This is a genomic window from Erwinia sp. 1181_3, from assembly GCF_052824965.1.
Genome location: NZ_VTDE01000002.1, coordinates 57167 through 114837, shown reverse-complemented (window position 1 = coordinate 114837; position 57671 = coordinate 57167). Strand labels below are relative to the sequence as shown.

Here is a 57671-nt window from a genome sequence, read left to right as displayed (position 1 = left end):
CGGCTCCACTCAACTGATGGTCAGATAAGGAAGATGTGATGAACTTTGAGCTGTTTAATCCTCAACACGCTGCGCCAGACACGGAAAAGGCTTTTACGCTGTTCCCGGCATTGAAAAAGTTTTATGCCTCGCTCGGCAAAACGCCGCTGATCCCGGTGCCAGGCCCTCAGGGGCACGCGACGATTCTGGCGAAATATGAATTCAACAACCCTTTTGGTTCGGTAAAAGACCGGACCGCCTTCGGGCTGTTTTGTGATGCCATCAATCAACATGACTTTGCGCGTGGCGAACTGAAACTGCTGGATTCGTCCGGCGGCAATATGGCGAAGGCGCTGGCAAAACTGGGCAACATGTGTGGCATTGCCGTGCAGGTAGTGATCCCCGACTCCTCACCCGAGCAGCTGGTGGCGACGCTGAAGGGCGATAATGCGCAGGTGACGCTGGTGGACCGCAGTCAGTTTTTACTCGGCGTGATTGCCCGTAGCCAGCAAATTGCCCGTGATGATCCCAGCTGGACGCTACTCTCACAGCACCTCAATCTGGTGAATACCGCCGTGCATCAGCATCAGACCGGGGCTGAGATCCTCCATCAGTTGAACGGCACACGTGCCGATGGCTGGGTATCGGCAGTGGGAACCGGTGGCACCTTATCCGGCGTATATGCAGCACTGAGCCGTGATAATCCCCAGATTATTGCCTGGGGATCCACGCCAGCAGAGTTACCTTATGGCACGCTGAATGCCCCTAACGGTGAGGCAAAGTTTGCCGGGGCAGGCGGCCTGGGGTTTGGCTTCCGCCAGCCGTTTATTACCCAACTGATGCCAAAAAATCTGCCGTTTAATGAAGTGACCTATCGCGAAGCACTGACGGCTATGTATGAATTCTGGCAGTTGACCGGCGTGAAAATTGGCGCATCCTCCGCCGCCAACTGGAAGACCGCGTGGAAACTGGCGCAGACGCTTGACCGCGGTCAGCAGGTGGTGACCCTGTTCGCTGACGCCGGAAGTGATGTGGAAAGAGAGAAAGGAGAAGCCTGGTTTAAACAGTCAGATATCGTGGTGGCATAACCTCATTTTTAATTAAAGGGTCAAAAAAATGGAAATTATTCAGGGCAATAATAATGTATTGTCAGAGCTGATTGCGCTCGCAAACTGGGTTCGCGCTGAAATTGAACAGGGTTCTTCGGTAACCGAGGTTGAGCATTCTCTGGCAGAAAATAAAGGCTACGCGAATGCTACGGTTATTTCCGTCGTGGAAATGGCAAATATTCATTTTAATGCGAAAACCAACAGTGGGCCGACGGTGGGCGACGCGAATTCGCACGTCGACCATTTTATTGATGAGCGAGGTGAACCCGCAGGAACCATGACCGGCAGCGGGTGGAAAATTGCGGCGCTGGCCGATAACAGCGTGGTCTCTTATTATCATGAGACCGCCGAAACCCCTCAGGGACGTATTGAAACCTCAGGCATCTGGAACTCCAGTGCCATCTGGGCATCGCAGTGGCAGTCATTGCTGGCCGTAGGCGTAAGTGGCGATGTGATGGGGAAAGTGGGGGTACGTCAGCTTTATCAGGAAGTGCCCAGAGAGAAATATCGTACGTTACTGGTGCTGGTGCCACTCGATCAAATTAAAACACTGACCCAATAATTTTATATTCAAGAACAGATAAACACTCTTAAGGGGTAGGTATGCACACGTCTGAAGAATGGGATGTTGTTATTATCGGTGCGGGTCCGATTGGTTTATCCACGGCCTGGAATTACGCCAGAGAGAATAAACAGCATAAGGTGTTAGTGTTAGATAAATATGGTCTGATGACGCAACTTGCCGGCACGAGTGGTGAAGAACGCCACTGGCGTTTGCAATATTCAGAAATTGATATTTTCCGCTTAACGCTGGAAGCCGATAAATTATGGCAGGCGCTGGAAAAAAACGCTGACCGGAAACTGATCCATCGTACCGGCAGTCTGTGGTTTGGCGATGCGGATGTCTGGACGAATGAAGGACAGATCACGCAGACAATGAAATCGATGGATGAGATGGCGTTGCCCTATGAGCGTCTGAGCATCCGCGCCATTGAGCAGCGTTTCGGCTTCACCCATTTTGACGCTAACTATGAAGGTTTTTTACAGCGTGACGGCGGCGTTATTGATGTTAAGGGCACGCTCTCCACGCTGTATGCGTTGGCCAGCGAACTGAATGTCAGCTTTGCTTTCGGCCAGGAAGTGGTGGCACTGGAGCCGGACAGCACGGGCGTCACTGTGATTGGCGCAGAACAGCGTTTCCGGGCGCGTAAGGTGCTGGTGGCCAGTGGTCCGGGAAGTAAAAAACTGGTGGGGCAGTTGGATATCGATCTGGCGCTGTCGACCTATGAGATGGCCTGTATCAGTATGCTGCGCAGCGAGCGCACCACGGCGAATGATCCATTTTGGTTCGCTTTTCAGCAGCCGGTTGCCAGTGACAGTAATCTGTTTTACGGCTTTCCCCCCAATCCCTGGTCGGTTAACGGTTTTGACCGCCTCGGCACCGATTTTGAAGTCGACCCGCTCAGTGACACGCATGGCCCGAGCTATCGTGCCAACCCGCTGCACGTCGAACGTGCACTGGAGTTCGCCCAGCGTCACATGCCGTTCCTCGCCCCCGACCGTGAACATTACGCCAGCAGCTGCCTGGCCGTGCTACCCACCGATCCCCAGCGGCAGTTCTACCTGGATAGCGCTCGCGGCCGCTGCCACGGCGGCGAGAACGTGGTGGTGTCTGCGGGGGGATGGGCATTCAAATTTACGCCACTGATGGGGCAGATCTGCGCGGACTTGTTAAGTGATAAATCGCCCCGCTGGGATATCAGCGCATTACGTTTTTGACTGAGGAGAGCAGTATGCAACAGCAACACTGCACGCATCAGAAGATTGCGCTGGTGGGGATGGCCTGCCGTTTTCCCGGCGCCAGTGATATCGAAACATGGTGGCACCATCTGGTCAACGGCGTTGAATCTCTGGTCACGCTGGAGGACGGCCCGCAAGACGATCCGACCTGGGTGGGGGTTGCTGCGCCGCTGGCGCAGGATATTGCGCGCTTTGATGCCGGATTTTTTGGTCTCAGTGCGCGTGAAGCCGCGCTGATGGATCCGCAGCACCGTCTGTTCCTTGAGTGTGCCTGGCACGCAATGGAAGATGCCGGCATTGTGCCTGGTGCACTGCCTGATGCTGCTCTGTTTGCGGGCTGCAGCAGTTCAGACTATTTACGGCAAAACAGCGGCGCGCAGCGTTTTGCCAGCCTGGCACCCTCGGCATTCGAGCAGCAGATCACCAACGATAAAGATTATCTCAGCACGCGTGTGGCCTGGCACCTGGGCATAGGGGGGCCTGTCGTGAATGTTCAGGCCGCCTGTGCCACGTCTCTGGTCGCTGTCTGTGAGGCGGTCTATGCCCTGCGCAGCGGGCGTTGCAATCTGGCGCTGGCCGGAGCCTGCACGTTGCGCATTCCTCAACTCGAAGGCTATTTCAGCCAGCAGGGCATGATCTTCGCCACGGATGGGCATTGTCGGCCATTTTCGGCGGATGCCAGCGGGACAGTGTTTGGCAGCGGTGTGGGCGTGGTGGTGATGAAACGTCTGGAGGACGCGCTGGCCGCCGGGGACGAGGTGATCGCCGTGATAGACGGCGTGGCGATGAACAATGACGGGGCTGAAAAAGTCAGTTTTACCACTACCAGCCTTGCGGGGCAGCAACGCCTGTTGCGCCTGGCCTTGCAGGATGCGCAGCGGCATCCGGAGGATTTCCGTGCGATAGAAGCCCACGGTACGGGCACGCTGGCGGGTGACCCGATCGAGTTTTCCGCGCTTAACAGCGTGTTCAGGGAATTTACCGGGCGTGAAGGTTTCTGCGCGCTGGGGGCGGTAAAGGCCAATGTCGGGCATCTGGAAACGGCGGCTGGGATGGCGGGACTGATCAAAGCTGCACTGCAAATCAAACACGGCTGGCTAACACCGCAAATCAATTTCACCCGTGCCAATCCGGCCTTCGACCTGCGCCACAGTCCATTTCGCGTGCTGACACGTGCAGAACGCTGGCAGGCTGACGATCCCCGCCGTGCAATTGGTGTCAGTGCCTTTGGTATCGGTGGCAGCAACGCGCACGTGGTGTTAAGCCGACCTGAGGTTGCCTCAGCCGCATCTGACACCCGGTCTTCTTCGCTGGCTGACAGCGTGGTGCCGATCTCTGCCCGTTCTGAACAGGCCTGGCACCAGCTGGCAAAGCAGTATCGTCAGCGTGCGGCGGGTGAGCCGTTATCCGCGCTGGCCTGGAGTGCGCAGACCCGCAGGCAGGCCATGCGCTTTCGCGGCACGCTGGGGCCAGATGAAGAGGGAAAACTGGTGGTGAAAGAGGGCGTGACCGACAGCGGTAAAGGGCGACTGAGCGTGATATTCCAGTTTCCAGGGCAGGGCAGCCAGTTTATCGGTATGGCGCGAGAGCTGATGGCCAATGACAGCACCTTTCAGCGTCTGATGGAGGAGAAGATTGCACTGCTGCGTGATCAACTGGCGCTGGATATTGCTCTGCTGTTTAGCCCGCAGGGCAACAGCGCGATGCTGAACAATACGGCACTGACCCAGCCGACACTGGTGGCCGTGGAAATATCTCTCGCCGAACTGCTGATGCATTACGGCGTGGTCCCCGACCGGGTGATCGGCCACAGCGTCGGGGAGATCGCTGCGGCCTGGGCTGCGGGCGCCTTCTCCGTTGAGCAGGCGCTGATCTTTGCTGCGCAGCGCGGCAGATTGATGGCCTCACTGGAAGGGGGGGCGATGCTGGCGGTAGAACTCAGCGACAGTGGCTGCCAGCCCTGGCTGGGACGCGGTGTTGCGCTGGCGGCGGTCAATGGCGAAAACAGCTGTGTACTGTCGGGCAATGTGGCCGCGTTGGCCGACTGCGAGCAACGCCTGCGCAGGGAAGGCATTCGCTGTAAAGCCCTCAGTGTTTCCCACGCTTTCCATTCGGCGATGATGGAACCGATCCTCAACGACTTGCGTCACGTTGTGCCCCCCGTCACTGTGCCGCACCAGGGCGTGCGCTACTACTCCGCGCTGCTGGCGCAGGAGGTCGGTGACTTGCGTCAGCTGGATGCCGACTACTGGTGTCGCCATGCCCGCGAGGCGGTGCGCTATTACCAGGCGCTGCAACAGATCCCCGAACGTGGGCGAACGCTGTTTATCGAAGTGGGGCCAGGATCGACGCTGACCGCCCTGGTCGCGCAGTTACGACAGCAGGGTGGGAAAACCTCCACGGTGCGCACACTGCGTCGCCGCGATGATGCACTCAGCGAATGTGCTCTGTGGGTACAGGCGCTGCAAAAAATCTGGCGTGCCGGGGTGGATATCTGCTGGTCACGGCTGTGGACGTCACCGCCCGGCCACGTGGCATTGCCGCTGTATCCTTTTGAACCGCATTTTTGGTGGATGGGTGACCGCGAGTTGCCCGCCAGTCCGCAGCCCGCTGGCGCCGGTGAGGAGGCAGAAGAACATGATGCGCTAATGGCCCGTATCCGCCTGCTGTGGCTGGAAATTACCGGGGCGCTACCTGCGTCGGGATATCAGGATTTTTATGATTCCGGTGGGCAATCACTGATGGCACTGCGCCTGATGGCGCGGCTGGAACAGGAATTTAGCGTGGCCATCAGTATGGCCGATTTTTTACAGCAGCCAACCCCGTTGGGGATTCGCCACTGTTTGCTGAAGTCTGGCGTTGTTGAGCAAAATCTCACTCATTAACAGGATGAAAATCATGTGCGCATTGAATGCAACACTGAACGATAAACAGTATCAGATTGAAACCGTGCAGTTTGACAGCGAGACGTCCTTTACCCTGGCCTGCTCACCACAAATCAAACTCCTTCCCGCCAACGGCGGCATTCGCTGGCGTCAATATGGCTCGCGTCAGCAGCAGGAGAGTGAGGCTGTGATGCTGGCACAAAGTATGTCACTCAAGCATGGTTTGTATAACACCGGCTTCAGCGGCGGCAAAATTGTGGTCAACAGCCCGCATCTGCCCGCGCAGCAGCCGGAGGTGATGGCGGCGATTGGCGAGCTGCTGAATCGCTATAATGGCACCATGTTTACCGGCTGTGACATTAACACCAGTAACCAGGATATGGATTATCTGCGGCGTTTTACCCCCTGGATCCTCAATGCGATGGACAGCCCACAGATAGATACGTCGATTGCCACCGGCTACGGCGTCTGGAGCTCGATTCATAAAGTGATCATGCTGCGTCTGTCTCATGTTGCGCATCCGCTGGTGGCGATCCACGGTATGGGCAAAGTGGGTTCTGAAGTGGCCAGGCAGTGCCTGCAACAGGGGTGCGAGGTGGTGGGATATGACATTAACCCACGCGCCGTTTTCCCTGAAGGCGTGCGCCGGGTTAACGAAGCACAGCTATTCGAGTTGCGCAGTCATATCCTGTGTATCGCGTCACTGTCCGGCATTTTAACCCAGGATAACGTCACGCAGTTAGCCTGCGGATGGGTGGTCAGCAGCGCCAATTCACCGTTTAACAGCCAACTGGCGGAAGATGTGCTGATTGCACGCGGGATTCATTATCTGCCCGACTATGTCAGCAATGCGGGGGCGGTGATTTGTGACAGTATCGAAATGGCCTTTACCGAACGCTACAACCAGATGAGCCAGGATCAGGTGAATGCCTATGTTTATTCGGTGATTGGGGCGAAAACGGAAGAGTTATTACGGCGTGCAACACTGCTGGATTGTGAAGTGGGCAGGTTATTGCAGCCGGTAAAATCCGCGCTGATGGTGGCCTGATACACGGGGGATGGCACATGCCATCCCCTTTTTTTTACCAGCGATAATCCACGCTGGCCGTGACGCTGCGATCCTGACCGACGAAGCAATACATCGCCGAGGTGCAGCTGGCCACATACTGTTGGTTTGTCAGATTGCTGACATTCACGGCCAACGTGGTGCCTTTTAGCTGTGGCGTTAACTGCCCTAAATCATAGCTTACCGCCATATCCACCAGCGTGGTGGCCGGGACTTTGAAGGTATTGGCGGGGTCGCCGTAGCTGGTGCCGAGATAACGCACGCCGCTGCCCAGCTGTAAGCCCGCCAGCTCTCCCGCATCAAAGCGATAGTCAAGCCAGGCGGCGGCGCTGTTGGCCGGTACCTGCGTCAGGGTGTTGCCCTGATTTTTCGTATCCCTGGTCAACGTATTATCCAGCCAGGTGTAGCTGGCGATCAGGTTCAGGTTGTGCACAATTTCAGTGGTCGCCTGTAAATCAAGCCCGCGCGTGCGCGCCTCACCGGCCTGGGTATTGAAGCCCAGATGCTCGGCATCGCTGGTTTTCACATTGGACTGGGTCAGTTGGAAGAGGGCGGCACTGAGTAATGTTTTCGACCCTTGCGGGTGGTACTTAATGCCGATTTCGCTCTGCTTCGTTTCCACGGGCAGGAAGGTTTTACCATCATAGCCACTGCCCAGCAGCGGGTCGAATGAGGTCGCGTAGCTGATGTAAGGTGCCAGCCCGATATCGAACTGATAGCTTAACCCGGCGCGCCCACTCCACTGGGTATCTTCCTGGCGGCTTTTCACCGTCACCGGAGAGTAGCTGTTGGTTTCATGGTCGGTATTCGACCAGTCATGGCGGCCACTCAGCGTCAGGCGCCAGCGGTTCCAGGCCATCTGATCCTGCACATAGACGCCGGTACGGTTAAATGTCTGTTTCTCTTTCCAGGGGGCGGCCCGGCTGGCGGTGAAATCAGGATTGAGATCCGGTCGGTAGTCAGAACTGTACGGGTCAATCAGCACCGGACCGACACTGTACAGCTCGTTCTTCAGACTACCGGTGGAAAAATCGATGCCGGCCAGCAGCGTATGGCGGGTGGGGCCAGCGTCCACATCGCCACTGATATGGTTATCCATCGAGAACGTGCTGACTCTGGCCGGGGTCAGCTCATCGTAAGCTTTGAGCCAGGGGCGATCGTTGACGAGCTGATACCCATAAACCACGCCGCGCTGAATATCTGAATGGACATTCATATAACGCGCATTGCTGTTGAAGCTCCAGCCATTATCAAACTGATATTCAAATAGCGAGGTCAGTGAATCCTGACGGCGGGTGGAGTGGGAAAAATGGCCATCAGTGTAGTTTTTATGCCGGTCAATTTGCTGATAAGGGCTGTTATTCAGCCCCAGGACGGCCGCAGGCAAACTGTTGTAGTCGGGAAGATCCGGTTCCCAGGAATACGTTGCCAGCACGGTCCAGCTGGCATTATCACTCGGGCGCCAGGTCAGGGAAGGGGCGAGATAGAGGCGGCGGTGGCGGCTATCTTCAATTTGCCCCTGGCTGTCCAGGCCACTGGCGGTAAAACGATACAACAGGCTGTTATCGTCATTGACGGCGCCGGTGGAATCAATGCCGAACTGCTTACGGTTGAAGCTGCCGTATTGCAGGCTGACCTCGTGTGAGGCGATATCCTGGGGCTTGCGGCTGACCTGATTGACAATACCGCCGCCCGTCCCCTGGCCGTAGAGGGTCGATGCGGGGCCGCGCAGCACTTCGATCCGTTCAAGGGACCAGGGATCGACCTGCGGCAGCCAGCTGCCCGGGTTGCTGATGATGCGTAAGCCATCCAGATAGTAATCGGCATCGACGCCGCGAATCCGGGTCATATCCAGATAATCACCAAAGCCACCATATCGTTCACTGGTGGCGCCAGCCGTGTAGCGCAATGCGGCACTGCTGGATGACGGGCGCGTCAGGTCCATCTGCGAACGGGTGATCACCGAGACGGACTGGGGCGTTTCCAGGATAGAGGTGCGGGTTTTGCTGGCGACGGCCGATTCTTCCGCCACATAGCCGTTTTCCTCTCCCTCAGTTTGCACCGGCACACTGGCACTCACCGTCATCGGGGATTGTTCTGTGGTCGCGTCCTCTTTTTTCTCACCTGACGGATTTTCTGCGGCGTTAGCGGGCGCAGTGAGGCAAAGAGAAAGCATCAATGACAGGGAAAAGCCGCTTAACACCAACGGCGGACAGGGTAGAGAGCGAATGTGTGCAGCAGCAGATTGTTTCGTCAGCATGTACGTCCTTATGATCCTGGTAGAAGTTCAGAGTGGAGTGGTCTGTGCACACAGAGCTCATTTCAACTTATTGAAATAAAATGTTTTAAGCGTATTTTTCACAATTCATAAATGCGAATGATAATTATAATGACTGCATATTATACATTGACCGTCAGTCGGTCAATGTTATGATTCTTTCTCTCTCCGCTAACAGAATAATGTGCTCATGATGCAAAAACCGTCCTCCACTCATCGCCGTGAACGTGTCAGTGATGCCGTATCTGGCGGCACCTCGCGACGTTCACTGCTCACTGGCCTGCTGGCCGCGGGGGTTCTGATGACCACGCGGGCACTGGCAGCAAAACCCGCCACGCAGTCTGTGGTTGATATCACCGGGCGCTCAGTGCGGATTCACACGCCGGTCAGCCGTATTCTGCTGGGTGACGGCACCCTGGCGTATGCACTGGCGCTGCTGCGCCCCGACGATCCCTTTCAGGGCGTGGTGGCCTGGGGAGATAACTTCCGCGCCGCCGACCTCGATAGTTATCGGGCGTATCAGCGGCAGTTTCCCCATATCGACCAGATCCCACGCTTTTCCGGTAAGACGGTTGATGCGATTGGCGGAGAGCAGGCGATTGCGCTGAAGCCCGATATTGTGGTGCTGAACCTGAGCTCGGCAGGTGCAGCAACCACCTCCGGTTTACTGCGCCTGCTGGAGCAGGCGGGGATCCCGGTGGTGTTCGTCGATTTTCGCACCCGGATGTTCGCCAACACCGGGCGCAGCATGCAGATTTTGGGGGAGGTGTTCGGCAGAGTGGCAAGGGCAGCCGACTTTTTACGCTTTCGTCAGCAGCAGATCGACCGGGTGATACAGCCGCTTAAACTGTTAACCACACGCCCCCTGGTGATGGTTGAACGCGCAGCAGGACTCTATGACGACTGTTGCCTGACCTACGGTGACGGTAACTTTGGTGAACTGGTGGCAGTGGCCGGGGGGCGTAACCTGGGCACGCAATTACTGCCTGGCACCTTTGGCGCTCTCAGCCCGGAGAAGGTGATCCACGCCGACCCCGATGTGGTGCTGGTCACCGGCGCGAACTGGTCACTGTATTCCCCCGGCGGTGACTGGGTGAATCTGGGGCCAGGGGCCGATGCGCAGGAAGGGCATGCGCGCCTGCAACGCCTGATGCAGCGTCCGGCGTACCGCACGCTGCGTGCCGTCAGGGAACAGCAGGTGTATGCCATCTGGCACCCGTTTTATGACAATCCTTACTATTTTATCGCCCTTCAGCGCGTGGCGAAGTGGCTACATCCTGAGCTGTTTGCCGCGCTTGACCCGGAAGCCACCTTCCGCGAGTTACATGAACGTTTTCTTCCCGTGCCTTATCAATCCGGCTACTGGTTAAGCCTCAAGGAGACCGTCGTATGACCCGAACACCTCAACTTATTCTGCTGGCGATGCCCAGCATTCATGCCGGTGCATGGCGTTATCCCGGCGCCATCCCCGAGTTTCACAGCAGCTTTAAGCATATGAAACGGTTTGCCCGGACGCTGGAACAGGGGCGGTTTGACGGCCTGTTTTTGCCCGACACGCTGGCGCTGCGCCAGGTATCGACCCAGGCCCTGGCGCGCGGGCACAGTACGGTGACGTTGGATCCGCTGACGCTGCTCCCTGCGCTGGCGGCGGTTACACAGCATATCGGGCTGATTGCCACCGCCAGCACCACCTACAATGAGCCTTATATGCTCGCCCGGCGGCTGGCCACACTGGATCACATCAGCGAAGGGCGGGCCGGATGGAATCTGGTGACCTCCAGTAATGCCAACGAGGCCGGTAATTTTGGTGTCACTGAACATATGGAGCACGGCCTGCGTTATGCGCGCGCGCGCGAGTTTTCGGCGGTGATGAACGGGCTGTGGGACAGTTGGGAGCAGGATGCATTTTGCCGTGATGCCGCCAGCGGCGTGTTTTTTGATGCGGCAAAGATGCATACGCTCAATCACGAGGGGGAGTATTTTTCCGTACGTGGGCCGTTAAATGTTGATCGTCCTCCGCAGGGGCGACCGGTGATTGTGCAGGCCGGGGCGTCTGAAGCCGGCAGGCAGGTGGCAGCGGAAACGGCAGAAGTCATCTTCACCTACCAGACGGATCTCGTCTCTGCCCGTCAGTTTTACCAGGATATGCAATCCCGGGCGCAGGCTGCTGGCCGTCGTGATGCACTGAAAATCATCCCGGCGGCGTTCGTGGTGCTGGGGGAAACGCCACAAGAGGCGCAGGCGAAAAGAGCACTGCTCGACAGTCTGGTCGACGAGCAGAGCAGCCTTGCCACCTTATCCGTGGCGCTTGGGCATGATATTTCGCCGTACGATAAACATGGCCCGCTGCCCGCGATGCCGGAAAGTAATGCCAGCAAGAGCGGGCGCGAGCGTGTGGTTCAACTGGCGCGACGGGAGGATCTCAGCATCCTGGCGCTGGCGCGTCGCATTTGTGGTTATCAGGGGCTGGAAATGGTGGGCACGGCAACCCAGGTGGCCGATACCCTGCAGCACTGGCTGGAGAGCGGGGCGGCCGATGGATTCAACGTGATGTTCTCTCATTTTCCCGGCGGCGTAGAGGAGTTTGTCACCAAGGTGATCCCGGTGTTACAGCGCCGGGGGCTGTTGAGAGAGCAGTACACCGCGACCACCTTCCGGGGACATTTGGGGCTGAAAACACCGGAACGGGCGGATGCACAGCCGGGGGGATGAAGGGCGGAATAATGATGGCTGGCAGATTGTCCATTGTGTTGAGTTTTGATTGACCGTCGGTCAGTCAATTGCTAGGGTTGGGTAAAATCAGCCAATCACGTTAGGGATTATCATGCGTCTTAGCCGTCATCATGCCGCGCTTGCTGCGGCTTACCTTGGCACTTTTCTTGCCTCGCTGGATATCAGCATTGTGAATGTCGCCTTGCCCACTATGCAGAGTGCGCTGGATACGGACATTGCCGGGTTGCAGTGGGTGGTCAATGCCTACGCCGTTTGCCTGTCTGCTTTTATGCTTTCTGCCGGTCCGCTGGCCGATCGTTACGGTCATAAACGTGCCTGGGTGAGCGGCGTCGTGCTGTTTACCGGCGGGTCTCTGCTGTGTGGTGTGGCACCCAGCCTCGGCATGCTGCTGACCGGGCGGGCCATTCAGGGCGTGTCCGCCGCGCTGCTGATTTCAGGGGCGATGCCCATCCTGACCCACGCGTTTCCTGATGCCCGCCAGCGCGCGCATGCCATCGGCGGGTGGTCGGCGTTTAGCGCGCTGGCGCTGATCCTCGGGCCGCTGCTGGGGGGCGTTCTGCTCCAGTGGCTGGGCTGGCAAAGTATCTTTCTGGTCAATATCCCACTGTGCCTGGTGGCGATTGCTGCAGGGCTGTGGGGGATACCGGAGCGTAAATATCCTGACCACGCGGCGCTGGATACGGCGGGCCAGTTGCTGGGGATTGTCGCGTTAGGAACGCTGGCCTGGGGAATGATTGAGGCAGGGCAATACGGCTTTACCGGCAAACTTCCACTGGCGATTCTGGCCTGTGCCCTGGTGAGTTTTATGCTTTTCGCGCTGGTGGAAAAACGGACGTTGCGCCCGCTGCTGCCGCTGGCACTGCTGCGCGAGCAGGGATTTGTCAGCGTGAATCTGGCGTCGTTTATTCTCGGTTTTTCTTACTACAGCTGTCTGTTCTTTTTCTCGATTTTCCTCCAACAGATTCAAGGCTGGGCACCCGCAGAAGCAGGCTGGCGCATGATGCCGTTATTTGTCGTCACCGGCCTGGTGTCGCTGTTGTTTGGCCGCATGAGTGCGCGGCTGCCGATGCGTGGATTAATGGTCACGGGTTACGGGCTGGCGGGCCTGTCGATGATCGCTATGGTGCTGCTGGATGCGAACTCCGCTTACTGGCAGGTGGGGGCGTTGTTTACGCTGCTGGGGGCCGGGGCCGGGCTGGCGGTTCCGGGCACGGGCATGCTGGTGATGGCGATGGCGCCGCCTGAGCAGGCCGGGTCAGTTTCCGCCATGATGAATGCGCTGCGCCAGGCGGGGATGACCATCGGCATTGCGTTACTGGGAACGTTAATGAGCGCACAGGCAATACGCACGCTGACGGCCTCCCTCGATGTCAGCGGTATTAGCGATGCTGCGCAGATTGCCCACCTGGCGGTGACGCGGCATCTGCCCACCTCGGTCGTCGCTGATTTTAGCGCACGCTACACAGCAGCGATGGAAAGTGGTTTTCATCTCGCCATGCTGTGCGCCGGAGGTGCCTGCTTTATCGCCGTGGCATTGCTGCTACGCTTACAGTGGGTAAAAGAGGCGCAGGGCATTAACGCCGCGTAACAGCGCGAAGTGCTTATCTGGCGAATCCGCATCGGGTGTATACCTGACGGCACTGAGTCGATGGCATGTGCCAGAAATGTACAAACCAGGAGAAGATAATGAAAGCAGTCACGGTTACCAGCCCATTTAATCTGGACAGTGTTCAGCTCACCGAGGTGAAGGATCCCGGCCAACCCGCTAAAGGGGAAATCAGGGTCGCCATCAAAGCCAGCTCGCTTAACTTCCATGACCTGATGGTGGCCACCGGCGCTATGCCGGTGGAAGATAGCCGTATTCTGCTGTCGGACGGTGCCGGAATTGTTGAGGCGGTAGGCGAAGGCGTAACGGAGTTCCGCGTGGGTGATGCCGTGGTTTCCACCTTCTTTCCGCAGTGGGCAGCAGGCAAAGCCACCCCGGCGGTGGGCGGTTTTGCGCATACGCCAGGCGATGGCGTTGATGGCCTGGCCAGCGAAGTGGTGGTGCGTCCGGTCAATGCCTTTACTCCCGCTCCTGCGGGCTGGTCGCACACCGAGGCGGCCACCATCACGACCTCCGGCCTGACCGCGTGGCGGGCGCTGGTGGTCAACGGTCGCTTAAAGGCGGGTGAGACCGTGCTGGTACAGGGCACCGGCGGTGTGTCGATTGCGGCGTTACAGCTGGCCAAAGCCATGGGGGCCAGAGTGATTGCCACTTCGTCCTCTGATGAAAAACTGGCGATGGTGCGCAAACTGGGCGCCGATGACACCATTAACTACCGCACCACCCCGGAGTGGGGGGATAAAGTGCTGGAACTCACTCACGGCCTGGGCGTTGACCATATTGTTGAGGTCGGCGGCCCTGCCACGATTAATGAGTCCCTTAAGGCGGTGAAAGTCGGTGGGCATATTGCCGTCATCGGCGTGTTGTCCGGTACGGATGCGGCATTGTCGATTTTCAGCATCCTGGCGAAACAGGTGCGTATTGAGGGGCTGATTGTCGGCAGCCGTCAGGACCAGATTGATTATGTGAAGGCGCTGGAACTGATGGCGCAGAAACCGGTGATCGACAAGGTCTTCAGCTATGAGCGTTTGGGTGAGGCATTTGCCCACCTGCAAAGCGGTCAACACGTTGGCAAGGTGTGTGTGAGCTGGTAGTGATACTGGCCGGAGGCTTAATCACGGCCTCCACTGCCATGGCGGATCTCATCTGCGGAGCCTGTTTCAGAAGACGCTTCGCGGGTGAGACCCGCTTTTATCCGCGCAATAAAATTATCCCTGATGAGATCCTCCGTACTGGCATGCCAGGCGATGCCCACCTGCCAGCTTAACGATTCGCCGCTTAACGGAATAATATTCAACCCCGGTGGCGCAATATGAATAACGCTTTGTGGCAAAAGCGCCACGCCCGTACCGGCAATCACCAGCGCGACGATGGTATGAATATCGTCAGCCAGCTGAGTCGAAGACGTATAAAGCGCGTTGTCCTGCAAGAAGCGATCAATCTGTGTATTCAGCCCACGGCCGCGTTCAGTATGCAGCCGCAGCAGAGGGCGATTTTTTAGCCACTCTGCCGCACTGATCCACGTTTTATCCGGCGTCACTAACACCAGCCGATCGTTGAACAGCGGCAGGTAATCCAGCGGCTCGCTGGGTGGAACGCGAACAAACCCCACCTGAAGCTCGTCACTTTGCAGCAACTGGTCCTGTTTTGCTGAGGGAAGATCCGTTAATGAGACATCGACACCGGGATAACATTGGCGAAATTCTGCGATGTAGCGCGGGGCTAAGTAGAAACTGGAAAGCCCAAATCCCACGGCCAGACTGCCTTCACTCCCTTTCGCGACCTGCTCTGCATGCTGGAGAAACAGCGCGGCCTGCCTGATCACCTTCTTCGCTTCTGGCAGTAAGCGCCGGCCGCCGGCAGTTAACGTGGTGCCGTGACGGCCACGTGAAAACAGCGACAGAGTGAGCTGTGACTCAAGCAGGTTAATCTGTTTGGTTAACGCGGGCTGCGAGACAAACAGCGCCTGTGCCGCGTCGGCATAATTACCTTTCTCTGCCAGCGTGACAAAGGCTTTAAGCAACCGCAGGTTCATTATTACATTCCAGAAAGTTATCAGAATGGGAAATCATTTGATTATACCGTTATCAGTCAACCGGGTGTAATGGTGTTTTGACCCCCGCTGGAGAATCATTATGTCCGCGTTAACATCATTAAAGGCTGCCACCGTGCAGTTTCAGCATCAGGCCGGTAACAAACACTATAATCTCCTGATGATGGAGAAGTTTATCGAGCAAGCCGCCCTGCAACAGGTGAAGATCCTCACCTTCCCCGAAATGTGTATCACCGGTTACTGGCATGTTCCTAAATTGACCTCTTTTGAGGTTTCAGCTTTGGCAGAGCCGATTGAAACCAGTCCTTCTCTGGCATTGATCCGTTCGCTGGCCGTCAAGCATCAGATGCTGATTGGTGCCGGGCTGATCGAACGTGCCGACGATGGCCGCCTGTATAACGCCTACGTTGCCTGTCTGCCCGACGGTTCACTGCATACACATCGCAAGCTTCATGCCTTTGAACATCCCGCGATCAGCAGTGGCGATCGGTTCACGGTGTTTGACACCCCCTGGGGAGTGAAAGTGGGGATACTGATCTGCTGGGATAACAACCTGGTGGAGAATGTGCGCGCCACGGCGCTGCTGGGTGCCGATATTCTTCTCGCACCGCACCAGACAGGGGGCACGCAATCCCGCAGTCCCTGCGGCATGAAGCCGATCCCGCTGGAACTCTGGGAGCAACGGGCGACGCGCCAGGAGGAATTGACCGCTGCCTTTAGAGGCCCTAATGGTCGCGGCTGGCTGATGCGCTGGCTGCCAGCGCGTGCTCATGACAACGGGGTGTTTATCTTATTCAGTAACGGCGTTGGTGCGGATGAAGACGAAGTCCGTACCGGCAATGCCATGATGATTGACCCTTACGGCAGCATTATTGAGGAAACCTGGGCGGCGGGCGATGCCATGGTCAGCGCCGAACTCGATTTAACCCTGCTGGCGATGAGCACGGGCCGCCGCTGGATCCACGGTCGCCGTCCTGAGCTATACCAGATACTGACGGAACTGCAGGGGTATGAACGTGATGCAAGAACGGCCAGGTTTTCGGTCGATGTGCCGCAGAGAAATAACCGGTGAGGTGAGCGCATCCGGTGCGGTGTTATCCCGTCATCACCAGCGCAATTTTAGGGTAGCGTTCGCAGATAAAATCGACGAATGCCCTGACCTTTGGCGCCGTTAAACGCCGCGAGGTATGCAGCACCCACAGCGCCACCTTGACATCTGACACCGTTCCCCACTGCACCAGGTCGCCGCGGGCAAGGGCGTTGCCGACAATAGACTGAGGAATAATCGCGGCACCGCCACCGGCGATGGCGGCGTCGCGGATCATCAGAAAAGAGGAAAACCTCAGGCGGGGGAGAGGTTCAATCACCAGGCGGCCATCGTCCAGTTTCCACAGCGATGGCTGTGCGTTGCCAAATACGATGGCGGGAACCTGAGTGACCAGGCCCGGCTGGGGCAGGGTAACGGAGGGCGCGGCAACCACAATCTGGCGGTCTTCAGCAAAGCATCGCCCCGTCAGGCTGCTGTCGGGGCACGGGTTAATACGAATGGCCACATCATAATGTTCCTCCACCAGATCCACCATGCGGTCTTCTGCCACCACTTCAAGGGTGATTTCCGGATACGCGGCGCAAAACTCGGCAGCTATTCTCCCCATGGTGAGCTGCGAGAACAACACGGGTGATGCCACGCGCAGGTGCCCGCGTGGAACAGAGATCCCTTCCCGCACCGACGTCATGGCCTCCACCACCTCGTTCATTGACCCCGATGTTCTGGCCATCAGCATATCGCCCGCCTCAGTGAGTCTCAGCCCTCTGGGGCTGCGCTCGATAAGGCGTACGCCAAGCTGTTGTTCAAGATCCGCGATATGACGCGATAACGTGGCTTTAGACCTGCCGCTGGCGCGGCTGGCCTTCCCCAGCCCGCCATGGGTGGCGACAAGCGCAAAATCAACCAGAGCATTGAGATCCATACTGTTCCATTTTTGAAACGACATGTCTCTAATTTAGAGTCTGCTCTCTCTCTGCGCAACGGTTTATCGTTCATTCATCCTATCAGACCAGAGGAACAGATCATGAGTATGACGCAACGAGCCGTTGTCATCGGAGAGTACGGCGGGGCTGATGCCGCCAAAGTGGCTGAGATAGCGCTGCCCGACGTGGGAGAGCGTCAGGTACGGGTGCGGGTACACGCCGCCGGTATTAATGGCCTCGACTGGAAGGTGAGAGAAGGGTACGTCCGCGATGCGTTTCCCTTATCGTTGCCCGCCGTTCTCGGCATTGAGCTGGCAGGTGTTGTTGAGGCCGTGGGCCCGGGCTGTACGCGTTTTCGTATCGGTGACCGTGTGATGGGGTCACTGGGGCGAATAGGGGCTTATGCGGATTTCGTCGTCGTCAGTGAGGCAAATCTGGCCCATACACCGGCAGGACTGGACGATATCCACGCTGCTGCCATCCCCGTTGCCGCCGTCGCTGCATGGCAAAGCCTTAACTATGCTGGCCCGATCTCCGCCGGGCAACGCATTCTGATCCACGGCGCTGCCGGAGGGCTGGGGGGCTACGCCGTGCAGTTTGCTAAACAGGCCGGGGCAGAGGTGTTTGCCACCGTGGCGGCGGCAGGCATGGAATACGTGCGCAGCCTCGGGGCCGACCACATTATCGACTATCAGTCGCAACCGTTTGAATCGCTTGCCCGCAATATTGACCTTGTCCTCGACTATGTTGGTGGCGGCGTGCTGGATCGCTCATGGCCGGTGCTGTCGGGGCAGGGCGTTATCATCAGCACGGCTTCGCCCGACATTGTTGCCCGCACACCTGCCGGGCGCCGTGGGCTGTGGTTTATGAACACGCCGGACGGCACGCAGCTGGAAACGCTGGCCGCCAGCATTGCCAGCGGAGCATTGAAGTCACACGTCAGCGAGATCGTCGGCTTTAACGACATCCCGCAGGCCATTGAACGTCACCGCACGGCGCCGCGTATCGGCAAAGTGGTGGCCGATTTTCTGCGCTAACCGGCGCTATCTGACGCATTCTGGAGATAAATATGACCATTCTTGTTATTGGTGCCACGGGCACGCTGGGTTCGTTGATTTGTCAGCGTCTTGCTGATGCGGGCGCAGACACCAAGGCGCTGGTGCGCCAGCCGGGTAAACACGTTTTTCCGGCCGGTGTGACTGAAGTCGCGGGTGACATGACCGATGTCGCGGCAATGCGCGCCGCTTTAGCCTCGGTGCGTACCCTGTTCCTGCTGAATGCGGTGACACCCGATGAAGTCACCCAGGCCCTTATCACCCTGAATCTTGCCCGTGAGGCGGGTATCGAACGCGTGGTGTATCTGTCGGTGATCCATGCGGAAAAGTACACCAACGTACCGCACTTTACCGGTAAATATACGGTTGAACGTATGATCGAAAGCCTGAATATCCCGGCGACTATTCTGCGTCCGGCCTATTTCATGCAGAACGAAGCCTCGGTGCAAAAGGTCATTGAAGAGTATGGGGTGTATCCGATGCCGATCGGTTCGGCGGGTGTTTCCATGATCGATGTGCGGGATATTGCCGATATCGCGGTAGTGGAACTGTTGCGGCGTGACAGGGCACCCGAAGCACTGGAGAGCAACACCCTGGCGCTGGTGGGCCCGGACGTTCTGACCGGTGAGCGTGTCGCCGCCGTCTGGAGCGCAGCGCTGGGGCGTGAAGTTGGCTACGGCGGTGATGACGTGGTCGCTTTTGAGCAGCAGATGACCGCCTGGAGCCCCGGTTGGCTGGCCTATGATATGAGCCTGATGATGGCGGGCATTCAGCAGTACGGGATGCAGGCGGCAGAAGGAACGGTGGAGCGTTTGCAGACGCTGCTGGGACGTCCGCTACGGACCTACGAGCATTTTGTTAATGAGTCTACCGGCACGCGCTGAACGGGATATGCAGGGAGATAACGGGGAGACTCGTTATCTCTGCACAGAGGCAACAGGCTGTTTATCAGTTTCAATCTCTTTTATTTTCAGCAAGTTGTTGAGCCAGTTTCTTGATGCCTTCAACGATCTCTGACGGTGGATGCGCGGCAAAACCGAACAAAATCGCCTGCTTCGCTGGCCTGGTCTGGCAGTAGCGTGAAAGCGGCTGTGCGCCTAAACCCGCTTGACGGCAGTGCTCAATGATGACGGATTCTTCAAGGTTATCCGCTAACCAGCAGACAAGATGAATACCTGAATCCGACGGTTCCACACAGACGACTTCCGGCAGATATAATTTGATGGCCTCAATCATCACCTGCTGGCGTTCATGACAGGCTTTTCTCACCCGCCTGACGTGACGGGCGTAATGGCCTTCAGAAATGAAAGCGGCAAGGATCGTTTGTTCTAAATACGAGGTTCGTGTATCGGCGTAATATTTGGCAATGTTAAAAGACGCCACTAAATGTTCTGGAACCACCAGGAAACCTAAATGAAATCCTGGAAACATCATTTTGGAGAAGGTTCCTGCATAGATCACGCGCTGATGTTTATCTAACCCCTGAAGGGCTTGTATTGGCTGGCCGGTGTACCTGAACTCACTGTTATAATCATCTTCGAATATCCACATGTTATTTTCAGCGGCCCACTCCAGTAGCGCCAGCCTGCGGGATAAACTTAATGTTCCGCCCAGCGGAAACTGGTGAGAGGGAGAGGTGAAAATCAATTTGGCCTTGGGCCAGTGCCTGATGCCATACGCAACGTCCATGCCATTGTTATCACTGATGACAGGACGGAGGGTGGCCCCCATGGCGGTAAATGCCCCTAACGCACCATCATAGCCCGGCTCATCCAGCCAGACTTCATCTCCTTTTTGCAATAGCACCTGCGCGGCCAGATTCATGGCTTGCTGGGTACCATTAACAATCAGTATCTGCTGCTCGGTGCAATGAAGGCCGCGCGTGGTGCAGACATATTTACTGATAGCCTGCCGTAAGGGTTTAAACCCCTGGAGTTCATTCAGTTTTCCATCCTGGTGGCGGAACTGACGCCAGGTGCGCCCTAACAGGCGACCCCAAAGTTCATGAGGGAATAAATCTCTGCAGCCGACGCCAATATTAAACTTCAGATTTTGCCCCGAGCAGGGCTGCGTTTCATCCCATATGTTTCTCATGACCTGCATATGCGGATTAATGTCGGGGCTCCCCTTATCAAGGCTCGCCGGTAAATAAGAGGCTTGCGGCTGACTGTGCATCACCTCATCAGGAATGATCGATGCCACATAGGTTCCCGATCCTTGTTTAGCGATCAGGTAGCCCTCATCAGTCAGGCGTTCTAAGCCTGCGAGAACAGAGTTTCTTGATATGGACATCATTTCAGAAAATGTCCGGCTGGAGGGGAGTTTTTTCCCTGTTTGAAGCTGACCATTCAGGATCAGTTCTTTGATCACCGAATAGAACTGTTCTTTAATTTTCCCGTTTTTTAACAATATGCTGGGAAAGCTGGCCGCGTTCTTTTTCATCGCCAAAGTGGACCCATAAAAAATAAATAAAGTGTGCCTTATACAATACCACTGTCAGCGTTACTCTTTCATCACCTGATACGTTTCATTTTAAAAAAGTGATTGATATGAATGATGAAAATTTAGAAATTTCCGTGGTGCCCGTTCAAGAGGCAGATTACTCAGCATGGCTACCTTACTGGTTGAGCTATCAGCAATTCTATGGTGTTGAGCTGCCAGAAGAGACGACATTAGAAACATGGGGGCGTTTTTTTGATGCTGATGAACCGATGTATTGCGCTGTCGCAAAAGAGGGGGAGACCCTCCTCGGATTTGTTCACTATGTTTTTCACCGCTCAACATGGTCGGTCAGTGATTTCTGTTATTTAGAAGATCTGTTTGTGGCCCCCACTAGTCGGGGTAAACAGACAGGAAAACATCTGATTGACTATGTGCAACGGCAGGCCCGCGAGCGCCAGTGTGGACGCTTATACTGGCATACCCAGGAAAAGAACGTAACGGCACAGAGGCTTTATGACTGGGTGGCCGAAAAACCGGGGGTTATCGAGTACAGAATGCCTCTCTAAACATGAGTGAGTAAGGCGTTAATGGCTGCCAGCTCTCCCTGCCTGGCCGCCTGCTCCAGCCTGACTCAGGGGCTGCGCCATAGGAAGTCGTTGCGCGGCGCGGTTGGAGTGCCATTCTTCTGCGACGGCAATCAACGGGAAAAGAAGCCAGGTTTCGATCATAAGACCTCATGAATATGTCCGAAATTATGTTAAATGCAGTGTTGGACTGTGCTTCGCCATTTGCACCCTGCGGTGATATGTCGGATGGTAACGCTCTCAATGATGTGACGAGTATTCTTCTGGTTTACTCAGTGCAGGGGCACCCATGTTCCTGACACTGATACCGCTGTGAGTGGTGTTCCTTCACTTTACGACAGGATGTTATGCATGCCTATTTTACATACAAAACATGGCGATATCGATTATCAGGATGTTGGCAGCGGCGATACGACTCTGTTTCTGATGCCGGGTTGGTGCCAGCCGAAGACCGTGTTCAATGAATTCTCTGCGCTGGCCGCCGCTTCTTTTCGGGTTGTCACTCCAGACTGGCGGGGCCATGGGAAATCTTCCACCGATGGTCAGGATTTTGACGGGGCAGCGTTATTCGCTGACGCTTTGGCACTCATTGAACATCTCGGGTTGAAGCGCGTTGTCCCGGTTTCCGTCGCCCACGCCAGTTGGATCGCCGTGGACTTAGCGGAAAGTTTAACTGAACGCGTGCCTGCTATGATATTCCTGGACTGGATCATGAATCAGCCGTCGACGGAGTTTTTCAGTGCCATCACAGAGATGCAGCAAGAAAATCGCTGGGAATATGCACGGGATCAGCTGTTTGAATTTTGGTTAGCAGGGAGCGACTCACCCACCATGATCCATCATCTCAACATCGAGATGGCGGAGTCCAGCTATCAGCTCTGGCGCCTGGCAGGCCAGGTGATCGCCGATGCCTATCATCAATACGGCTCGCCGCTCCAACGCCTGGAAACGCTCAAAAATCCACCGAAGTGTACACACCTCTATTCCCTTGACCGGGACGACGACTACCTTGCCTTTCAACAGCGTTTCGCTGAAGAGCATGATTTTTTTGAAGTGAAACGACTGGAGAATGCCAGAACACACCTGGCCGTGCTTGAAAGGCCGGGAGATGTACTGGCGTGGATTTTAAAATCACTCTGAACCGCTCATCGTTCAATCGACTACGGCTGAGGATGTCGTTTCTTCAGCGTGTGGCCTCATTCACTAATCCGAGATAGCGGGAGCCAGATATGTTTCTACCGCTGACCACGCAGACAGCGTTACGCCCGCTCAGTTCTTTTGCATAACGAAGGACTGCCGCAACTGCGGGCACTCCTGAAGGCTCCACAACATGGCGATGCAGATTAAGCATTAACGCCATCGCTGCTTTAATTTCGGCTTCTGAGACGAGAAGAACACGATCGACACGGTCGCGTATCAGTGGCCAGGTCATCGTTTCGGGCTCTATGTAGCCACTGATGCCTTCGGCGATTGATGACGTTATTTCCACAGGAATCGTCTCGCCAGCGTCTTTCCAGCGCGCAAATGTCGGGCTCGCTTCGCTTTGTATTGCCCACACTTCGGCAGCAGGGTTAATGGCTTTGATGGCCGTCGCAATACCTGAGGCCAGCCCGCCGCCGCCAATGTTCACGAGAATAACGTCAGCATCTGCCCAGTCTTCCATAATTTCCAGACCGACGGTGCCGCCCCCGGCAATCATCTGCTCATTATTGTACGCGGAGACGAACGTCGCGCCGGACTGTTGCGCTGCGGCAATAGCGGCCTGTCTTGCGTCTTCAATACTGTCAAAAAAGGTCACCTGAGCACCATAATTTTTCATCGCCGAAACCTTCATCGGGTCTGCTGAATGCGGTAAGTATATGGATACGGGTATGCCTGTTACATGCCCCGCACAGGCAAGTCCTAAGCCATGGTTCCCCGCCGTCGGGGCGATGACGCCGGTGCTTCGCTGTTCTGCATCAAGACTGGCAAGAACGTTTGCGGCGCCTCTCAGCTTAAAGCTACCGGTATGCTGGAGATTTTCCATTTTGAGTCTGACCTGCGCCCCGACAAGGGCAGACAGTTCCTGCGAAGGCTCCAGCGGTGTCCTGCATACTGTTGCCTTAATTCGCCGGGAAGCGGCATAAATATCTTTCAGCGTGACACTGCCCATTGGCCTTTGTGCGGGGTTTGTCATAGTATTCTCCTGAAGTTATATAAGAAAATGACTATATAGGTAATTGGCTATATGAACAACTCAAAGACGTTAATGGCCGATATTTTTCGCGCCCTGGGTAATGAGCACCGGCTCGTGATTGTTGAATGGCTGTCCGATCCAAGGTCACATTTTCCGGAGCAGCAGGACGGCGACCTGGTTGAGGACGGTGTGTGTGTCGGGTTTATCACCGAAAAAATTGGTCTGAGTCAGCCCACAGTGACAGGCCATCTACAAAATCTGGCTAAAGCCGGAATTGTGACCTCGAAACGTATCAAGAACTGGGTATTCTATAAACTTGATCGTCAACGGATGGATGAAGCAACGGCAATGTTGTCGGAGTATGGAAAACGGGCAACGCGTCCACATGAGTAGTGCGCAGATCAAAACATACGAAGGACGTAAGATGCTTTTGCCTGATTTGAGCTTTACAAAAACCGTCTATCAAGCGTCATTTGAACCATGAGTCGTCCGCTGTTTGTGACGCTGGATGGGCCCAAGGGCGCTGGTAAAACCACACTGTTGGAGGCCATGACCAAAGCCCTCAGGGCTGACAACAAGAAGGTGATCCGCCTTTGCGAGAAAAAAAGCGATCCCTACAGGCGCGAAACCATGGTTCTCGTTAACAGGCTCGCCAGACAACCCACCCTGGCGTTGGAATGGGAGGTGTGTGAGCGCCTGGCCGCCAGCCGTGCCTGGATATCCCGGCACGTGCTGGCTAAACAGCCACCGGACAGCATTATCTTGATGGACCGCTGGTACCCGTCGGATGCCGCGTTTCGCCGCATGGTTCCCTTCGCAGAGATTTTACAGCTTAACCTTGAACGAAACGTGCTAACGCCAGACCTGCATGTCGGGGTGGTGACAGCGCCTGATATTTCATGGGCAAGGGCCGCGGCCCGATCGCGTGGGCTAAGCAGTACGGTGATTCATAAGCTGGAAGAACATGTTGCCTGTAGCCAGGCGTTCGAGCGAGAAATTGCCGATAACGGCTGGGTTTTATGCCGTAATGAAGGAACGATCGAAGACGCCACGATGCAGGTGATTTCTGAGATCTACCGCGTGCCTGGGTGCGCCACAGGGATTCAGATCACATCGCCGGGGAAGGTCGTTCCCTGAGCCCGTTTTCACGGCGTGTTTTTCTTACAGGCTGAATTCCTGCTCAGCAGGGTGGAGCATAACAGGCCGGCGAGCAGTGAGAAGGCGATGCCGACGCAGAGGGCGATGTCAATATCCTCTGCGAGCGGTTTGACCGCGTTAAGCAATCCCCCAAAGATTGCGACTCCCAGCGCTGAACCCGTTTGTCGGCTTGCGTTGAGCACGCCGGCGGCAATTCCAGCGTGCTCTTTGCCTGTCGATCTCATGACAACTGCCGTGGCGACCGGTGTAATGATGCCAGCGGCAAGACCGAGAGCAGGAAAGCAAAGTGCGATCTGCCAATAGGGTGTATTTTCTCTTACTATCATTAACCCTGCGAATCCGGCGGCGTAGAGCCCGCAGCATCCTGTGATCAGCCAAAATGGGCCAAGCAGGCGGTTAAGTTTCCCGGCGCTAAAGCTGCCCAACGTGACCAGCAAGGTCAAGGGAAGGAAGGCGAGACCCACGTCCAGCGATGACCAGCCGCGCACGGCCCCGAAGTACAGGCTGAGCAGGAAGAACACCCCGTAAAACACTAATCCAGAAATCAGCGAGACGCTAACCGAGGCAGAAAAATCAGCAAGGCGAAAGAGTGTCATCGGCAGCATCGGCTGGTTGATTGTGCGCTCGGTAAAGATGAAAACCCCCCAGGTAATGACCGCCACCAGTATTCCTCCGCAAATCCACGGGTCACGCCATCCACGATGGACACCTTCAATCAGCACGGCAATAGACGATCCCAGTGCGATAATCGCCAGTAACTGCGCTGCAAAATCCATCTGCCTCTCGCGAACAGTGATTTTTATCGCAGGAATGCGCGTTGCCAGCACCGCCCCGAGTACGGCAATGGGGACATTGACCAGGAAGATACTTCGCCAGCCTGATAAATGGATCAGCAAACCGCCCAATAACGGACCGGCCGCCATGGCAATTCCACCGCATCCGGCCCAGATACCGATGGCTCTGGCACGATCCCGAGACTGAGGGAACGCACTGTTGATCAACGCCAGAGAGGAGGGGACCAGCAAGGCCGCACCGACCCCCTGCAATATCCTCGAGAAGATCAGGGTGGGCAATGTGGATGAAAAACCACATCCCGCTGAAGCCAGTGCAAAGAGCAGCAGACCGGTGAGATAAACGTTTTTTGCCCCCAGTTTGTCGCCTAAAGCACCACCGCTGAGCAGCAGACTGGCGAAAGTCACGGTATAGGCACTGACGACCCATTGCAGGCCGGTAATGGTCGAGTGCAGAGTGGCGGCCAGCGGTGCAAGTGCCACGTTCACAATCGAGGTATCAAGTATCACGATGATATAGCTGATACTGGTCGCCGCTAACAACCATTTTTGAGCCGAAGGGGTGTTGTTCATCAGTCGAGGTCATTGTCCATAAATGAGATTTATTGACTATACCCCGCACGCGCTAAATAATGATTCGAGCTGTATCGAAGTGTTATTCCCTCTGAGGAACACTGACTTCACTTTTACGGGCGCAACAATGAACCAATTTCACATCTCTGTCGTGGCCCATCTCATCGCCGAGCCGGTGCGTTCGATAATGCTCATTAACCTCTCTGGAGGCGAAGCACTTTCTGCCAGCGCTCTGGCAGAGGCTGCCAACATCACAGCACAAACCGCCAGTTTTCATCTCGCAAAACTGCGTGATGGCGGGCTTGTCACCGTCGAGTCTGTCGGGCGCTATCGTTATTACCGCCTGGCCGGGCCACATATTTCCCAGCTCTTAGAAAGTCTGGCCTCGGTCGGGCCTGTCACTTCGCAGTGGCAAACTACGCCCAATAGTGCAGCGAAAGCGCTGCGTTTTGCGCGTTGTTGTTACGATCATTTAGCCGGGCAAATCGGCGTGCTGATTACGCAAAGGATGCTCATCCAGGGGCTGATTACCATGCAAGAAGGCCAACACGCGGTGCTCACTGTTCAGGGGCATCGCTGGTTTGAACAGCAAGGCGTGGAAATCAGTGCGGAACGCGCAGGTAATAACCGTTTGTGCCTTGACTGGACCGAGCGGCAATATCACCTCGCAGGCCCTCTTGGCTCCGCTATGCTGGAGGCATTTACTGCGTGGGAATGGCTGAGCCGCTCGAATCAATCAAGAGCGTTGAACGTCACCGCGTCGGGATGGGAAGCCTTAGCGCAACACTTTGGTATTCGCCATCAGCAAGGATCGCTACGGCATGAATAGTGGCCTTTCTTTGAACACATGCCTTCGGCTGCCCGATATTCTGGGATGAATCGTATACACATCCCCGGCGTCTGGGGACGTAAGTAACTCCGAAGGCGTCATAGCAAAGCGTGCGGTGGTAATGAATAAGGTCGCAAGACCTTCGCCACCAAAGCAGCAACTGGTAGGGCGCGGAACGGGCATGATGACACGATCGCTCAGACACCCGTTGCTGTCGTAGCGCAGCAGGCATCCCCCGTTGAACTGACATACCCACAGCCCTCCCTCCTTATCCAGAGCGATACCGTCAGGACGGCCGAGTTCGGCGGGTGTCTCAACAAATAACCTGATATCACCTGGCAAGCCCTCTGCCGAACAGGTGGCCTGAAAAATTGCACATGCTACCGAATCAACGAAAAACAGAGTACGGCCATCTTCCGACCAGGCCACCCCGTTGGGCAGTGCAATTCCCTGCTGGATTAACCGGGCATTCAGCGCACTGTCGAATCGGTACAGCGCACCGCTATTGCCATCCGGGCGCTCGTTCATCAATCCGGTAACAAAACGTCCCTGTGGATCGCAGGCACCATCGTTGAAACGATAGCTCGCGCCTTCATGGATAATGGGAGAGCCGTGGCGCACTGCACCGGTCTCCAGATTGAGCATAGCAACGCTGGCATCTTCAGTGAAAATCAGATTCCCTCTGTCAGTGAGCGCCAGGGCGCCAATGCGTGCGGCGGACTCATAAACACGGTCGACCTTTCCCTCTGGCCGCAGCACGTTGATCCGCCCTTCAACGATATCCACGAAGTACAAAAGCCCCTTCTGAGCATCCCAGACCGGACTTTCGCCCAACGTGGCGCCGACATGAGCAATGTTGCGCAGATCATAATCCTTACGCATATTCACACTCTTTGATCTGCTGCCACTGGCGGGCGACGTCAGCCACATTCTCACATTCGACACGCGCCAGATCAGTGGGATAAACAACGCCGGGGTTCTCACAAAAGCGGGTTGCGGTGAAATGACCGTTGCTTGCGCGAAGGATGTAGCCTGTGTCATGGCACAGCGGACTGGCCAGATACACGACGCCCGGTGCGACCCACTCCGGTTTGAGGTTCTCGGGTGACGGCATACATCCCCACATGCGTGTTTTGGCAACAGGGGAGATAGCGTTGACAAGAATCCCATGCTGCTCGCCTTCCAGACTCAGTGCATTCATGATGCCCACCTGAGCCATCTTACCGGCAGCGTAAGCCACGAGGCCGGGCTGCGCATATTGCTGGAACAGGGCGCGATCAGAGGTGTTGAGCACGATCCGTGGTGATGAAGAGTGCTTAAGGTATGGCCAGGCATATTTGCTCAGCCAAATCGGCGCACGGATGTTGATGCCGATGGCACGTTCAAGGAAATCATCACTCTGGTCTTCGATACGTTGATAGTCCACCCAGCCTGCGTTGTGAATCAGGATGTCCAGCTTACCGAAGTGGGTGATAGCCAGCTCCACGAGCTCCCTGCAGCCATCCTCATTATCCAGGCGTCCGTTGTGTGTGATCAATTGTCCGTTGTCAGCGCGCAGGGTGCGGCCAGCTTCCGCAATCACATCCATACTGGCGCCTTCACCGGCCCGGTTGGTGCCGAGGTCGCTGATAACAACGCGCGCACCATGGTCTAACAGTGACTGCGCGTAGGCACGTCCCAGGCCCTGTCCTGCGCCGGTGATGATGGCTACCGCATCCTTCAAAAGCGCATCGGTAAGTGGGTTTTTCTGTCCCATGTTGAATCTCCGTGAATTTGAGTGTCACGATGATGGGATGCCACGCGCAGCCAGTAAAATATATTATTTGTAGGCTAATAATATCTAAATAGTCTCAATCAAGATTCTGTGCCATTGCATTGCGTACTTCTTCGATGAGTTTGTCCCGGATGAGAGAAGGTGAGTGCTCATTCCATCCCATTAACAGTTCAACGTGCTGGAGCTCGGCCGGCGCATCGACCTCAAGTGGCCGGAATATCACGTCCTTCCGTGGCTCCTGCGTCAGTGAGGCGGGTAACAGCGCCACGCCGAAGCCGCTGGCAACCAGTGCAACGAGTGTCTGCAATTGCCGGGCCTGCTGTGCAATGTGAGGTGTGAATCCAGCGGCTTCGCAGAGCTGCACAAGCTGGTCATGAAAACCCTGTCCCAGGTGGCGCGGGGCTGAAACGAAGTGGTCACATTGAAGTGCTGCCAGTGGGATGCTCTCGCAGCTTGCAAGGCGGTGTTCAGCAGGCAAAGCGATCACAACAGGTTCGCGCAATATGGCGTCGAAACGCAGGCCAGGCGAGGTTCTGCCTGGCGGCCGCATAAATCCCAGGTCGGCGCGTCCTTGCTCAAGGGCATCAACCTGTTCTTGCGTCGTGGCCTCATTCATCGTGAAAGAGACGGCAGGGAAGGCAGCACGAAAGTTCCTGAGGGCGCGTAGCAGGGGTCCATACTGTGCAATGCTGATAAAGGTGAGGGTGAGATGGCCTTCAATACCCTGTGACACCCGGCGGCTTTTCTCAACGCCTTCGTCAAGAATACGCAATACCTCTCTGGCGGATTCGAGAAAGTCTTCTCCTGCAGGCGTCAGCGACACGCTGCGATTGGTGCGTTCAAACAGCGAAACGCCCATTTCCTGCTCCAGCCTGCGGATCGCCTGGCTCAGGGGGGGCTGCGCCATATGGAGTCGCTGCGCGGCGCGGTTGAAGTGTAATTCTTCTGCAACGGCAATGAACTGGACAAGAAGCCGGGTTTCGATCATGAGACCTCATGAATACGTCTGAAGTTATATTAAATACAGTGTTGGACTGTGCTTCATCATTTGCACCCTGCAGTAATATGTCGGATGGTAGCTCTCAATCGTGTGACGAATATTCTTCTGATTGACGCAGCACAGACGCTTCAATCTTCCTGACACTGATACCGATGTTATTTATGTTCCTTCACTTTACGAATGGGTGGCATGTGAGGAAGTATCGGTGAGCTAAGCCGATTGCGTTGGACGAGCAAGGCAGATTTACGTTGTTTTTTTACACCGATTCACGAAGTAGCAACGGGCTTTCAACGGCCACCGTTTTCTGATGAGACTCACCGTTAATAATATGAAGCGCACTAAGACGACCGATCTCGTAATGGGGTAATTGCACCGTTGACAGTGATGGTAAGAATAGATCGCCAATACCGACCATATTATCGTAGCCAAGCACCGCGACATCTTGGGGTATTTTTAACCCCTGTGACAGCAGAGTCTGATAGACCATAAAGGCGATACGATCATTTCCACACACAATTGAATCAAATTGAGGTATGCCTTGATGGATATGCGCTAAAACCCTGTTGGGAATATCGCGATAATGTTCATCCCCATATCCCATGTAATAGTGGTCGAGTGTATCAGGCGCTATACCTGCTTCCCTGCATGCCTGTTCCAGACCTTTGCGACGTCTGATGGTAGCGACTTGATTTTCAGGTAAATGTAAGCAGAGCGGGCGACGATAGCCTGCAGAAAAAAGTGCACGCACCGCAGCATACTGCCCACGTTCATCATCCGGAATATAACTCGCAACCTGTTGATGCAGGCTTTCGCAGTTGGCCAGTACGCAGGGGAGGTTTAACAACTTCCCGGGTAGCGGCACCTGCCGTAATCCCATTGTTGTATAGATAATGCCATCCGGCCGATGTGAGAGAAGCAGATCGACGATATTTTCCGGGCTGTCATCGGAAAACATGTTCACCACAAAGCTGTTCCAGCCATGTGCGCGTGCCGTTTCTTCAATAGAGAGTGTGATTTCCACTGAAAAGGGGGTGGTGACGGTATCCAGTGCTAACACCCCGATGGTTTTTGGAATTGCGTGAGCACCGCGTATTTTTTTTGCCGATAAATCGGGCACGTAATTCATCGCATCGATAGCGGACTGTACGCGAGACAATGTCTCCGGCTTCAGACGTTCCGGGGAGTTTAATGCCCTGGATACAGTCATCAGCGAGACGTTTGCCAGTTTTGCCACATCTTTCAGGGATGCCATTGTTTTGCTCCAGCCTTATCACTCTGCCACAGGTTATATAACTAACTTACTGATGTAAAAGGATCATACGTGATTATGGACTGCGGGTATCGATTGCAGCGAATAAGAAAAGTTGATCATGATCTCATATTCTCAATGTTAACGTTAACTTTTGTGATTAACATCTAGAATTGCCGTAAAACGGCATGCATTTGATTTTATGTTAACGTTATCATTTGTGCTCCAACTCCGCATGAGATTGCCATGATGAAAACCCATCATTCTCAAAGTTATCTGATACTCAGCGCTTTATTATTCTTTTTCTTTGTGACCTGGTCCTCTACTGGCTCACTGCTCTCTATCTGGCTGCATCAGGAAGTCGGTCTGAAAGCAGGGGACACCGGAATCATCTTTTCAGTGATGTCGTTTTCCACCCTGTTTGTGCAAATTTGTTATGGTTTTATTCAGGATAAGCTCGGTTTGCGCAAGAACCTGCTCTGGTTTATCACGGCATTGTTGATCTTTTCCGGCCCGGCTTATCTGCTTTTTGGTCATCTTCTGAAAGTGAATGTCTTTCTTGGCAGTTTTTTTGGTGGTGTCTATATCGGTCTGACATTCAATGGCGGTATTGGTGTTCTGGAATCCTACACCGAGCGTGTCGCACGCCAGAGCCAGTTTGAATTCGGAAAAGCAAGAATGTGGGGGTCGCTGGGCTGGGCGGTGGCAACGTTTTTCGCCGGGCTGCTGTTTAATATAAACCCGAAGTTAAACTTCGTGGTCGCCAGCTGTTCTGGTCTGATCTTCTTTATGCTTTTGATGCGGTTGCGCGTCTCTTCGGCACCACATGCGATGCAGGAGGCCGTATCAGGCGGAAAAGTCACGCTGGAAGATGCGGTTCGCCTGCTGACCCTGCCGCGCTTCTGGGCTCTGGTGTTCTTTGTGGTCGGGACCTGTATCTACGGCGTCTACGATCAGCAGTTCCCGGTCTATTTTTCCTCACAGTTCCCGACGCAACATGAAGGAAATGCCATGTACGGATATCTGAATTCATTTCAGGTGTTCCTTGAGGCTGCTGGCATGTTCTGTGCTCCATGGCTGGTCAATCGTATCGGCGCCAAAAATGGTCTGATTTTCGCCGGAATAGTGATGGCGATGCGCATGATCGCTTCCGGGTTAGTGGAAGGTCCACTGCTTATCTCCATCACTAAGCTGTTACATGCCGTTGAGCTACCGGTACTGTTAATCTCAATCTTCAAGTACAACAGTCTTAACTTCGATAAACGACTCTCCTCCACGCTCTATCTGGTGGGCTTTGCCTGTACGAGTTCAGTGATCGCCACCGTGCTGTCACCCCTCGCAGGCTACAGCTACGAAAAATATGGATTTGCCCAGTCCTATCTGGTTATGGGGCTGATGGTGTTCTGTATCACCTTTATTTCCATCTTCTTGTTGCGCTCCGGTAAACCCACCCGGGATCCGCAAATACCGCAACTTTCTACTATTTGAATGAAAAGAGTGAAGACTATGACGTACTCAATTGCTAACGCTGAACATGAACTTGAGGCTAAACGCGAGAGGCTAAACCTGCGCTGGTACCCGCGTTATCACCTGGCCGCAAGGGCTGGCTGGATTAATGATCCTAATGGCCTGGTGTGGTTTGATGGTTGGTATCACGCTTTTTACCAGCACCATCCGTATTCCACTCAGTGGGGGCCGATGCACTGGGGACATGCGCGGAGCAAAGATTTGCTTCACTGGGAGCATTTACCTGTTGCGCTGTCCCCGGAAGGGCCGGAAGACAAAGACGGGTGTTTTTCTGGTTCGGCGGTGGTTGATGGCGATACCCTGTCGCTGATTTACACCGGACACAAATTTCACGGCGATGTCGGCAATGAAGAGAACCTTTATCAGGTGCAGTGCCTGGCCACCAGCACCGATGGTATTCACTTTAAGCGTGAGGGGATCATTATCGATACCCCGCCGGACTTGCATCATTTCCGCGACCCTAAGGTATGGCGCGAAGGGGATAGCTGGTACATGGTCGTCGGTGCGCGCGTTGGCGATACCGGGCAAGTCCGGTTGTATCGCTCAGCCGATCTGCGTCAGTGGCAGGATGAAGGGATCCTGGATGAGGCAGAAAACGGAATGGGCTTTATGTGGGAGTGCCCTGATTTCTTTACCCTTAATGGCAAACGTGTCCTGATGTTTTCCCCGCAGGGGATCGCCGCGCAGGGTTTTGAGAACCGCAACCTGTTCCAGAGCGGCTATCTGGTGGGTGACTGGCAGCCTGGAGAGCCGTTTGTCCGCGCAGGAGAGTTTGCCGAAATGGACAACGGACATGACTTCTATGCCCCACAGAGCTTCCTGACGCCGGATGGCCGCCGCATCATCATTGGCTGGCTGGATATGTGGGAGTCGCCGCTGCCGGAGCAACAGGACGGCTGGGCCGGGATGCTGTCTCTGCCGCGTGAGCTGAGTCTTGATGACAACAATCGCCTGCAAATGCGGCCCGCGAAAGAGGTCGACGCGCTGCGTCAGGCCTGGTTCCCCTGGCCTGTCAGTACCTTGAAAAATCAGCAGATCATGATGGCGGAAAAAGGGGAAGCCATGGAAGTTGTGCTTCACTGGGATTGCGCAAACAGTGACGCGGAACAGTATGGACTGAGTCTGGGTGAAGGCCTGCGTGTTTATGTTGATACACAGATGCAGCGTCTGGTGCTTGAGCGCCGCTATCCGCAGTACGGATTATGTGGCACGCGTAGTGTACCGTTGGTGCCCGGCGCTCCTCTGGCTTTACGTATGTTTATTGATAGTTCTTCGGTCGAGGTATTCGTTAATGACGGTGAGGCGTGCCTCAGCAGCCGAATATATCCTGATGCCGATCGCCGCGAATTAAGTTTATTTGCCTGGCATGGAACGGCGACATTATCAGATGCCGGAGCCTGGCAGCTGGGATAATCCATAGTGAGTGTCGAAAATAACCTGTCCTGGAGGATGGGCGGGTTATTACTGTATTTATCTCTGGGCTGTATTTACACCAAAATGATGCATTACTATAAATAATAAGAAGGTCTTTCCGATGAATAAAATCTGGCTCGGATGTATTTTGACGTCTGTACTCTCCTCAGCAGCGAATGCACAGGATGCGCTTTCACTCGAACAACGGCTGGAACAAATGGAGCAGCGACTGAAAGTCACGGAACAACGCGCTGCGACTGCGGAGGCAGAAATTCGCGTCCTTAAGCAGGAGAAGCAAGTATCCCCTGTGGTCAATAACGTTCCCGCCACTCCCGCTCTTCAGCTCACTGGCAATAGTGATATAAAATTTTATGGTGATGTTGAATTTAATATGGATGGTGCCAGCCGTACCGGTAGCCTGACGTCGGTAAAAACCAGTAGTAATAAAAACTGGGCCCCCGGAGATAAAGAACGCTGGGATATGAATGGTCGCATTCTCCTTGGGTTTGATGGTCTGCGAAATGGCATTAATGGAAAATATGCTGGATTTAGTGTTCAGCCACTGGCTGATATCAACGGGAAAATGAATCTCGATGATGCGGCATTTTTCTTTGGTCAGCAGAATGACTGGAAAATTAAAATAGGTCGCTTCGAGGCCTGGGATATGTTCCCGCTAAACCAGGATACGTTCATTGAGTATTCCGGTAACACCGCTAACGATCTCTACAGTGACGGCTACGGTTATATCTACATGATGAAAGAAGGGCGCGGGCGTAGCAGCAGCGGTGGCAATTTCCTGCTCAGTAAAACCCTCGACAACTGGTATTTCGAACTCAACACGCTAATAGAAGATGGCAGTTCGCTATTTGTCGACAATAACTATCACGGCAACGCGTTAGATAACCGTAAAAATGTGGTTTATGCCCGCCCGGTCGTGGCGTGGCAATCCGGCGAGTGGTCGGTCGCCGCCGCTGTCGAAAGCAACCTGGTGAACAACGCTTATGGATATCAAAATACGCAGGGTGTTTGGGTCGATCAGTCAAGCCGGACAGGATATGGCATGACCATGAGCTGGAACACACTCAAAACCAATGCAGAAAACGGCGCAGTCGTTAACCTGAGCACCGCATATCTCGATGCCGCTGACGAAAAAGATTTTAGCGCAGGAATTAATGCCTTATGGCATCGCGTGGAACTTGGTTACATCTATGCGCACAACAATATCGACAAGTTCAATATGGCCGGCCTGGCCAGTGACTGTGACAGCGACTGCGCGATCCTTGCACCGGGAAAATATGACATTCATACCATCCATTCTTCATGGCAGCTGCCTGACATCATGGATATGCCTAACTTCAATATTTATCTCGGGGCCTATGCCTCATGGCTTGAATCACCGTCGGTTAAAACGGGCAATACCGATAACCGTTATGGCGCACGGGTGCGTTTTAAATATCTTTTCTAACTCTATTCATTGCGCTAAGGAGGTCAAATGAAAATCTGGACATTGGGTGACGCGGTAGTCGATTTGATGCCTGAGGGGATGATGCAATATACGGCGTGTGCGGGCGGCGCGCCGGTCAATGTAGCCGTTGGTGCTGCACAGTTGGGATGTGATTGTGGATTTATTGGCAGGGTAGGTGATGACCCTTTCGGTCATTTTCTTCAGAACACGCTTGCTGAGAAGAATGTTGATACACGGCATATGCAATTTGATGCCGAACACCGTACCAGCACAGTGGTGGTTTCCCTCGGTGAAAACAGCGATCGCAGTTTTACTTTTTTGGTCAATCCCTCGGCAGATCAGTTTTTGTCTTCCACGAATCTGCCGGATTTCGGCAACGACATTTTGCATTTTTGTTCGCTGGCGTTGGTGGCTGTGGATTGTCGCGAAACCCTGGTGCGGGCAGTGGATCAGATTAAACAGCGCGGAGGGATGTTAAGTTTTGATCTTAATCTACGTGAACAAATGTGGCCGGACCCCATGATCATGTCTGATACCGTGCGTCATTTTGCACGCGAGGCGGATATTCTCAAGCTTTCAGAAGAGGAGTTGTACTGGCTGGCTGGGACAAACCATCATGAGAACGCGCTGAGTTTATTAATGGAATACCCTTCATGCCTGAAAGTGGTTACCAGGGGGGTAAACGGTGCAGACGTATTGTGGCAGGGCAAGTTTGTTCGCGTAAGTGCATTCGAGGTGGAAAGCCTGGACACAACGGGAGCGGGGGATGGCTTCATGGCAGGGTTGCTGGCAAGCATCGCACAGGGAAATCCACTGGATGATTTAATACAACTCGAGAAAGCTATCACACAGGCCAGCGCCTGCGGAGCGCTGGCGACGACGCAAAAGGGCGCATTGACAGCATTACCCGATAAACAGGGTGTTAAGCAGTTTATTGATGCTGAAAATATGCTCTCATTTCATGTGCATACACCCCAACTCCAGGGATTAAAAACAGCTAACTCTGACGGATTACGTGCTGTGCGGTAAACGAGATTTTCTTTTCACTTATCGCATCATCGCTTTACGAGCACTGATGCGATATTTGAGATACCAGAAACGTTAACTGCCGGGATTAACTAACGGGTACAGGCGGTGTTGATTGCAAACGTTGAAAGGTTTTTCAGAAGGCCTGAGACTGCGGATTTTAGTGTCGTTCTCCTCGTTGAATCTCAATCGTATACAGATTCGTGAAGATGCATGAAACATAAATTTGGCTCTTCTGACTGGGATCGCCTTTGCCAGTAACTGGCTAATAAGTAAGGTAAATCTGAATTTCCTTTCTGTCAAGACCACCAGAATGACCACCGTTGGGGGCTCCATAAATCTGGTATGAGTGTTCCGCAGCATGGGTGAACATTACTATTTTACTCTCTGGGAATGAAGCGTAGCCAGAGGTAACGTCGAAGGTGTTTATCCTATGTAAAGCTGCGTGCAAAGAGGTTTAACTGTCGGCTGTGTGCCAAAAGCGGAAGTTGCTTACATCGTGCTATGTTAGTTTACTGGGAGCAGGTCACCCACAATTGATGCTGACCAAATTCAGTAAACCACTACAAGTGCGTAGAGACCAGTCAGACGGTGTTAACTTTATGCTAACGCCGACATGACCGACGCGCTATCGACGTACTGCTCCATGGTCATAATCTTCCCATCCTCAAGGCGATAAAGGTGCGCAAATGATGCCGTCATCGCCTTGCCGGTTATTTTATAAACGCCGGAGTAAATCCCAAAAGCAGCAACATAGTTACCGTCAGCAAGAAACGTATGCGTCTTTGCCTGATAGTCTGTCCACTCAGTTGCCAGTCGCTGAAATACGTTAGCGATTATCTCTTCTGCACCGGTGTAAGTCCCTGCATAGGGGAACCAGCCGCTTCAGTCCATGTCGCATTGGGGGACAGGACAGCAAGCAGGTTCTTTCCATTTTCTTCAGAGGTGCCTTCATAAGTCGCGCGTATAATTTCCACATTACTCTTCATTATTCTATCCCCAACTCATTTCGCCCTTGGCGACTTTTGCACCAATTTGTAAAGCGACACTCATGCCAGCATCAGGATAACGTTTTGTCATGGCTGCAATCAGTTCGCTACTGTCGCCGGCCAGACTAAGTTCGTTCTCAAAAGCCAGAAGATAGTCGCGGGTATAGGTTATTGCTGAAATATCGGTAGTACCCTCAGATAACATATGCCCTGCGATGACCGTCGTGGGATGTCTGGATGCCATGGTGTCCAGATTTTTTATCCAAAGTGCGCGAGCCTCTGGACCTTGAGTGTCGGCGGTCCACACATGGGTACCAGAGAACACCAGTACACCGCCAAAAATGGCGTTAAGCGAAGGTACCCAGAGATAACGACGGTTAGCGAGGCCATCAGCATCGATAATTTCGAGGGCCTGGCCTTCGAGAGATAACGCATCCTCGTCAAATACCTCGGGCATAACGATGTCTGACAACGTTTGCGGGCCGTTGTCCTGGAGTTGTGGGCCCCACACTGCCAGTTTCTTCTCAACACTTTTCTTAATGGCGTCGATTGTCGACGATGCGGCAACGACACGAGCTTCCGGAAAGGCTGCTCTTACCGGACCGAGGCTAAAGTAGTAATCAGGGTCGCTTTGGCTAATATAGATTGTGGTCAGCTTTTTACCTGTTTTCTGGATAGCCTCTGCCAGCAGTCTGCCATCGGCGAGCGTAAAACCACCGTCAATAAGTACGGCTTCCTTATCGCCAGAGATCAGCACTGGCGAGCGATAAAAACCGTGCTCGCCGGCAGGAAAATGTGTCCAACTCAGGGGAATGTTCTTCCCTGCATCAGGGACGTTGGTTTGTAGTGTCATCGTATTTTCCCCTTCTGTTAAAGTGGTAATTAGGTGAGCATTGCTTTCACCAGACGTTATGAATCCACTAACTGACGTACCCATTCATGAGGGTTTGAAAACAATATGCTTGAGTTTAGCATCCAGCGCTTTGAGCCGGATTCGGCAATAAAAGTGGGAACACCGCGTGCGCCAAATTCCCGCATTAATCGTTTCGCACGCTCAGTACGAGTATGGTTTGCTTCGAGCAAGTCTGCTGTAGGATCCAACACTTTCTTCGCTGCATTTTCCAACCCCTGAGAACTTAACACACCCGCAAGAACCGACAATGACGTGACGTCAAGCCCCTCAACATAACGGGCGCGTTGTATTGCTTTCAGCGCTTCAATTTCCCGTGAAGGGTTTGACAGCGATACTGCAGTAATCGCAAGCGTGGCTGAACCACTGTCAAATTTTTTCTGCTGGTCATGAAGCACTTTTTCGCGATAAATCTCGGAAAAAGGCTGCCCGGTGATATTAGAAATTCGCTGGTCGTTTTCCCACGCAAAAGCAGCAAATTCATTGTTCATGGGACGTGCACCGGCATCTGAAAACAGGCCGGTTGGCATGAACTCAAGTTTAATACCCGGAATGTCATTTAGTTCAGTAAGCACAGGTGACGCGCCGTAGCACCAACCGCAAAGTGGATCGAATAAGTAGTTAAGAATCATGTTCACAGGTGCCCCCTATTTTTAAAAGTAGCTCATCATAGAAAACTTTTATTGGATATTAAATACATCCATGGTAAACAGCTTGTCATCTAAAAACATACAATTGGAATGCGATAGTGAGAAAACTGGGAAATATCAGACGCCTTGCCTATTTTGTCTCCGTGGTTGAAGCTGGCTCATTTACTGCAGCTGCCGAGCGTTTGGGTATAACTAAAGCGGTAGTCAGTCATCAGGTCGCGCGTCTTGAAGAGGAGTTGAACACCACTCTTCTTATCCGTACTACTCGTACCATTCGCTTAACGGATGCGGGAAAAGTCTTTTATGAGCACTGTGCGTCTATTCTACGTGAAACAGAGGAAGCCTTTGCAGAGTTAGACGCACTGGTGGCTGAGCCCTCTGGGACATTGAGGCTGACAGCGCCTTTTGACTATGGGATCAGCGTCGTCGTTCCAGCTATCACTGCATTCAGTCAGCGCTATCCAGACTGCAAAGTTGATGCCGTGATAAGTGATAACAAGTTTGATATCGTGGACAAAGATATAGAAATAGCCATCCGTGTGGGCTGGTTAGATGACTCACATTTGCAGGCAAGGAAAATCGGGCACTTCCGGCAGTTGCTGATAGCCCCGCGCAATATGCAGCCGCAGGTAGAAAAAATTAATAAACCACAAGATATCAAACCACTGCCTTTTATAGCCAATACAGCTCTGCGTGAACCTTCTCAGTGGCATTTCACGCTGAATGGATCGGATCAACAAAGTATCAACGTTCAGCCCTCGATATTCATTAATAACACACTGGCGGTCCGTGAAGCGGTGAGAGAAGGTGCAGGCATCTCTGTGTTGCCGGATTACGTTGTCAGTGATGATCTTATTTCTGGCCGCTTAATTCAGGTGCTCCCAGAATGGGAACTACCTTCAGGTGAGATTCATGCAGTTTTTCCCGCATCTCGATTTCGCCCGACAAAGGTACGCTCATTTTTAAATATATTGATGGAGAAAGATAAAGAGCGCTGATTGTGCTTATCTTTTGCATGCCAGCTTTGATTCAGGAATACGCAGCGTACCGGTCATCATGGCAATTTCAGCAAACGTAGACGTGTTTTTCGCACGATTGGCCCTCTAGCCCGTAAGAAGATGGGATGTCCGCCCTGTGCCAGAAGCGGAAGTTGGTAAGCCTTGGTTCTATTGAGCATTAGTGAGTGCTAATGGATACTTGCCGTGGATGAGGAATGTTGGATCGTTACCAATAGACAAACCTCCACGCCAGGAATTATTTTATAAGTAAGAAATATTAATCCAAAAGAACCTGGTCAATAAATGCGCCGTAAAAATATTAACGATTATCAAGCCTTTATCGCAGTAGCCCGAGAAAAAAGCTTCACAAAAGCGGCCGCTCAATTAGGTGTCTCACAGTCGGCGCTGAGCTACACCGTAAGGACTCTTGAAGCAGATCTTGGTCTTCGTCTTCTTACACGTACCACACGTAGCGTTTCTGTGACAGAGGCTGGCGAACGGCTACTTTCCCGTATAGGACCACACTTTGACGAAATTGAAAGTGAGATCGCCGCGCTCAGTGGATTGAGAGAAAAACCCGCTGGTACTGTGCGCATTACTTCCGTTGAACACGCAGCCGATACAATACTCTGGCCTAAGCTCGCCCCGGTGATGCTTGAATATCCCGATATCAACATTGAAATTATCAGCGAGTACGGACTCAAGGATATCGTCGCTGAACGTTATGATGCTGGAGTTCGGTTGGGCGAACAGGTCGATATGGATATGATTTCCCTGCCGCTTGCCAGAGACTTCCGTTTTGCAGTGGTCGGAGCACCCTCTTATTTCATGGGGAAGACATATCCGGTCACGCCTCGTGATTTAAACGATCATAGCTGTATCAGATTACGCCTGCCCACTCATGGCGGATTCTATACCTGGGAGTTTCGCAAGGATGAGACTGAAATTAAGGTCCGTATTGATGGACGAGCGACTTTCAGCACCATAAATATGATGAGGCAGGCCGCCCTTGATGGACTGGGACTTGCTTATCTGCCGCTAGATACCGTCGAGGCTTATCTTGAAAACGGGATGTTAGTCCAGGTGCTGACAGACTGGTGTCCACCGCGTCCCCCCTATCATCTTTACTACCCCAGCCGTCTGCAACATTCTCCGGCATTTGCACTTGTGCTCGAAGCACTCCGCGCCCCATAACCTTTGAGCGCTGTTTGTACTGGTCTATATCGAACTCAGTTTCTTATAACCCTATTAATAAAACCTCCTTCTAAGCCCATGCGAAATTAAGCCTCTAATTTCTCAATACTAAAGAGATTAAGATGGCTGCTGAAACAATCTGTGTTCTTTCAGCGGCCAGGGCCGTCATCATGTAAATGAAGGAGTCTTGCAATGAGTAAAAAAGCAGGCGGGTTAAGCCGCCGAAATTTTATCCTGACGAGTTCAGTGGCTTCAGCAGGATTATTGATGGCGGGTCATGCTTCAGCCCTGCTCTCACCAACACCTCGTACATCTGGCACCACGGCACACGTAGATGGCGTCACAGTCAGCAGTGTCCTGTTCCGGAACAATGAAATAATGATGTCCGGAAACGTCTATGTTCCCCCGGACTTCAGCGAAAACCGTCAATACGCTGCAATTGTCGTTGTCCACCCAGGCGGTGGTGTTAAGGAACATACTGCGGGCCTTTATGCCCTCAAACTGGCTAAAGAAGGATTTATCACCCTGGCGTTTGATGCCTCCCATCAGGGGGCTAGTGGCGGATTACCACGTTTTATTGATGATCCCATGAAGCGAGTCGTCGATTTCTATAGCGCAGTCGATTACCTGACCACTCTTCCTTATGTCGATAATAATCGTATCGGCGCATTAGGCGTTTGTGCAGGCAGTGGTATCACGGTTAAAGCATCGATGACGGAACGCCGAATCAAAGCGCTGGCAACAGTCAGTGCCGTAGATGTTGGGGCGGCGACCCGTAAAGGTTGGGAGGGAACAACATCAGAATCTGAACTCATTCCAACTCTGGATGCGGTTGCTAAACAGCGCACAATCGAAGCAGCAGGCGGCGCACCGGTTTATGTCAACTATGTGCCCCAATTGGGTGATACCAGTGCCCCAAAAGATCTTCAGGAAGCTGCGGACTACTATCTAACCGAACGCGGAAAATATCCGACTTCCACCAATCAAATGCTGATGACAAGTATCAGTACGCTGGCATCTTTCACCGGGTTTGAAGGGGCGGATGTCTATTTAACACAGCCACTTCTGATTGTAGCCGGTAGCAAAGCTGGCTCGCTCTGGCACAGCCAGGAATTACACAAAACTGCTGCTTCTGTTCAAAAAACGCTGCATATCATCCCAGGTGCGACGCACATGGGTCTCTATGATGGTCAGGGGGCAACAGTTGCAGCGAGTCAGCTGACTCCTTTCTTCAAAAATAATCTCGTACAGGTATAACTATCCATGAAACAAACTCCACTTCTTGAAAGATTTCCACTGGGTAAAGGTGTGACGCTGCGCAACCGTATTGTGATGGCCCCGATGACGACCTGGGCGGGTAATGATGACGGCACGGTGTCTCATGAGGAAGAAGCATATTATCGTCGACGCGTTCAGGACATCGGGCTGGTCATTACTGGTTGTACACATGTTCAGGAAAACGGCATTGGGTTTACGGGAGAGTTTGCTGCGTATGACGACAAATTTATTCCCGGTTTAAAGCGCCTTGCTACTGCTGCAAAAAGCGGTGGAGCACCGGCAATCTTACAAATATTCCATGCAGGTGTGAAAACCAGCCCTGAACTGGTTTCGGATATTGTAGCTGCAAGCGCTATTACCGGTGACGCCGGTCCTTTCGCACCTTCAGTTACTCCTCGCGAACTGACATTCGCTGAAATCGAAATGGTTATTCAGGCTTTCGGTGAAGCAACTCACCGTGCAATAGAAGCAGGATTTGATGGTGTTGAGTTACATGGTGCTCATGGCTTTTTACTTCAGAACTTTTTCTCACCTCATTCCAACCGAAGAGATGATCAATGGGGCGGTTCACTTGAAAAGCGTATGCGTTTCCCACTCAGCGTCATTGAAAGTGTGCGTAATACGATTGCTGAGCATGCAGCCAATCCCTTCCTGATGGGATACCGCATTTCCCTGGACGAGCATTATGAAGATGGGTTGCGCATTGATGAGTCGCTTCAGCTGGTTGACCGACTGGTCGATGAGGGTATTGATTATCTTCATGTATCACTCGGTAATGCACTTGAAGCCAGACCCGTTGATGCACCGAATGGTCCCAAAGTCATCGAAATCGTGCGCGACCACCTTGCTGGACGTATACCTCTGATTGTTGCCGGGCAGTTACGAACACCAGAGCAAGCCGAGGATGCTGTTAAAGCAGGGGTATCTTTGACGGCAGTAGGTCAGGGTATGGTTATGAACCCAGACTGGGTTAAATTCGTAGATGGCAAAGCTGAAGGAAAAATTGCTCTCAATATTGCTGCATCAGACGTAGAGCAACTTGCTATACCCCAGAAACTGTGGCGTGTCATTGAGGGTACAACTGGTTGGTTCAACATTCGTTAAATACGGCCTAACCGTAATATGACAATTAGAATCAACTTGCCATTGATTCACTTCAGAACCTGGAAAGTTCTTACATGGCCGGATTTCGGGATTAACTGGGTTACGGCCATGTAAATTTTATCTTATTCCTTTAAGTCCTCTTCAATTCGAGGGCTATTATTTCAGACATAACTTCCGCTCCTCGCTCAAAGCAGAAAGTCTGATTTGAGTGTGCTCTACCTCAGAACACTGCTATATCAGGTCTGAACTGACACCGTTGGATTCAGGTTCTTAACGCCAGCCTTAACCCATTTCACCGCCGCGAACCAAAGTGCGCTACGCCCGGTTATGCCGGTCAGATGTTTTCTCCTGCGTGTCTTCCGTTCCGAATCAACTTCCGGTTAATCGTTTCCCAATACAACCCGTCCCGCAAGAGTAAATGGCACGGCATCCAAAGCGCATCGTTATTTGATGGATAAAATCTGAGCCTGTTAGCGATTCACCAATCACACAAACAGCAAAAAGCCCGCTCAGGTTTCCCTGAGCGGGCTTTTCTAATTTGGCTCCTCTGACTGGACTCGAACCAGTGACATACGGATTAACAGTCCGCCGTTCTACCGACTGAACTACAGAGGAATCGTGTGAACGGGGCGCATGTTAACGGCGTGTCCGGGAAATGTCAAAGGCCTATTCCACTCTGTCGGTGCGTTTGCTGGCAAAAGCAGCAGTGTGAGGGTTTTTTATCTTGATTGGACAATCTTCAATCTCTGCGCCAGATCTCACTTTGTAGCGTTTAGCTGGCCGATGTTAGAGGTGTGTCAAATTTTTGTTATTTGCTGATTTTAAAACATGCGTTTCGATGCTTTCATAGTGAAAGTTTCAATTAGCGTTATTATGAAACAAAAAAACTGCTCTGCGGTAACGTAGACGGGGATGAAAGAAAAAGAAACAGTGGGTTGTACATAACGTGTTGTTGTAAAGAGTAAAAGTAGGTCCCGATACACAGTAATAAGAAAGATAGTTTTACCCGAGATAGTCACCCCCTACACTTTAATAAAGCCGTCGGTGAGGGTGTGTGAATGTAAAAGAAATTTTTCATTCGCAGAATCCGTCACCTTCGCAAGCTAACGATAATAAGGGCCTGGACATGAACGTGAAAAAAACAATTTTAGCGTCACTGTTAGTCTGCATGTTACCTGTTACCAGCTTTGCCAAAGACCTGCAGGTTGGCGTCTCTATGGCATTGTTTGATGACAACTTTTTAACGATTGTCCGTAACTCAATCACTAATGAAATGAAAACGGAAGGCGTGAAAGGCCAGATTGAAGACGCCAAAGGTGACGTCGCCCAGCAGTTGCAACAGGTGCAAAACTTTATCGGTCAGGGCGTTGACGCGATCATCATTAACCCGGTGGATACCAATGCGGTGAAACCGATTGTTGACCTGACCTCTAAAGCCGGTATTCCACTGGTGTTTGTTAACCGTAAACCCGCAACTGAACTGACGGGCAAAATGGCCTATGTAGGTTCTGACTCCGAGCTGGCGGGTCGTCTGCAGATGGAAGCGCTGGCAAAGCGTCTGGATTATAAAGGCAACGTCGCCATTCTTCTGGGTGACCTGGCCAACGAAGCTACACGTGACCGTACCAAAGGTGTTGAAGCGGTTGTCGCAAAATATCCGGGTCTGAAAGTCGTTCAGAAGCAGACGGCGAAATTTACCCGTAATGATGCGGTAGATGTGGTGAGTAACTGGCTGACAGCGGGTGATGACATCCAGGCCATCGCCTCAAACAACGATGAAATGGCTATCGGAGCATTGCAGGCGTTAGGTAAAAACGAGAAGAAAATCCTGATCGCGGGCGTTGATGGTACACCCGATGCCCTGCAGATGATCAAAAACGGAAAAATGGTTGCTACCGTATTCCAGGATGCGAAAGGCCAGGGTGCGGGTGCTGTACAAACGGCCGTAAAACTGGCTAAAGGCGAACAAGTTCAGAAAAATGTGTTTATCCCTTATCAGTTGATTACAAAAGATAACTACACAGACTTTACGAGTAAAAACCTGAAATAACTTTCGCTGAACTTGTAGTACGGAGGTAGTTAAATGACCGCATATGCGCTTGAAGCCGAAGGCATCAGCAAATTCTTCCCGGGTGTGAAGGCGTTAAGCAACGTCTCATTCCGTATCAAGCCGGGAACGGTGCATGCTCTGATGGGTGAGAATGGCGCAGGTAAATCCACTTTAATGAAGTGCCTCATCGGGATTTATCGTCCCGATGAGGGGCAGATTCGTATTAAAGGGCAACCTGTGCAGTTTACCGACACGCTGGATGCACTGCGTTCGGGAATTTCCATGATTCACCAGGAGCTTAATCTGGTACCGCATATGACGGTCGCCGAAAATATCTGGCTGGGTCGCGAGCCGATGAAATTCGGCTTCGTTGACCACGGTAAGCTCAACCGTTTAACCAAAGATCTGCTGGTTAAGCTGAATATTCGTCTGCGTCCCGATCAGATGGTGGGCGATCTCAGTATCGCCTCCCAGCAGATGGTGGAGATCGCCAAAGCGGTTTCCTGGAACTCAGACATCGTGATTATGGATGAACCGACCTCAGCCCTGACGGAAACCGAAGTGGCGCATCTGTTCACCATCATTCGCGACCTGCGTGAGCAGGGCAAAGCCATCATCTATATCAGCCATAAAATGGATGAGATCTTTGCGATTACCGATGAAGTCAGCGTATTCCGTGACGGCACCTGGGTGGCGAGCAATGAGACATCGAGCTATACGCGACAGTCGCTGATCACCCAGATGGTGGGGCGTGAACTGACCCAGTTGTTCCCAAAAACAGACAGCAATATTGGCGAAGATGTTCTGACGGTACGCAGCCTGACGCGTAAGGATGTGTTCCACGATGTGAGCTTTAGCGTACGTCGCGGGGAGATCCTTGGGGTGGCGGGTCTGGTGGGTGCCGGACGCAGTGAAGTAATGGAAAGTCTGTTTGGTATGACATCAATAGACAGTGGAGAGATCCTGATTGATGGTGTGCCGACCAAAATTGATTCACCGGCCAGTGCGATTGATAAAGGACTGGCGTTCCTGACCGAAGACCGTAAAAAGTCAGGCCTGTTCCTGGTGCTGTCGGTAATGGAAAACATGAGTATCGTCAAAATGACTGACTACAGCGCCAAAGGCGGCTTCGTCAATCATGCCAACATGGCGAAAGACTGTCTGGAACAGATCAAACGTCTGAATATCAAGACGCCAACCATGGACCAGATCATAAACAACCTCAGTGGCGGTAATCAGCAAAAGGTATTAATTGCCCGCTGGCTGCTGGCACAACCGAAGATCCTGATTCTTGACGAACCTACCCGTGGTATCGACGTCGGCGCAAAAGCGGAAATCTACCGTTTGATCAGCGAACTGGCGAGCCGTGGCGTTGCCATTATCATGGTGTCCTCTGAACTGCCGGAAATTATTGGCATGAGTGACCGCGTGATGGTGATGCACGGAGGACGTATTACCGGCATCCTCAATAAAGAAGAAGCCGACCAGGAAACCATATTGTCGTTGGCGTCCGAGTAAGGGCGTGAGGTAAACAAACATGAGTGATGTGAAAATGACAACGCAACAGTCAGCTGAGACACCGTCGTTCTTTAGTAATCTGAAAGGCAAACTGCCTAAAGATACCGGTATTTTTGTGGTGATGGTCGGCATCGCGCTGATATTTGAGGCCTTCGGTTGGTACGTTCGCGATCAGTCATTCCTGATGAACCCGAACCGCCTGGTGCTGATTGTTCTTCAGGTCGCGATTATCGGTATTATTGCGGTCGGGGTGACTCAGGTCATTATTACCACGGGGATTGACCTGTCGTCCGGTTCGGTGATTGCATTGACGGCGGTGGTTGCCGCCAGTCTGGCGCAAACCTCTGAAAGCCTGTCACCGATGTTCCCCTCGCTGGTGGATATGCCCGCCGCGCTGCCGATTAGCGCCGGGATCGGGGTCGGTTTGCTGTGCGGTATCGTCAACGGCGTGCTGATCACGAAGACCGGTATTCCGCCGTTTATCGCCACGCTGGGGATGATGGTATCGGCGCGTGGTCTGGCACAGTATTACACTCAGGGTAACCCCATCAGCTTCCTGTCCGATGGCTTTACGTCGATTGGTCAGGGTGCAATGCCGGTGATTATCTTCCTGGTGGTGGCGGTGATCTTCCATATCGCGCTGAAACATACCCGCTACGGTAAGTATGTTTACGCCATCGGCGGCAACATGGTGTCGGCGAAAGTCTCCGGTATCAACGTTAATAAATACCTGATCATCGTTTACACCATCGCAGGCGGTCTGTCTGGCCTGGCGGGTGTGGTGCTGGCGGCGCGTGTGAGTAGCGGCCAGTCAAGTATGGGCCTGGGCTACGAGCTGGATGCCATTGCCGCGGCGGTGATCGGCGGTTCCAGCCTGATGGGTGGGGTAGGGCGTATTACCGGCACGCTGATTGGTGCGGTGATCCTCGGACTGATCAAGAGCGGCTTCACCTTCGTGGGTGTTGATGCCTACATTCAGGACATCATCAAAGGGATGATTATTGTTGCCGCGGTATCGATTGATATGTATCGCAACCGCAGTAAGCGTTAATTCGGGTGGGACCGGGCGGGCCAGAATTCAGGTCCGCCTTTTCCATTAACCCCTGCACATCCTCAACGCATTTCCTGCACCATCCGCGTGCAACCCGGCAAAGGGATCTGACCTGCCAGACCTCCTGCGTACGCATCATCCCAGTACCCGTAATCAGATTCTCTTATTTTACCGCCTGTTAGCCCATATCCCGGACGCCTTGTCACCATTAGGAAAATTCTGGCACGCCCCTTGCAATTACCCTCGGGTCAGAATGAAAACTTATTACAGACGCCAGCATTACTGGCACTCGGGGAACCGTGACGGAGGCAAAATGAACTTAAGACGACTGAAGTATTTCGTAAAAATCGTCGACATCGGCAGCCTGACTCAGGCGGCAGAAGTCCTGCATATTGCACAGCCAGCTCTCAGCCAGCAGGTGGCAACACTGGAAAACGAACTTGACCAGCAGTTGCTGATCCGCACCAAACGCGGCGTTACGCCGACCGACGCGGGTAAGATCCTCTATGCCCACGCCCGCACTATCCTGCGTCAGTGTGAACAGGCGCAGACGGCGGTGATCAACGCCGGGCAGGCACTGGCAGGGCAGGTTTCCATCGGCCTGGCGCCGGGGACCGCCGCCTCTTCGCTGACCATGCCTTTGCTGCAAACCGTGCGCGAACAATTTCCGGATGTGCTGGTGTATCTGCATGAGAACAGCGGCGCGTCATTAAACGAAAAAGTGATGAGTGGTCAACTGGATATGGCGGTGTTGTATGACCGTTCACCGGCCGCGGGCATCACCAGCATTCCCCTGATGAAAGAAGAACTGTATCTGGTGGGTGCCAGCGCCTGTCCGGGGCAGACAATCGACCTGACCGATGTGGCAGAGATGAATCTGTTCCTGCCGCGTGATTACAGCGCCGTACGTAAACGTGTGGACGAAGCATTCTCTCTGCGTCGCCTCAGCGCACGCATCATCGGTGAAATTGAATCTATCGCTACGCTGACCGCCGCCGTCTCCAGCGGCATGGGGGCGACCGTGCTGCCAGAGTCTGCTGCGCGTGCGCTGGTGAGTTCAACCAATGCCTGGATGGCGCGCATCACCAGCCCTGCGCTGAACCTGCCGCTGTCATTAAATGTCTCTGCCACGCTGCCCATGTCACCGTCTGCGCAGGCGGTCAAAAACATTCTATTGTCGCTGCTGAATAATCCAGTGACAGAAGATCGCGAACTGATGCTGGTCAGTTAAATGCCTTTGTGCCGGGCGCGCCATCGCGCGCCTCACTTCCTGCCGCTTCGCCTCCCTTATCGCTAAAAAGCATATAAAACCTCTTTTTATTATTTGTTGCTATCAATGTGCGTCCTTAACATGAAGGAAACCAACAGATAACAGAGGGAGGAGCGCGCGTGAATTTTCAGCAACTTAAAATCATTAAGGAAGCAGCACGCTGCGAGTTTAATCTTACCGAAGTGGCGAATGCGCTGTTTACCTCCCAGTCTGGGGTCAGCCGCCATATACGGGATTTGGAAGATGAACTTGGGGTCGAGATTTTTATCCGCCGGGGTAAACGCCTGCTGGGGATGACCGAACCGGGCAAAGCGCTGCTGACCATTGCAGAACGTATTCTTGATGAAGCGGGTAAAGTGCGTCGCCTGGCCGATGTGTTCACCAACGAATCCAGCGGCGTGCTGACGATAGCCACCACCCATACTCAGGCGCGCTACAGCCTGCCGAAAGTGATTAAAGCGTTCCGTTCGCTCTATCCGAATGTGCGTCTGGAGCTGAATCAGGGATCCCCCCAGGAGATTGTCTCCATGCTGGTGGCGGGCGAGGCCGATATCGGCATCGCCAGTGAGCAGGTGGTTAACAATCCGGCGCTGGCTGCCTTCCCGTGGTTCAGCTGGCACCATGCGCTGCTGGTGCCGAAAGGGCACGAGCTGGAGCAGCAGCAACCGCTGACGCTGGCGGCGCTGAGCCGTTATCCGCTGATTACCTATCGACAGGGGATCACCGGGCGTTCGAAAGTTGACCGTGCGTTCCACGCCGCCAGTCTGAAGCCGGATATCGTACTGAGTGCGCAGGACTCGGACGTGGTGAAAACCTACGTTGAGCTGGGCCTCGGTGTGGGTGTGCTGGCCGATCAGGCCTGCCAGCTGGATGAGCATTCGCCGTTGACGCGGCTCGAAGCGCGCCATTTGTTCGAGTCTAATACCGTCTGGCTGGGGCTGAAACGCGGGCAGTTGCAGCGTAATTTTGTCTGGCAGTTCCTGGAGCTCTGTAATGCGAACCTGTCGCTGGAAGAGATCAAACGCCAGGCATTGTCGCTGAACGAAGAAGAACCGGTGATCGACTTCCAGATCTGATTCTGACATGGCGTTGGGTGCAGCTATATACTGACACCCCTGCGTCTTCCGCCTTATCGGCTGACGGCCTAAGCTCCGGGTACATTCTATCCGCGAGCTTAAGCCATGACCTCATCTCTTCCCCGTTCTTCCTCCGGCCCGCTTTATGCGTTGGCCTTCAGTATGTTGATCTCCTCAATGGGCAGCAGTATTGCCAATGTCGGCCTGCCGACGCTGGCTGTGGCGTTTGCTGCCTCTTTTTCACAAATACAGTGGGTGGTGCTGGCGTATCTGCTGGCGGTGACGGCTTCCGTGCTGGCGATGGGGTGGCTGGGCGATCGTTTTGGTCGCCAGCGGCTGCTGGGCTACGGCGTGCTGCTGTTCAGTGTGGCATCGCTGAGCTGTGGGTTGGCAACGCATATCGGCTGGCTGATTGCTGCCCGCATTCTGCAAGGCCTGGGCGGCGCGATGATGATGGCGAATACGCTGGCGCTGGCGATCCAGGTGTTGCCCGCTGAACGCACCGGGCGGGCAATGGGGCTGCTGGGGACCGTCTCTGCCATCGGCACGGCGCTGGGGCCTGCGCTGGGTGGCCTGCTGATTACGGGTTTCGGCTGGCAGGCGCTGTTTGTGATCAACCTGCCGCTTGGGCTGATCGCATGGGGAATGGTGCAGCATTTCCTGCCGTCTTTTGGCGCGCCGGATGCCGCCATGCCCCGTGGATCGCTGCTGTCGCTGCTGCGTCAGGCGGCGCTGGTACGCGGGCTGCTGCTGAGTATGGCGGTTGCCATGGTGATGATGACCACCTTTGTTGTCGGGCCCTTCTATCTGAGCCATGGATTGCAGCTTCCCCCGCGCCAGACCGGGCTGGTGATGGCGGTGGGGCCGCTGGTGGCCGCTCTCAGCGGTGTACCTGCCGGGCGTCTGGTGGATCGTCTTGGGGCGCAGTCCACAACGTTAATCGGTTTAGTCGCGGTGGCGGGGGGCTGCCTGTTACTGGCTTTGTTGCCGCCCGGCGCCGGTATTGCGGGTTATGTGGCGGGCCTGATGCTGCTGACGGCGGGTTATGCGCTGTTTCAGGCGGCGAATAATACGGCCCTACTGAAAGGGGCCGATCCGGCACGGCGCGGTCTGGTGTCCGGGTTGATGAATCTGGGCCGGAACCTGGGGTTTATTGCCGGTGCGGCATTAATGGCGGCGGTGTATGCCGCAGCCACACGGTACGGTGATTTTGCTCCTCATCTTGCATCATCCCACGGGATGCGACTGACGTTCGGGCTGGCGGGCGGAATGGTGTTGATCGCCCAGCTTGTCTTGTACGGGCACGGCCTGCGCCATCCTCAACGGCAGTAAGAATTCCGACTGGTGTAAAATCTGATTTATTGCGCAGCATGAAAATTCAGGGAAAAACCAGGCTATATTAGGCGCTTCTCTATTCCCCTACATGATGAAGGGGTAAAGCAAAAGGAGTTGCTCTGTGTCAGAACAATCGTTTGATCCCAATACGCTGTTTAAGCAGCCTGCCATTTCTCTTCCCTGTCGTCTGTTTGAGACGATGAACCGCATGGATGAATACAGTGCCGATGATATGCGCTATGGCGACGTATCAGAATCTCGTCTGAAAACCGATTTCAAGCTAAGGGACGTTTCCGCAAGGGTAAATCCTTACACGGGTGAGAGGATTACCGCATCGCGTTTCACTCTCTTTAATCAGTGGGCATCACAACCGCTTTCAGTGAAAGAACGATCGGATATTTTATTTGATGAGTTTCGCGAGTTATCGCGTATATTCTCATTTGTTGGCCCTTATCGCGATCTGATCGAGAAGTTAATTACCCATATGCAGACAGGTAATGGCAAGGTATTTAGTAGCCACTTGTTAGATAGTGCGTATAAGGAGCAGATAGTAAGCGACTTATCAAGAGGTAGTTCTCTCCTGAAAATCAAGAAAACATTATCTGAGTCTATTAACTGGGAGATAGGACGTTACGATAGTAAAAACAAGTCTAAGTTTTCAGAAAATATTCTGGACTCAGTGCTTCCAAAATTCAATAAGTGGGTAGATCGAGTCAACTCACTCACGATCAGCGTTCATGATGTGTGGGCAACTACGATTACGTTAAAATCACTTGTCATCAAAGGGGATAACTATTCTGCTACCATTCACTATCGAGCCCAGGATCATTTTGGGCTGGATTCCAAAGATGTTTTGAACCCGGTTTACAGGCAGTTTAGAATTTTTCGCATCTGGTTTTTACTGCAACATTATGAAAAGTATTCATTTAAGCCATTCATTACGGAAATGAATGCCAGTATATCAGTAAAGGGAAATCGATATGACCAAGTCAAATAAAAATAATGAGATAAGATCGTTTAAAAAAACAATTTTATTTGTATTGATTTTTTTTGGTTTTATTTATTTTTTATATATTTCTCTGGTTCCCGTGAAAATAATCAGTTTTGTACGGGAGGGAAGCCGAATTTATCTATTTGTGGAAAATTTTCCAATAACTGATAAAGCGAGAATTGCATGGTGGCTGGATAATAAAGAGTTATTGAAAGAAAAATATAACTTGCCCTTTATTGGCAGTAAATACCCGTGGACCGTGTTAGTTAGCGAAGTAGGTGATGGGTTTCAGTTTCTGCAGCACAGGGCCAGCGACAATGATTTACGCTGTTTTGACAGTCTAAAGCCTGGCGCCAATTGTGTCGAAAAAAAATGGCTGCTATGGATATCGCACTTCAATCAAGTCGACACCAGATACACTACGGATGATAGTGAATATATTCAGCGTGGTGAGAATGCTGAAATTAAGCGTGTTGCTGATTAAATTTATCGCGATTAACCGACTGACAGCAAGGATACGTCGGTCGGTTAAGAAATAACAGGAGTTGCTATGATTAATTCAAAAATAAAGACGAGTCGGCAACGTTTTGAAAAAGTCGTGCAGGCTACTGTCATTTTGGTCACCACTGTTATCATACTGTATTTTTTCTCAGGCCAGTGAAAATTGTCAGTACTGTCCGCGAATGGAATGAGGGTTATTTTTTTGTGGCTAACTTCCCAAGTACCGCTAAAGCGAGAATTGCATGGTGGGAAGAGAATAAAGACGTGTTAAAGGAAAAGTACAACATGCCCTTTATCGGCGGTAAATATCCGTGGCAGGTGTTAATTGGTGAAGCCGGTGATGGGTTTCAGTTTCTGAGCAACAGGGCCAGCGACAACGACCTTATTTGTTTTGACAGCCTGAAACCTGCTGCTAATTGTATCGAGAAAAAATGGCTGTTATGGATATCACACTATAACGAAACCGATACCAGCTACCATACGGATGACGAAAGATATATCCAGCGTGGCGTTAATGCTGAAATTAGACGTGTTAAGAGATAAAGCGGTCTTGTCTGGATAGCAGAAAGCAGCTATTCGGTTGATATTATAACTGGCCTGATATGACGATTTTCATCGTTGGGCCATTTTCGTGCATCCTGTCAGAAGGAAACAGATATGGGCATAGTAGAGAAAATGGGGAAAAATCAGCGAGTAATAAAATCGGTTTTAGTGATCTCGTTGCTTATCATTTTCTTTCTCCTGTTGTTCCTGTTTCTCAGGCCAGTGAAAATTGTCAGTTTCGTACGGGAAGGAAGTCGTATTTACCTTTTTGTGGAGCATTTCCCCATGACGGATAAAGGTCGGATTGCATGGTGGTTGGATAATAAAGCGTTGTTGATAGAAAAGTATAACGTGCCATTTATTGGCGGTAAATACTACTGGTCGGTATTGATTGGTGAGGCAGGCGATGGTTTTCAGTTTCTGCAGCACAGGGCCAGCGACAACGACCTTATTTGTTTTGATAGTCTTAAGCCTGGCGCTAATTGTGCCGAAAAAAAATGGCTGTTATGGATATCGCACTATAGCCAAACCGATATCAGTTACACGACGGATGATAGTGAATATATTCAGCGTGGCGATAACGCTAAAATTAAGCGTGTTGCTGATTAATCGATAATGCTGAGATTAATCCGTAGTGGCGGACTCTCTTTTTCGGTCGTCCTGGAAGGGGCTTAACGACCAGGTCAACGTCAAGGGCGTTTCGCTTTCCCGCTGCGCGGGCTGAGCGACCCAGGGTGGGCAGTCGCCCCCACCCTGGGGACCCGGGCTTTGCGGCAGGCGCTGCGTCCACTGCGTGGATGCCTTCGCAAGCGTCGTTCACCGACGCACCGGTCGTGACGGCACATCCCTGTGCCGGCTCTCCCTCTCACCGCCGTCCTGGCGGTTCGTCCTGGTTCTCTGCGCTTCCTCAGCGCTGCTGAATGCCGCCTCAACGTCAAAATCCAGGTCAAAACCTAAAAATTCTGATTCGAATCAATCCGCATAGATTGTTACGTGGTGGTGGTTTTAAAACCGACAGCGAGCAGACGTTCTGCGGGGATGGGGCCAGTTTGAGGTAAGCCGGACGTCACGCGACAGGACGTCGCGTGCCGAGGCCCGCAGGGATGCGGTCGTTGCCGATCCGGCGTGCTCAAACTGGCCCCGGACCTGAAGCCAGACTGCCAGCCATTCATTTTTGTGGGGATCCTTCAGTGATCGCCTCCTGGATCAGACCTGGACGCCGTTGAGGTTTTAAAACCGAGCGCATCAGCAGTGACGGAAGATCATAAAATCAGCCCCCAATACCTCAACGGCATAAAATTTCGTTTCCCGCAGCAAAACACGCGCCACCACGCATCGGCCCAAACGATAACGCAGCATTGCCTGCGCCTCCTCCGCTAAAGTGAAATGAACTTATTAAGGAGACGCTATGCTCGCACAACGTTTACAGGATGCCACTCTGCTGCGCCAGCAGGCTTATTTTAACGGACAGTGGCAGGATGCTATCAATGGCGAAACCCTGCCGGTGATCAACCCGTCTACCGGAGATGTGCTCTGTACCATTCCGTCGCTCGGTGCTGAGGAAACCGAACAGGCGATTGCCTTTGCCGATGCGGCGCGCAAAAGCTGGGCAAAAACACCGAATGCGCAGCGCGCACTGCTGTTGGAAAAATGGCATCAGCTGATCCTCGACAACGCCGACGACCTGGCGATTATCATGACCGCCGAGCAGGGTAAACCACTGGCAGAAGCCAAAGGGGAAGTGCTGTACGGTGCAGGGTTCGTTAAATGGTTTGCTGAAGAAGCCCGCCGCATCTATGGCGATACCATCCCGGCACCGAGCGACGACCGCCGTATCCTCGTGCTGAAGCAGCCTGTTGGCGTGGCGGCGGCGATTACGCCGTGGAATTTCCCGATTGCGATGATCACCCGCAAAGTGGCCCCGGCGCTGGCCGCAGGCTGCCCGATCATTGTTAAACCCTCAGAGCTGACGCCGCTCTCTGCGCTCGCCCTGGTGGAACTGGCCCAGCGAGCAGGTATTCCCGCAGGCGTATTGCAGATTGTCACCGGGCTGCCGAAAGCCATCGGTGAAACCCTGACAGGCAGCCGCACGGTACGTAAGATCTCCTTCACTGGCTCAACCCGTATTGGTCAGCTGCTGATGCAGCAGAGCGCCGACAGCATTAAACGTCTGAGCCTGGAGCTGGGGGGCAATGCCCCGCTGATCGTCTTTGATGATGCGGATCTGGATATCGCCATCAGCGGCGTAATGATGAGTAAATTCCGCAATGCCGGGCAGACCTGCGTCTGCGCCAACCGTATCCTGGTGCAGCGCAATATCTATCCGCGCTTTGCCGAGCGTCTGCTGGCCGAGGTGGCGAAACTGAAAGTCGCCGACGGATTCACCGAAGGCAGCACCATCGGGCCGCTGATCAACCAGGCCGCGGTGACTAAGGTGAACAGCCATATTGAAGATGCCCTCAGCCACGGTGCAGAACTGCTGGCGGGTGGCATCAGCAACGGGAACGGCACGTTTGTGATGCCAACGGTACTGGGTGACGTCACCAGCGCCATGCGTATTGCCCATGAAGAGACCTTTGGCCCGGTCGCACCGCTGTTTATCTTCGATACTGAAGAGGAAGCGATTGCGATGGCGAATGACACCCCCTTCGGTCTGGGGGCTTATTTCTTCACCGAAGATATTCGCCGTGCCTGGCGCGTAGGAGAGGCGCTGGAGTTTGGCATGGTTGGATTTAATACCGGATCGGTTTCGCTGGAAGTGGCGCCGTTTGGTGGGATTAAATTATCGGGTGTTGGCCGCGAAGGTTCACGCTACGGCATCGAAGAATATTTGGAATCTAAAGCCTTCCATTTCGGCAGCCTGTAACTTACCCGTCATACTTCAAGCCGCAGATGCGTTGGCTGCATTCATTCACCCCAGTCACTTAGTTATCTAAGCGCCTGGGGATTCATTCACTTGCCGCCTTCCTGTATCAAAAGTAGGCCCCCTGAGGGGACTCGAATTATTTAAGGTAAGGATAAGGATTCATCTTTAAAAAGGCCCGCTACCCATAAAGGTGCGGGCCTTTTTTTATCTGTAATACCTGCACTTAACGGAAAACTGACACATTCACCGCTCTTATTTGGTGCAAGTTTAGTACCGAATTCACCGCAGTGGTGCATCTTTTTTGTGATGAAAATCATCTATTTAATTACTCGGTTTATCTGGAAAAAAACACCCTTCATTACGGCAGAAAATTTTTTTGCACCCGCTTTTACGCATTATTATTTTTTTGCGTGAGTGGCATACTTTCTGCATTGCTTAATACAAATGAAATAACTAAGACCAAAAAGTTCTGGTCTCCATTAAGGGTCTATTCATGCTCAGTTTCGATCCCGACAAAATAGCGTTACCGGCAGGACACTTCATTAATGGTCAGCATCTGACCGGTAAAGGTGAGGCATTAACCGTTAACCGTCCTTCTGATGGTTTACGTGCCGCAGAACTGTTTGAGGCCGATGCCGCGCTGGTCGATGACGCCGTGAGCAACGCTGATCGTGCGGTGCGCGACAGTGGCTGGGCATCCTGCCCACCACGCCAGCGCGGCGCGGTGCTGAAGCGCTGGGCCGATCTGATTGCCGCTGACCCGTTGCTGGCACAGTTAGAGTCTCTCGGCTCCACCCGCCCGATT

General features: G+C 53.3%; 50 protein-coding genes, 1 tRNA gene and 1 pseudogene (2 of these 52 running past the window's edge). 38 read left to right on the top strand and 14 right to left on the bottom strand.

The features are described 5' to 3' along the window. The 6 genes in view from FY046_RS04905 to FY046_RS04880 are tightly spaced (at most 41 nt apart) and all read left to right on the top strand, a layout consistent with a single transcriptional unit that may run on beyond the window. Positions 1-17 carry the 3' portion of a thioesterase II family protein gene (locus tag FY046_RS04905; RefSeq protein WP_238337043.1) on the top strand. It extends 706 nt beyond the left edge of the window, so only the last 17 of its 723 coding nucleotides appear in the window; its start codon lies beyond the left edge, outside the window; the stop codon is at positions 15-17. 21 nt (positions 18-38) lie between these two features. Continuing rightward, on the top strand, positions 39-1067 hold the full coding sequence (locus tag FY046_RS04900) for a pyridoxal-phosphate dependent enzyme (protein WP_133843159.1): 1029 nt from the start codon (positions 39-41) through the stop codon (positions 1065-1067). Positions 1068-1095: 28 nt separating this feature from the next. Next, positions 1096-1650 (top strand): allene oxide cyclase barrel-like domain-containing protein, encoded by a 555-nt coding sequence (locus FY046_RS04895; RefSeq protein ID WP_133843161.1) that lies wholly within the window; start codon positions 1096-1098, stop codon positions 1648-1650. Between the two features lie 41 nt (positions 1651-1691). Beyond that, positions 1692-2867: an NAD(P)/FAD-dependent oxidoreductase gene (locus tag FY046_RS04890; protein ID WP_133843163.1), complete on the top strand. Its 1176-nt coding sequence runs from the start codon at positions 1692-1694 to the stop codon at positions 2865-2867. Positions 2868-2881: 14 nt separating this feature from the next. Then, positions 2882-5773 carry a beta-ketoacyl synthase N-terminal-like domain-containing protein gene (locus tag FY046_RS04885; protein WP_446185819.1) on the top strand — a complete coding sequence of 964 codons (2892 nt, stop codon included), beginning with the start codon at positions 2882-2884 and terminating at the stop codon, positions 5771-5773. 13 nt (positions 5774-5786) lie between these two features. Then, a complete protein-coding gene (locus FY046_RS04880) occupies positions 5787-6821 on the top strand; it encodes a Glu/Leu/Phe/Val dehydrogenase dimerization domain-containing protein (RefSeq protein ID WP_133843167.1) in 1035 nt (344 codons plus the stop codon). A gap of 34 nt (positions 6822-6855) precedes the next feature. On the opposite strand, the gene FY046_RS04875 is transcribed toward FY046_RS04880, so the two are convergent. Then, positions 6856-9099: a TonB-dependent siderophore receptor gene (locus FY046_RS04875; protein WP_421504644.1), complete on the bottom strand. Its 2244-nt coding sequence runs from the start codon at positions 9097-9099 to the stop codon at positions 6856-6858. Positions 9100-9307: 208 nt separating this feature from the next. Between FY046_RS04875 and FY046_RS04870 the strand changes: the two genes are divergently transcribed. From FY046_RS04870 to FY046_RS04855, 4 genes are all read left to right on the top strand, one after another. Beyond that, on the top strand, positions 9308-10510 hold the full coding sequence (locus FY046_RS04870) for an ABC transporter substrate-binding protein (RefSeq protein WP_446185818.1): 1203 nt from the start codon (positions 9308-9310) through the stop codon (positions 10508-10510). Beyond that, positions 10507-11829 carry an LLM class flavin-dependent oxidoreductase gene (locus tag FY046_RS04865; protein ID WP_446185817.1) on the top strand — a complete coding sequence of 441 codons (1323 nt, stop codon included), beginning with the start codon at positions 10507-10509 and terminating at the stop codon, positions 11827-11829. The genes FY046_RS04870 and FY046_RS04865 overlap by 4 nt, the downstream gene beginning before the upstream one ends. Positions 11830-11941: 112 nt before the next feature. After that, positions 11942-13438 (top strand): MFS transporter, encoded by a 1497-nt coding sequence (locus tag FY046_RS04860; RefSeq protein WP_133843171.1) that lies wholly within the window; start codon positions 11942-11944, stop codon positions 13436-13438. Between the two features lie 98 nt (positions 13439-13536). Beyond that, positions 13537-14550, top strand: a complete 1014-nt coding sequence (locus FY046_RS04855) for a zinc-dependent alcohol dehydrogenase family protein (RefSeq protein WP_446185816.1) — start codon at positions 13537-13539, stop codon at positions 14548-14550. A 17-nt stretch (positions 14551-14567) separates the two neighbouring features. On the opposite strand, the gene FY046_RS04850 is transcribed toward FY046_RS04855, so the two are convergent. Beyond that, positions 14568-15491 (bottom strand): LysR family transcriptional regulator, encoded by a 924-nt coding sequence (locus tag FY046_RS04850; protein ID WP_446185815.1) that lies wholly within the window; start codon positions 15489-15491, stop codon positions 14568-14570. A gap of 100 nt (positions 15492-15591) precedes the next feature. Here FY046_RS04850 and FY046_RS04845 point away from each other — a divergent pair, with 100 nt between their 5' ends. Next, complete coding sequence (locus FY046_RS04845) at positions 15592-16581, top strand: nitrilase family protein (protein WP_159336978.1); 990 nt, start codon at positions 15592-15594, stop codon at positions 16579-16581. A 22-nt stretch (positions 16582-16603) separates the two neighbouring features. On the opposite strand, the gene FY046_RS04840 is transcribed toward FY046_RS04845, so the two are convergent. Further along, entirely contained in the window at positions 16604-17479 is an 876-nt protein-coding gene (locus tag FY046_RS04840; RefSeq protein WP_446185814.1) for a LysR family transcriptional regulator, read from the bottom strand. Between the two features lie 102 nt (positions 17480-17581). On the opposite strand from FY046_RS04840, the gene FY046_RS04835 reads away from it, so the two are divergent. Together FY046_RS04835 and FY046_RS04830 are read left to right on the top strand one after the other, a co-directional pair. After that, entirely contained in the window at positions 17582-18517 is a 936-nt protein-coding gene (locus FY046_RS04835; protein ID WP_446185813.1) for an NADP-dependent oxidoreductase, read from the top strand. Positions 18518-18549: 32 nt separating this feature from the next. Beyond that, positions 18550-19419: an SDR family oxidoreductase gene (locus FY046_RS04830; RefSeq protein ID WP_167864472.1), complete on the top strand. Its 870-nt coding sequence runs from the start codon at positions 18550-18552 to the stop codon at positions 19417-19419. A 70-nt stretch (positions 19420-19489) separates the two neighbouring features. Here FY046_RS04830 and pdxR read toward each other — a convergent pair whose 3' ends face one another. After that, positions 19490-20977 carry a MocR-like pyridoxine biosynthesis transcription factor PdxR gene (pdxR, locus tag FY046_RS04825; protein WP_446185812.1) on the bottom strand — a complete coding sequence of 496 codons (1488 nt, stop codon included), beginning with the start codon at positions 20975-20977 and terminating at the stop codon, positions 19490-19492. Between the two features lie 107 nt (positions 20978-21084). Between pdxR and FY046_RS04820 the strand changes: the two genes are divergently transcribed. Continuing rightward, positions 21085-21543, top strand: a complete 459-nt coding sequence (locus FY046_RS04820) for a GNAT family N-acetyltransferase (RefSeq protein ID WP_159336973.1) — start codon at positions 21085-21087, stop codon at positions 21541-21543. 369 nt (positions 21544-21912) lie between these two features. After that, complete coding sequence (locus tag FY046_RS04815; protein WP_446185811.1) at positions 21913-22701, top strand: alpha/beta fold hydrolase; 789 nt, start codon at positions 21913-21915, stop codon at positions 22699-22701. Positions 22702-22744: 43 nt separating this feature from the next. Here FY046_RS04815 and FY046_RS04810 read toward each other — a convergent pair whose 3' ends face one another. Continuing rightward, entirely contained in the window at positions 22745-23737 is a 993-nt protein-coding gene (locus FY046_RS04810; RefSeq protein WP_446185810.1) for a threonine ammonia-lyase, read from the bottom strand. 51 nt (positions 23738-23788) lie between these two features. On the opposite strand from FY046_RS04810, the gene FY046_RS04805 reads away from it, so the two are divergent. Both FY046_RS04805 and FY046_RS04800 read left to right on the top strand, forming a co-directional pair. After that, on the top strand, positions 23789-24130 hold the full coding sequence (locus tag FY046_RS04805) for an ArsR/SmtB family transcription factor (RefSeq protein WP_133843191.1): 342 nt from the start codon (positions 23789-23791) through the stop codon (positions 24128-24130). A gap of 87 nt (positions 24131-24217) precedes the next feature. Beyond that, positions 24218-24874, top strand: a complete 657-nt coding sequence (locus tag FY046_RS04800) for a dTMP kinase (protein ID WP_446185809.1) — start codon at positions 24218-24220, stop codon at positions 24872-24874. An 8-nt stretch (positions 24875-24882) separates the two neighbouring features. Here FY046_RS04800 and FY046_RS04795 read toward each other — a convergent pair whose 3' ends face one another. Then, positions 24883-26259 carry an MFS transporter gene (locus FY046_RS04795; protein WP_446185808.1) on the bottom strand — a complete coding sequence of 459 codons (1377 nt, stop codon included), beginning with the start codon at positions 26257-26259 and terminating at the stop codon, positions 24883-24885. Positions 26260-26386: 127 nt separating this feature from the next. Between FY046_RS04795 and FY046_RS04790 the strand changes: the two genes are divergently transcribed. Beyond that, a complete protein-coding gene (locus tag FY046_RS04790) occupies positions 26387-27088 on the top strand; it encodes an ArsR/SmtB family transcription factor (RefSeq protein WP_167864478.1) in 702 nt (233 codons plus the stop codon). On the opposite strand, the gene FY046_RS04785 is transcribed toward FY046_RS04790, so the two are convergent. The 4 genes from FY046_RS04785 to FY046_RS04770 form a co-directional block, all read right to left on the bottom strand. Then, entirely contained in the window at positions 27074-27970 is an 897-nt protein-coding gene (locus FY046_RS04785) for an SMP-30/gluconolactonase/LRE family protein (protein ID WP_446185807.1), read from the bottom strand. The genes FY046_RS04790 and FY046_RS04785 overlap by 15 nt on opposite strands. Next, positions 27963-28844 carry an SDR family NAD(P)-dependent oxidoreductase gene (locus FY046_RS04780; RefSeq protein ID WP_446185806.1) on the bottom strand — a complete coding sequence of 294 codons (882 nt, stop codon included), beginning with the start codon at positions 28842-28844 and terminating at the stop codon, positions 27963-27965. Before FY046_RS04780 ends, FY046_RS04785 begins: the two co-directional genes overlap by 8 nt. A gap of 94 nt (positions 28845-28938) precedes the next feature. Beyond that, positions 28939-29850 (bottom strand): LysR substrate-binding domain-containing protein, encoded by a 912-nt coding sequence (locus FY046_RS04775; RefSeq protein WP_446185805.1) that lies wholly within the window; start codon positions 29848-29850, stop codon positions 28939-28941. Between the two features lie 268 nt (positions 29851-30118). Then, positions 30119-31114: a LacI family DNA-binding transcriptional regulator gene (locus FY046_RS04770; RefSeq protein WP_446185804.1), complete on the bottom strand. Its 996-nt coding sequence runs from the start codon at positions 31112-31114 to the stop codon at positions 30119-30121. A 243-nt stretch (positions 31115-31357) separates the two neighbouring features. Here FY046_RS04770 and FY046_RS04765 point away from each other — a divergent pair, with 243 nt between their 5' ends. The 4 genes from FY046_RS04765 (at position 31358) to FY046_RS04750 (ending at position 36545) form a co-directional block, all read left to right on the top strand. After that, positions 31358-32599, top strand: a complete 1242-nt coding sequence (locus FY046_RS04765; protein ID WP_133843203.1) for an MFS transporter — start codon at positions 31358-31360, stop codon at positions 32597-32599. Positions 32600-32617: 18 nt separating this feature from the next. Next, positions 32618-34051 carry a glycoside hydrolase family 32 protein gene (locus tag FY046_RS04760; RefSeq protein WP_159336965.1) on the top strand — a complete coding sequence of 478 codons (1434 nt, stop codon included), beginning with the start codon at positions 32618-32620 and terminating at the stop codon, positions 34049-34051. Between the two features lie 121 nt (positions 34052-34172). After that, positions 34173-35516 carry a carbohydrate porin gene (locus FY046_RS04755; protein WP_446185803.1) on the top strand — a complete coding sequence of 448 codons (1344 nt, stop codon included), beginning with the start codon at positions 34173-34175 and terminating at the stop codon, positions 35514-35516. 27 nt (positions 35517-35543) lie between these two features. Beyond that, positions 35544-36545, top strand: a complete 1002-nt coding sequence (locus tag FY046_RS04750; protein WP_446185802.1) for an aminoimidazole riboside kinase — start codon at positions 35544-35546, stop codon at positions 36543-36545. A 597-nt stretch (positions 36546-37142) separates the two neighbouring features. Here FY046_RS04750 and FY046_RS04745 read toward each other — a convergent pair. From FY046_RS04745 to FY046_RS04735, 3 genes are all read right to left on the bottom strand, one after another. Next, positions 37143-37358: a nuclear transport factor 2 family protein gene (locus FY046_RS04745; protein ID WP_446185943.1), complete on the bottom strand. Its 216-nt coding sequence runs from the start codon at positions 37356-37358 to the stop codon at positions 37143-37145. A gap of 177 nt (positions 37359-37535) precedes the next feature. After that, entirely contained in the window at positions 37536-38384 is an 849-nt protein-coding gene (locus FY046_RS04740) for an MBL fold metallo-hydrolase (protein WP_446185801.1), read from the bottom strand. Between the two features lie 56 nt (positions 38385-38440). Next, complete coding sequence (locus FY046_RS04735) at positions 38441-39073, bottom strand: DsbA family protein (protein WP_197931312.1); 633 nt, start codon at positions 39071-39073, stop codon at positions 38441-38443. Positions 39074-39189: 116 nt separating this feature from the next. Between FY046_RS04735 and FY046_RS04730 the strand changes: the two genes are divergently transcribed. From FY046_RS04730 to FY046_RS04715, 4 genes are all read left to right on the top strand, one after another. Next, on the top strand, positions 39190-40089 hold the full coding sequence (locus FY046_RS04730) for a LysR family transcriptional regulator (protein ID WP_197931305.1): 900 nt from the start codon (positions 39190-39192) through the stop codon (positions 40087-40089). A gap of 303 nt (positions 40090-40392) precedes the next feature. Beyond that, on the top strand, positions 40393-41283 hold the full coding sequence (locus FY046_RS04725; RefSeq protein ID WP_167864485.1) for a LysR family transcriptional regulator: 891 nt from the start codon (positions 40393-40395) through the stop codon (positions 41281-41283). A 192-nt stretch (positions 41284-41475) separates the two neighbouring features. Next, entirely contained in the window at positions 41476-42540 is a 1065-nt protein-coding gene (locus FY046_RS04720; protein WP_446185800.1) for an alpha/beta hydrolase, read from the top strand. Between the two features lie 6 nt (positions 42541-42546). Next, positions 42547-43665, top strand: a complete 1119-nt coding sequence (locus tag FY046_RS04715; protein ID WP_167864486.1) for an NADH-dependent flavin oxidoreductase — start codon at positions 42547-42549, stop codon at positions 43663-43665. A gap of 539 nt (positions 43666-44204) precedes the next feature. Here the strand turns inward: FY046_RS04715 and FY046_RS04710 are convergent. Then, positions 44205-44280 (bottom strand) — tRNA-Asn (locus tag FY046_RS04710). A 511-nt stretch (positions 44281-44791) separates the two neighbouring features. Between FY046_RS04710 and FY046_RS04705 the strand changes: the two genes are divergently transcribed. The 12 genes and pseudogenes from FY046_RS04705 to FY046_RS04650 all read left to right on the top strand — a co-directional run. Beyond that, complete coding sequence (locus FY046_RS04705) at positions 44792-45715, top strand: sugar ABC transporter substrate-binding protein (RefSeq protein WP_133843230.1); 924 nt, start codon at positions 44792-44794, stop codon at positions 45713-45715. Between the two features lie 33 nt (positions 45716-45748). Beyond that, the gene (locus tag FY046_RS04700; protein WP_133843232.1) at positions 45749-47233 is read left to right on the top strand and encodes a sugar ABC transporter ATP-binding protein; all 1485 of its coding nucleotides are present in this window, start codon (positions 45749-45751) and stop codon (positions 47231-47233) included. Between the two features lie 19 nt (positions 47234-47252). Next, positions 47253-48284, top strand: coding sequence for an ABC transporter permease (locus tag FY046_RS04695; RefSeq protein WP_167864487.1), 1032 nt, complete (start codon positions 47253-47255; stop codon positions 48282-48284). A 313-nt stretch (positions 48285-48597) separates the two neighbouring features. Next, positions 48598-49515, top strand: coding sequence for a nitrogen assimilation transcriptional regulator NAC (nac, locus tag FY046_RS04690; protein WP_133843236.1), 918 nt, complete (start codon positions 48598-48600; stop codon positions 49513-49515). A gap of 158 nt (positions 49516-49673) precedes the next feature. Then, positions 49674-50630 (top strand): HTH-type transcriptional regulator Cbl, encoded by a 957-nt coding sequence (gene cbl, locus FY046_RS04685; protein ID WP_133843238.1) that lies wholly within the window; start codon positions 49674-49676, stop codon positions 50628-50630. Between the two features lie 105 nt (positions 50631-50735). Next, positions 50736-51962 (top strand): MFS transporter, encoded by a 1227-nt coding sequence (locus tag FY046_RS04680; RefSeq protein ID WP_446185799.1) that lies wholly within the window; start codon positions 50736-50738, stop codon positions 51960-51962. 124 nt (positions 51963-52086) lie between these two features. Beyond that, positions 52087-52962 carry a DUF3289 family protein gene (locus FY046_RS04675; protein WP_238337059.1) on the top strand — a complete coding sequence of 292 codons (876 nt, stop codon included), beginning with the start codon at positions 52087-52089 and terminating at the stop codon, positions 52960-52962. Then, a complete protein-coding gene (locus FY046_RS04670) occupies positions 52946-53440 on the top strand; it encodes a DUF943 family protein (protein WP_159337297.1) in 495 nt (164 codons plus the stop codon). Before FY046_RS04675 ends, FY046_RS04670 begins: the two co-directional genes overlap by 17 nt. 170 nt (positions 53441-53610) lie before the next feature. Next, positions 53611-54000 (top strand): annotated as a pseudogene (locus FY046_RS04665) (DUF943 family protein); the annotation flags it as partial. 114 nt (positions 54001-54114) lie between these two features. Next, positions 54115-54609, top strand: a complete 495-nt coding sequence (locus FY046_RS04660; protein WP_167864490.1) for a DUF943 family protein — start codon at positions 54115-54117, stop codon at positions 54607-54609. Between the two features lie 799 nt (positions 54610-55408). Further along, positions 55409-56866 (top strand): NAD-dependent succinate-semialdehyde dehydrogenase, encoded by a 1458-nt coding sequence (locus tag FY046_RS04655; RefSeq protein WP_171149682.1) that lies wholly within the window; start codon positions 55409-55411, stop codon positions 56864-56866. A gap of 493 nt (positions 56867-57359) precedes the next feature. Continuing rightward, positions 57360-57671 carry the start of an aldehyde dehydrogenase family protein gene (locus FY046_RS04650; protein ID WP_133843256.1) on the top strand. Its footprint extends 1158 nt past the window's final position, so only the first 312 of its 1470 coding nucleotides appear in the window; the start codon lies at positions 57360-57362; its stop codon lies off the right edge, out of view.

Excerpts from the sequence above, each read along its gene's own strand:
- FY046_RS04795 (WP_446185808.1), bottom strand. The coding sequence starts at position 26,259 with ATGAACAACACCCCTTCGGCTCAAAAATGGTTGTTAGCGGCGACCAGT.
- FY046_RS04765 (WP_133843203.1), top strand. The coding sequence starts at position 31,358 with ATGATGAAAACCCATCATTCTCAAAGTTATCTGATACTCAGCGCTTTA.
- FY046_RS04715 (WP_167864486.1), top strand. The coding sequence starts at position 42,547 with ATGAAACAAACTCCACTTCTTGAAAGATTTCCACTGGGTAAAGGTGTG.
- FY046_RS04850 (WP_446185815.1), bottom strand. The coding sequence starts at position 15,491 with ATGAACCTGCGGTTGCTTAAAGCCTTTGTCACGCTGGCAGAGAAAGGT.
- FY046_RS04725 (WP_167864485.1), top strand. The coding sequence starts at position 40,393 with ATGCGCCGTAAAAATATTAACGATTATCAAGCCTTTATCGCAGTAGCC.
- FY046_RS04810 (WP_446185810.1), bottom strand. The coding sequence starts at position 23,737 with ATGACAAACCCCGCACAAAGGCCAATGGGCAGTGTCACGCTGAAAGAT.
- FY046_RS04870 (WP_446185818.1), top strand. The coding sequence starts at position 9,308 with ATGATGCAAAAACCGTCCTCCACTCATCGCCGTGAACGTGTCAGTGAT.
- FY046_RS04660 (WP_167864490.1), top strand. The coding sequence starts at position 54,115 with ATGGGCATAGTAGAGAAAATGGGGAAAAATCAGCGAGTAATAAAATCG.
- FY046_RS04900 (WP_133843159.1), top strand. The coding sequence starts at position 39 with ATGAACTTTGAGCTGTTTAATCCTCAACACGCTGCGCCAGACACGGAA.
- FY046_RS04770 (WP_446185804.1), bottom strand. The coding sequence starts at position 31,114 with ATGGCATCCCTGAAAGATGTGGCAAAACTGGCAAACGTCTCGCTGATG.
- FY046_RS04750 (WP_446185802.1), top strand. The coding sequence starts at position 35,544 with ATGAAAATCTGGACATTGGGTGACGCGGTAGTCGATTTGATGCCTGAG.
- FY046_RS04680 (WP_446185799.1), top strand. The coding sequence starts at position 50,736 with ATGACCTCATCTCTTCCCCGTTCTTCCTCCGGCCCGCTTTATGCGTTG.
- FY046_RS04885 (WP_446185819.1), top strand. The coding sequence starts at position 2,882 with ATGCAACAGCAACACTGCACGCATCAGAAGATTGCGCTGGTGGGGATG.
- FY046_RS04835 (WP_446185813.1), top strand. The coding sequence starts at position 17,582 with ATGAGTATGACGCAACGAGCCGTTGTCATCGGAGAGTACGGCGGGGCT.
- FY046_RS04820 (WP_159336973.1), top strand. The coding sequence starts at position 21,085 with ATGAATGATGAAAATTTAGAAATTTCCGTGGTGCCCGTTCAAGAGGCA.
- FY046_RS04755 (WP_446185803.1), top strand. The coding sequence starts at position 34,173 with ATGAATAAAATCTGGCTCGGATGTATTTTGACGTCTGTACTCTCCTCA.
- FY046_RS04880 (WP_133843167.1), top strand. The coding sequence starts at position 5,787 with ATGTGCGCATTGAATGCAACACTGAACGATAAACAGTATCAGATTGAA.
- FY046_RS04790 (WP_167864478.1), top strand. The coding sequence starts at position 26,387 with ATGAACCAATTTCACATCTCTGTCGTGGCCCATCTCATCGCCGAGCCG.
- FY046_RS04890 (WP_133843163.1), top strand. The coding sequence starts at position 1,692 with ATGCACACGTCTGAAGAATGGGATGTTGTTATTATCGGTGCGGGTCCG.
- FY046_RS04865 (WP_446185817.1), top strand. The coding sequence starts at position 10,507 with ATGACCCGAACACCTCAACTTATTCTGCTGGCGATGCCCAGCATTCAT.
- FY046_RS04860 (WP_133843171.1), top strand. The coding sequence starts at position 11,942 with ATGCGTCTTAGCCGTCATCATGCCGCGCTTGCTGCGGCTTACCTTGGC.
- FY046_RS04805 (WP_133843191.1), top strand. The coding sequence starts at position 23,789 with ATGAACAACTCAAAGACGTTAATGGCCGATATTTTTCGCGCCCTGGGT.
- FY046_RS04700 (WP_133843232.1), top strand. The coding sequence starts at position 45,749 with ATGACCGCATATGCGCTTGAAGCCGAAGGCATCAGCAAATTCTTCCCG.
- FY046_RS04670 (WP_159337297.1), top strand. The coding sequence starts at position 52,946 with ATGACCAAGTCAAATAAAAATAATGAGATAAGATCGTTTAAAAAAACA.
- FY046_RS04855 (WP_446185816.1), top strand. The coding sequence starts at position 13,537 with ATGAAAGCAGTCACGGTTACCAGCCCATTTAATCTGGACAGTGTTCAG.
- FY046_RS04800 (WP_446185809.1), top strand. The coding sequence starts at position 24,218 with ATGAGTCGTCCGCTGTTTGTGACGCTGGATGGGCCCAAGGGCGCTGGT.
- FY046_RS04895 (WP_133843161.1), top strand. The coding sequence starts at position 1,096 with ATGGAAATTATTCAGGGCAATAATAATGTATTGTCAGAGCTGATTGCG.
- nac (WP_133843236.1), top strand. The coding sequence starts at position 48,598 with ATGAACTTAAGACGACTGAAGTATTTCGTAAAAATCGTCGACATCGGC.
- FY046_RS04780 (WP_446185806.1), bottom strand. The coding sequence starts at position 28,844 with ATGGGACAGAAAAACCCACTTACCGATGCGCTTTTGAAGGATGCGGTA.
- FY046_RS04720 (WP_446185800.1), top strand. The coding sequence starts at position 41,476 with ATGAGTAAAAAAGCAGGCGGGTTAAGCCGCCGAAATTTTATCCTGACG.
- FY046_RS04830 (WP_167864472.1), top strand. The coding sequence starts at position 18,550 with ATGACCATTCTTGTTATTGGTGCCACGGGCACGCTGGGTTCGTTGATT.
- FY046_RS04695 (WP_167864487.1), top strand. The coding sequence starts at position 47,253 with ATGAGTGATGTGAAAATGACAACGCAACAGTCAGCTGAGACACCGTCG.
- FY046_RS04845 (WP_159336978.1), top strand. The coding sequence starts at position 15,592 with ATGTCCGCGTTAACATCATTAAAGGCTGCCACCGTGCAGTTTCAGCAT.
- FY046_RS04775 (WP_446185805.1), bottom strand. The coding sequence starts at position 29,850 with ATGATCGAAACCCGGCTTCTTGTCCAGTTCATTGCCGTTGCAGAAGAA.
- pdxR (WP_446185812.1), bottom strand. The coding sequence starts at position 20,977 with ATGAAAAAGAACGCGGCCAGCTTTCCCAGCATATTGTTAAAAAACGGG.
- FY046_RS04815 (WP_446185811.1), top strand. The coding sequence starts at position 21,913 with ATGCCTATTTTACATACAAAACATGGCGATATCGATTATCAGGATGTT.
- FY046_RS04785 (WP_446185807.1), bottom strand. The coding sequence starts at position 27,970 with ATGCGTAAGGATTATGATCTGCGCAACATTGCTCATGTCGGCGCCACG.
- FY046_RS04655 (WP_171149682.1), top strand. The coding sequence starts at position 55,409 with ATGCTCGCACAACGTTTACAGGATGCCACTCTGCTGCGCCAGCAGGCT.
- FY046_RS04735 (WP_197931312.1), bottom strand. The coding sequence starts at position 39,073 with ATGATTCTTAACTACTTATTCGATCCACTTTGCGGTTGGTGCTACGGC.
- FY046_RS04760 (WP_159336965.1), top strand. The coding sequence starts at position 32,618 with ATGACGTACTCAATTGCTAACGCTGAACATGAACTTGAGGCTAAACGC.
- FY046_RS04875 (WP_421504644.1), bottom strand. The coding sequence starts at position 9,099 with ATGCTGACGAAACAATCTGCTGCTGCACACATTCGCTCTCTACCCTGT.
- FY046_RS04705 (WP_133843230.1), top strand. The coding sequence starts at position 44,792 with ATGAACGTGAAAAAAACAATTTTAGCGTCACTGTTAGTCTGCATGTTA.
- FY046_RS04740 (WP_446185801.1), bottom strand. The coding sequence starts at position 38,384 with ATGACACTACAAACCAACGTCCCTGATGCAGGGAAGAACATTCCCCTG.
- FY046_RS04840 (WP_446185814.1), bottom strand. The coding sequence starts at position 17,479 with ATGGATCTCAATGCTCTGGTTGATTTTGCGCTTGTCGCCACCCATGGC.